Source organism: Novosphingobium sp. 9U, assembly GCF_902506425.1.
Classification (GTDB): domain Bacteria; phylum Pseudomonadota; class Alphaproteobacteria; order Sphingomonadales; family Sphingomonadaceae; genus Novosphingobium.
The window spans coordinates 909,870-967,540 of sequence record NZ_LR732469.1; the positions used below are offsets into that span (position 1 = coordinate 909,870).

Sequence of the window (57,671 nt, forward strand, 5' to 3'; positions counted from 1 at the left end):
TCACCGACCGGTTCGACGCCAATGCCTATCTCTACATCACCCGCGCCATGGACTACTTCGACCTGGCCGAAGAGCACGGCGGCCTGCTCGCCAACGCCTTTGCCGGCAGCAAGGCGCGCTTCTGCCTCGTCAGCTTCGATACCGACTGGCTCTATCCCACCGCCGAGTCGCGCAACGTCGCCCATGCGCTCACCGCCGCGGGCCTGCCGGTCAGCTTCGTCGAGCTGTCCGCGCCGTTCGGGCACGACTCTTTCCTCCTCGACGTACCTGCGCTCGATCGCGTGGTCGCCGGCTTCCTGGGCGAGGCGCAATGATCGCCCTGTCCGACGATCCGGCGCGGGTCGACCTCGATCGCGTGCACGGCTGGCTGACCACCAGCTACTGGACGCCCGGCATTTCGCGCGAGCGCGTGGCGAAGCAGAGCGCCGGGTCGCATTGCCTCGGCGCTTACCACGCAGAGGACGGCCAAGTCGGCTTCGCCCGCGTGATCTCCGACAGAGCTAGCTTCGCCTGGATCGCCGACGTCTGGGTCGATGAAGCAGCACGCGGGCAGGGCCTGGGGCGGCGCATGGTGCGGTGGTTCCTCGACCATCCCGACTATGCGACGGTCCGCCGCTTTGCCCTCGTCACGGCGGATGCGCACGGCGTGTACCAGGACCTCGGCTTCCATGCCCCGCTAAAGCCGGAGCGATACATGGAGCGGCTGTCGAGCGAGTTCGCCGACTTGCTCGCAGGTTCGACGGTGCCATCCCCATGACGCTGCGCCCCGACCTTGCCGTGATCGCCGACAATGTCGCGCTCGGTGCCCGCGTGCTCGACGTCGGCTGCGGCGACGGCGCGCTGCTCGCCGCCTTGCGCGACAGCAAGGGCTGCGACGCGCGCGGCATGGAGATCGACGCCGCCAACGTCGCCGAATGCGTCGGGCGCGGGCTCTCGGTCATCCAAGGCGATGCCGACAAGGACCTGGCGTTCTACCCCGAGGCCTCGGTCGACTACGCCATCCTCAGCCAGACGCTGCAGACCACCATGCGTCCAGACCTGGTGCTGGAGGAACTGCTGCGGATCGGCCGGCGTGCCTTCGTCAGCTTTCCCAACTTCGCGCACTGGAAGGTGCGCACCTCGCTGTTGTGGACCGGGCGCATGCCCGTCACGCGGCTGCTGCCGGTCGCCTGGTACGAGACGCCGAACATCCACCACGCCACCGTCAATGACTTCCGCGACATGGTGCGCGATCGTGGCATCAAGGTGGAGCAGGCTTGGTTCCTGCGCGGCGATCGGCGCTGCGCCCCGGCGGCGGCGAGCTTCCGCGCCGAGCACGCGGTGTTCCTGCTCTCGCGCTGAGGCACTGACCTCAGTCAGCTACCAAGAGCACGCTGTCGTCGCGCGCCAGCACCCACAAGCTCAACCCCGCGGCGCTCGCGCGCTCAACGGCCATGCTGGTCGGCAACGACACGGTGACCAGCGAAGTCGCCCCTGCCTTGACCGCCTTCTCGACGATCTCGTAACTGCATCGCGCCGTCGACAGCAGGAACCCGGGCGAGAGTGCCGTGCCTGCGCGGGCTTGAGCCCCGATCAGCTTGTCGAGCGCATTGTGCCGCCCGACATCCTCCCGCACGCAGATCAGGGTCCCATCGGCATCGGCATGCGCTGCGGCATGAGCAGCGCCGGTCGCCCGGCCGATGGGCTGGCGACCCCGCAAAGCAGCCAAGGCCCGGAAGATCGCCGCGCTTGCAATCGGTTCATGTGCCGCAATCGGGGGCAGGGCGCGCGCCACCGCCTCCAGGTTCTCAATCCCGCACAACCCGCAGCTTGATTCGGCGACACGCGTGCGGACCCGCTCACCCAGCTTCTCGGCGCCGAGGCCTTCGACCATCGTTCGCACGATCCAGCCGTTCTCGACTTCGGCCATGGCCACGTCGACCACCTGCGCAGCGCTATCCGCCAGGCCTTCGCAGATCGCAAATCCAGTGGCAAAATCTTCGAGGTCAGCCGGCGTCGCCATCATTACAGCATAGGCGACGCCATTGAATTCCAGCGCGACTGGTACCTCTGGCACCCACTCGCGCGCGACAATCCGGCGGCTCCCGTCTGCCTTGACCTCGACCGCCTCTGCCACTCCCGCTCCTTGCGAATCAGCCCATGCTGAGCCCGTGATAGGCGGCAATCTTGTTGCCGTCAGGATCGCGCAAGTAGGCGCCGTAAGCGCCGCGTGCCTGCGGCTTGGGCTCGGGCACGCCCTCGTCGCTGCCGCCGTTGGCAAGGCCCGCCGCGTGCCAGGCGGTCACCGCATCCTGGCTCGGCGCCTCGAAGATCACCGTGCCGCCGTTCGCGTGCGTCGCCGGCTCGCCGTCGCGCGCAGGACCACACAGGAAGCGGGCTCCGCCGGGCAGGTTGTAGAGCACCAGTGGGTATTCGGCCGGCGTCGCCGAAGGGCCGACACCCAGGGCCTCGAACGTCGCGTCGTAGAACGCGCGGGACTTGGCGACGTCGTTCGAACCGAACCGCAAACTCTTGAGCATCGTGATCTCCCGTCTTGTGCTCGCGTGTCATGTCGCCTCACCCGAACAGGGTCAATCGCAAGTTCGCTCGGCTGAACATGCGTTCGCTTTGCGGGATTGTTGACTTATCCACCAGTCGCCCGCCGGGCGTGGCTTGCAGTGCTGGACGCTCGTGCAAGGCTTTGGCATCGCGGAACCCATGTGGCACCTCTACCAGTTCCCGCTCTGCCCGTTCAGCCGCAAGGTCCGGCTGCTGATGAGCGAGAAGGGCATCGCCTACGAACTCCAGACCGAAAAGCCATGGGAGGGTCGCGACGGTTTCTTCGCGATGAACCCGGCGGGCCGGGTGCCCGTGCTCCACGACGAAGAGCGCGGCATCACGCTCGCCGATAGTCGCGCCATCTGCGAGTACCTGGAAGAGACGGTCGAGAACAACCAGCTGATCAGCGGCACTGCCCAGCAGCGCGCCGAAGTGCGGCGCCTCGTTGCCATGTTCGACGAGAACTTCTTCAACGACGTGTCCGGCCCCTTGCTGCACGAGCGCATGAAGAAGCGGCTGATCCTGCGCCAGGCACCCGACGCCCGGATGCTGCGCGAGGCGATGAAGCTGTCGCACGACTGGCTCGACTACATCGATTACCTGATCGACAACCGACCCTGGCTGGCCGGCGCGACGATGACGCTGGCCGACCTGACGGCGGCGGCGCAGATCTCGGTAGCGGACTACCTGGGCGGGATCGATTGGTCGACGCACGAGCCGGCGCGCGGCTGGTACCTGGTGATCAAGAGCCGGCCGAGCTTCCGCCCCCTGCTGTCCGAGCGGATGGAAGTGATCCAGCCGCCCAGCCACTACGCCGAAGTGGACGCTTGAGGTCCCGTCCGTTCCTCAGCTCTGACGAACGGAAGGAGACAAGAGGCTTTAGAGGCTCAGAACTTCGGACCCTCGGCTGGCATCGTGCTGCCTTCGTTGAAGCGCCCGTTCTTACGGAACTGCACCATCCAGCGCTCCAGAAACAGCGACAGGGGTCGCGGCATGACGCCCAGCTCGGCAAGCCCGGGCTGCGAGGCATCGGCCACGTTCCCAGCCTTCAGCAGCGACCACTGATCGCGCGAGATCGGCGCAAGCGGCACCGAAGCAATCGCGCCCGATACCCCGTCGGGCAGCTCGATGAAGGAGCGCTTGCGGCACTGCGCGGCAGCGATGCGCTGGTTCAGCTCCAGCATCGTGATGATTTCCGGGCCGGCGATCTCGTAGGTGCGACCTTGCGCTTCGGGCAACAGGATGGCGTTGGCGATCGCCTCGGCCGCATCATCGACGAACAAGGGCTGGATCTTCGCCTGCGGCCCGAACACCGGCAGCACCGGTGCTTTGGCAATCAGACGCCCGAACATCATCACAAAGTTGTCATCATCGCCGAACAGGATCGACGGGCGCACGATCGTCGCGGTCGGGAAGGCGGACAGCACCGCCGCCTCACCCTCGCCCTTGGTGCGGGCATAAGGCACGGCGGACCCCGCGCCGGCTCCGATTGCCGAGACGTGGATGAACCGCCCGACCCCGGCATCGCGCGCGGCAGCGGCGATGCGGCCCACGCCCTTGCCCTGCAGCGCGTCGAGATTGCCCGAGAACGCGCCCATCAGGTTGATGACGACATCCGTGCCGGCGAACACGCGCGACAGGTCCTGCGTGCGGGTGACGTCCAGCGGCACCGACTGCATCTGCCCCAGGTTACCGAGCGGACGGATGCGCCAGGCCTTCTGCGGGTGACGGCTGACCAGCCGCAGCCGCGCGCCGCGCGACAGCAGCTCCTGGGCCAGGTGGCAGCCGACAAAGCCGGTGCCGCCCAGTACCGTCACGACCCTGCCGCTGAGAGAACCGTTCGCGTTGACGCTCATGCCCAGATAAGTCCTTTAAGCGGCACCGGTTGCCTCACGCGCAAGCCCGCGCGGCCGACCTCGCCGTCACTCTGGCCGCCCTTGGCATAAGCACCCGCCCACGGCAACCGGCGAGGCGCCCTGCAAATGCATCGATCCCACCCGATCGCCGTTGACAACCCCCGAGTCACCCCGTATCGGCGCCCTCCTACCCCGTGCCCAGATGGCGGAATTGGTAGACGCACCAGCTTCAGGTGCTGGCGCTCGCAAGGGCGTGGAGGTTCGAGTCCTCTTCTGGGCACCAGCACTTCTCAAGTGCTTGAAATCTCTGGGGGATCGTCCAAAAAACGGTCCCCAGAGAGCATCTGCTACCCCAAACTGCTACCGGAAAATGGCCCATTATCAGGCCGAAAATCCCGCGAAACCGTCTCTGCTGAGGGGCGTGTTTTAGAGCGGTTTCCACACGAACTGAATCGCTGGGGATCCCCTTGCCCGTGCTGATGTGATTCACGCTTTCTGCTGGTTGGAGGAGGCCAGCATGGATGGCGCGTACGCTTTCACAGGACCTTCGGGATAGGGTCATCACAGTGATTGATGGCGGATTGAGTTGCCGCGCGGCGGCCGATCGCTTTGGTGTCAGCGCGTCGAGCGCGATCCCTGGCGGCAACTTGCCCTTCAGCATGGCCAGGCGGTCGCAAAGCCGCGCGGAGGAGACCGGCATTCCGGCAGGATCGAGGCGCATGGCGGCTTCATCCGGGAGTTGGTTGCCGAGCAGGGTGATATGACCTTGGTTGAGATCCAGGCACGGCTCGTCGAGCGGTGCGTGTCGGTCGGCATTGGCACGCTGCATCGCTTCTTCGTGCGTCACGCGATAACGTGGAAAAAAAGACCGGGCACGCGATCGAGCAGGACCGCCCCGACGTCCTGACGCAGCGCCAGCATTGGTTCGACGGCCAGCTCGATCTGGCCCCGGAACGCCTCGTGTTCATCGACGAGACGTGGACCGCCACCAACATGACCCGCAGCCACGGCCGCTGCGCGAAAGGCGAGCGGCTGCGGATGGGCTTCCCGCACGGTCACCGCAAGACCACTACCTTGGTCGCTGGCCTACGCATGACCGGTATGATCGCGCCAATGGTTCTCGACGGGCCGATCAACGGCGACTGGTTTGAAGCCTACGTTGCCCAAGTCCTCGTCCCAGAACTGCGGCCGGGCGACGTCATCATCATGGATAACCTGTCGAGCCACAAGCGCGCATCGGTCCAGGTACTTATCGAGGCTGCAGGCGCAACCCTTCGCTTCCTCCCGCCCTACAGCCCCGACTTCAACCCGATCGAGAAAGCCTTTGCCCGCCTCAAGGCCATGTTGCGAAAAGCCGGTGAGCGATCCGTCTCTGGCCTGTGGGATCTCATCGGCAGGCTCGTCGACCTCTTCAAGCCCGCCGAGTGCGCCAACTACTTCNACCTGGTCGATTACGATCCGGCCGTGTTCGACGCGATCGTGAAGGACTATACCGAGTTCGCGCACTCGATCGGGATCGAGAGCTTCACTGCGCTGCCGATTTCGGGCTTCAAGGGCGACAACATCACAACGCTGTCGGACAAGACGCCGTGGTACAAGGGGCCGACGCTTGTCGAGCACCTGGAGACGGTGGAAGTCCTCAGCTCGGTCGATGCCGACAAGCCGTTCCGCCTGCCGGTGCAGTGGGTCAACCGGCCTAACCTCGACTTCCGCGGCTTCTCGGGCCTCATCGCCACTGGCTCGGTGAAGCCGGGCGACAAGATCCGCGTCCTGCCCTCGGGCAAGACCAGCACGATCGGCAAGGTCGTGACCTTCGATGGCGATCTCGACGAAGCGGTCGCCGGCCAGTCGGTCACCGTGACGTTCGACGACGAGATCGACTGCTCGCGCGGTTCGGTAATCGCGACCGCCGACAACCCGCCGCAGACCGCCGACCAGTTCGAGGCGACCTTCGTGTGGATGGCGGACGAGGCGATGGTGCCAGGCCGCGCTTATTGGCTGAAGCTCGGAACGCAGCAAGTCTCGGCCACGGTGCAGGAGCCCAAGTACACCGTCAACGTGAACACCATGGAGCACATGGCGGCCAAGACGCTGGAGCTGAACGCCATTGGCGTCGCCGAGCTGACGACCGACAAGGCCGTGGTGTTCGAGCCCTATGCGGACAACCGCACGCTCGGCGGCTTCATCCTGATCGACAAGATGACCAACGCCACGGTCGCGGCGGGCATGATCAACTTCTCGCTGCGCCGCTCGCAGAACGTGCACTGGCAGGCGACCGATATCGGCCGCAAGCAGCGCGCCGATCTCAAGAACCAGAAGCCCGCGCTGCTGTGGTTCACGGGTCTGTCGGGCTCGGGCAAGTCGACCATCGCCAACCTGGTCGAGAAGAAGCTGTACCGCATGAACCGGCACACCTTCCTGCTCGATGGCGACAACGTGCGTCACGGCCTCAACAAGGACCTGGGCTTCACCGAGGCCGACCGCATCGAGAACATCCGCCGCGTCGGCGAAGTCGCCAAGCTGATGACCGACTCCGGGCTGATCGTGATCACCGCGTTCATCTCGCCCTTCCAGGCCGAGCGCGACATGGTGCGCTCGATGCTGCCCGAAGGCGAGTTCATCGAGGTGTTCATCGACACCCCGCTGCGTGTGGCCGAGAGCCGGGACGTCAAGGGCCTCTACAAGAAGGCGCGCTCGGGCGAGCTGAAGAACTTCACCGGCATCGACAGTCCGTACGAAGCGCCGCGCAACCCGGAGATCCGCATCGATACCCAGGCGATCACGGCGGAGCAGGCCGCCGACCTGATCATTGACCGACTGCTCGGAGACGCTTGATGCCGATTGAAAACGACGGCGATCTCGCCGCGCACCTCGCCGACCAGGCGGGCAAGATCCTGCTGCAGGTCCGTGCCTCTGGCGTGTTCGGGGGCAAGGCGCTGGGCAAGGCGGGTGACCAGACCGCCAACCAGTTCCTGGTCCACGCCCTGCGCGAGCAGCGGCCCGACGATGGCCTGCTCTCCGAAGAGGAAAAGGACAACGCCGAGCGCCTGGCGCAGAGCCGCGTGTGGATCGTCGATCCGGTCGACGGCACCCGCGAGTATGGCGAGGAGCGTGCCGACTGGGCGGTGCATGTCGGCATGGCGGTGGACGGCCAGCCGGTGCTCGGCGCCGTGGCGCTACCGGGCCTGGACGAAGTGCTGCGTTCCGACCAGCCGGGCGAGGTGCCCGCCGCGCCCGAGACCTTGCGCATGGTGGTCAGCCGCACGCGTCCCGCCCGCGAGGCGACCGAAGTGGCGGCCAAGCTCGGCGCGGAGCTGGTGCCGATGGGTTCGGCTGGTGCCAAGGCCATGGCGATCCTGCGCGGCGAGGCCGACATCTACCTCCACTCAGGCGGGCAATACGAGTGGGACAGCTGCGCGCCGGTCGCAGTCGCGCTCGGCTGGGGGCTGCACGCCTCGCGGATCGACGGCTCGCCGCTGGTGTACAACCAGCAGGACGTCTATATGCCGGACCTGCTGATCTGCCGGAAGGAGCATGCCGAGCGCGTGCTGGCGGAAGTGGCCGCTCTGGCGGAGTGAGCGGTGGGCCACTCGGCCCTACTCCCAGCCCGTCACAGCCTGCCGCCTTAAACGAGCGGCTAATGATAACGCAAAAACAGCGCCGTCGGTCATGGATGCATCAATTGACGGCCGCTGTCCGCATGCGCGTTTCGTTGTTCGCGTGATAGCGGTGGAGCAAGTTCTAGCACCCGTACAGCGCAAGGCTCTGTGCGGCGGCCGGCAGGCCGAACCAGACCAAGCATGATCACTGCTTGGCGATGGCGGAACCCTTGTCATCACTGTTGTAATCTGAAACGCCAAAGCAACCTGTCGGACGCCGGCATCTGGCGGAGATGCAAGAAATTCGCCACTTAAAGGCGCAATATGCAAGACGTCGATGAGCGACGACCGCGCAGATTGGCTCCGTCAAGCGGTTTAGAGAGGGAGGTGGAGGATACCGTTCATCGTTCAGCCCACTGTTGCATCAGCGGGTCGATAATCAAAGTGTCTCGATCCTGCCATGCGAAGAGTGCTTCCACATTCTCCGACGAACTCTGCCGAGGATCGGTTATTCGCGCATCTCCCCCGACGGCACGTGCATACCCTTCGAACAAGTCTGAGGTGACGACGGCATGAACCTAGAAATTTCCGCCGATGAACTCGCGTTCCGTGACGAGGTGCGGGCGTTCCTCGCCGCCGAGTACCCAAAGGCGCTGCGGATCAAGACCGAGCGTGGCGAGGAGTTGGACCGCGAGGATCAGATGAACTGGCAGCGCATTCTCGCGCGCAAGGGCTGGCTCGCGGGCGGTTGGCCCGAGGAGTTCGGCGGCCAGGGCTGGAGCCTCAGCCAACGGCACATCTTCAAGGAGGAGCTCGGGCGTATCGGCGCGGTTGCTCCGTTCTCCATGGGCGTCGTGATGTGCGGGCCGGTGATCCAGAAGTTCGGCACGCCCGAGCAGCGCGAGCGCTTCTTGCCACCGATCGTCAACGCCGAGCTCTGGTGGTGCCAGGGTTACAGCGAGCCCGGCGCCGGCTCCGACCTGGCGAGTGTTCGAACCCGTGCGGAGCGCTTCACCGGCGAAGACGGAAAGGAGTACTATCGCGTCAATGGTCAGAAGACATGGACGACGTTTGCGCAGCATGCCGACTGGATCTTCTGCCTCGTGCGCACCGATTTCTCGGCCAAGCCGCAGCAAGGCATCAGCTTCCTGCTGATCGACATGCGCAGCCGCGGCATCACCGTGCGCGCGATCGACACGCTCGGCGGCGAGCGCGAGGTCAACGAGGTCTGGTTCGAGGACGTGATTGTTCCCGTCGACAATCGCATCCACGATGAGAACAAGGGCTGGACCTGCGCCAAGTATCTGCTCGAGCACGAGCGGTCGAACCTGACCGAAGTGGCGCGGTCAAAGAACTCGCTTCGCAGCGTGATCGCGCTTGCCAAGGAGCAGGTGACCGAGACAGGCGAGCGTCTGTTCGACGTGCCTGCGTTCCGCCGCAAGATCACCGAAGCCGAGATCGCGCTCATGACCCTGGAATATACGGAGCTGCGCGGGCTCTCGGAGATGAACGCCGGCCGCGATCCCGGACCATTGATGAGCATGCTCAAGACGCGCGGCACCGAAATCCAGCAGCAGGTGACGAGCCTGATGCTGGAGGCTGCCGGCCCTTACGGTCATATCGCTTACGAAGATCTGGTTTTCGGCGACAATGCGCCCGAGCTCGGGCCGATCGAAGCACGACGCGCCGCCGACCGCTACCTCAACACGCGTAAGGTCTCGATCTACGGTGGATCCAACGAGATCCAGCGCACGATCATCGCCAAGCACGCGCTCGGCCTCTGAACGGTATCAAAACTATGGACTTGGCCTTCAACGACGAACAGATCCTGCTGCGTGACAGCCTTTCGGCGTTCCTTGCAGATCACTACGACTTCAATGCGAGGCGCGCCGCGGCTGCGACCATGCCTCGCTGGCGGCCGGAGATCTGGAGTGCCTTTGCAACCCAGTTGGGCATTCTCGGCGCCGCTCTGCCCGAGGAGCAGGGCGGGATCGGTGGCGGCGCGCTCGAGACGATGATCGTGATGGAGGAGCTCGGCAGGGTTCTCGCGTTGGAACCGTGGTTGGAAGCGATCGTGATCGCGCCGTCGCTGCTCGCTGGAGCAGGCGAAGAAGCCGACGCGCTGCTCGAGACAGTTCTTTCCGGCGAGGCCATCGTGATACCAGCCATCGATGACGGTCTGGCGGGTTATGGCCGCGTGAAGGGCGGCCTCAAGGTCGATGCTCAGGGGCGATTGTCCGGTCCGAAGGACTTCGTGCGCGGCGCTTCGGCAGCCACCCACTTCCTGGTGACGGCAGTCGACGCTGCCGGCGAGACCGGGGTCTATGTCGTGCCGGCGGATGCGCCGGGCCTTGCGGTCGAGCACCATGCGCTCGTCAGCGGCAAGTCGATGGCCAACCTGACGTTCCAGGATGTCCCGTCCTTGAGCCTCGGCGCTCGCGACATAGCCCTGGCGCTGGATCGCGGCGTTGCGGCACTCTGTGCCGAGGCGCTCGGTATCCAGCGCAGCTTGCTCGTCGCGACGGTGGACTACTCCAAGCAGCGCAAGCAGTTCGGGCGCCCGATCGCCGACTTCCAGGTGCTGCAGCACCGCATGGCCGACATGTACATCAAGGTGGAGGAAACCGCATCGATGGCGATGATGGCGTGCCTGTTCCTGGATGAACCCGAGGACGAGCGTGCCAAGGCGATCTCCGCTGCAAAGGTCGCGGTCGATCAGGCATCGAAGGTCGTGGGGGAATCCGCAGTTCAGATCCATGGCGGCATGGGCATCACGCGCGAACTGCCGGTGGCTGACATGTTCGCTCGGCTGACCGAGATTGCCCAGGAACTCGGCAGCACCGAGTATCACCTGCGGCGCTTCGAAAACTCCTCGGCGAAGGTCGACGCCGAAGCGGTGCAATGATCTTGAGCGACGTGCGGTGCGACAGGTTCTCGCCCGGCGCCGCTCTCGCAAAGCTGGACCCCTAGCTTGCGTCGTCCGGCGTAACGCGCCGCTACGTTGTCATCTATGTGCGGCCCGAGAACAAGCCGGCAGGCGGGGATCGAGGGCGTGCACCGTAATGTGGGTGAATTCAAATGAGCTATCAGACGCTGATCCTCGAGAACCTTGGCCCGGTCCTTTTGATCCGGATGAACGAACCCGCGGTTCTCAACGCACTGAGTGAAGCCTCTGTCGAAGAGTTGAGCGACGCTTTGCGCGTGGCGGCGGACTCGTATCGTGCAGTCGTGCTGACGGGAGCGGGTCCGTCCTTCTGCGCAGGTGCGCGTCTCTCGACGGATATCCCCGAAGATCTCGGCCTGTTCCTGAGAACGCATCTGAACCCGTTAATCGACCAGATCCGCGCGATGCCAATCCCGTGCATCCATGCGGTGCGTGGTGCCTGTGCTGGCGGTGGAAGCTCGCTGGCGCTGGCAGGCGACATCATCGTGGCAGGCGAGGGTGCCTATTTCCAGCAGGTGTTTGTGCGCATCGGGCTCATTCCCGATTGCGGCGCCTTCCATATGCTGGTGCGCACGATCGGGCGCGTGCGCGCGATGCAGATGATGCTGCTGGGCGAGCGGCTGCCGGCACCCAAGGCGCTCGGTTGGGGCCTGGTCAGCCGCGTGGTGCCCGATGCGGACGTGGAGACCGTCGCGATCGAGATTGCGCGGACCTTGGCAGCGGGCCCACGGGAGTCGCTGGCAGCGATCCGCCAACTCGCATGGGCGGCGCTGGACGACACCTGGGATCGAAGTCTCGAACACGAGACGGTGACCCAGAGCGCGATCGGGCGCACGTTCAATGCCAGGGAGGGCATCAGTGCCTTCCTTGAAAAGCGGCCCGCGAAGTTTGCCGAATAGGCAGGGGCGCCACCGGCTCAGCCATTAGCTTGCAGGCTGTCGATGGCGATGGTCGCTTCGAAGGGCACGATTTTGTTGGTGGCGAGACCGTACATCTGAAAGGGATCGCGGGTGAGACGTGCCTCCAAGTCAGGCCGGCTCTCGCCTCGCGCGACGATAACTCCTCCAGTGCGAGACGGCTCGCGCCCGCAGGCGACAAATACGCCGTCCGCCAGACCTTCGCGCACCCAGGTTGCATGATCTCGCAAGCGGGCGTCGACTTCTTCGATCGGCCGGATGTACGTGATCAGCACGATGTACATCGGGTTCATGCGACAGCCTCGTCGAGGCCGACCATTTCGGCCGAGACTGTCCAGAGGCGCTGCGCATCTGACGCATCGAGCGCATGAGGCATCACGCCCTTGCCCGGCCGCTTCTCCTCGCTGTGCGGTTTGGCGACCGCGCAGTCTTCGAGATAGAGGCCGCCTTGGTCGTCCAGCTCGGGCGCGCTTGCAGCCCAGACCGAAGTGGCCGCTCCCGCCGGGATCGACTTGAACTGGAACGGGGTGCGCTCATTGTTGTTGAGCCCCATCTTTTCCCGGTACTCGGGCGTCATATGGCGCGCCAAGTCGGTTTCGATGAAGCCGGGCATTACGGCGAAAGCGCGGATGCCGGCATCCCGATAACGGCGATCGAGTTCGACCGCGAACAGGGCATTGGCCGTCTTCGATTGGCCATAGGCGAGGAAGGGCTCGTAGGGCCGCTCTTCAAAGTTGGGATCTTCGAGGTCGATGGCACCCCGCTTGTGGCCGACCGAGGTAAGGCTGACGACACGCGCGCCGTACGCGGCGATCAGCGCCGGCAAGAGCAGGTTGGTGAGCAGGAAGTGGCCCAGGTGATTTGTCCCCAGCTGCATCTCGAACCCATCGACCGTGCGCTCTAGCGGACATGCCATGATGCCTGCGTTGTTGACGAGGATGTGGAGCGGCTTGTCGCCCCATTCGGCCGCAAAGGCACGCACGCTGGCAAGGTCGCCCAAATCGATGCGCCCTGCGTCGATGCGGTCCTCGCCGATCTCGCGGTTCAGCGAGTCTGCGGCTTGCTTCGCGGCGGGGAGATTGCGCGCGGCTATGGTGACATGAGCGCCGGCGCCAGCGAGCGCCCGCACCGTTTCGAGGCCAAGGCCGGCAGCGCCGCCAGTGACGATCGCGAATTTGCCACGCAGATCAATGCCGTCGATCACCTCGGCCGCCGTGCTCTGCGGTCCGAACTCTCGCGCCTGTTGGGTCATGCCCTTCCCTTCCTCTCTTTTCTGGGTGCCATGGGTCGCCGCGCCGGTTAGCTACTCGCAATCCGCCTGCGTCCAGAACCGGCGCATCATCTAAAGCTGAAAGATGCTTTCAGTCTCGGATGAACGAAAGCTTCAAACAGGGATGATCGAGTAGTACACATGTAATAGCCGAGGAGGACTGAGCCGATCCGTCCACCGAGGGATGTACATGCCAGGTCTCTGCGGGAACAGTGCCCCGCGATCTCCGGCTTTGCGTCGATTGATCCGATAAGATGTTGGGAGACTATGGCTTTTTTAGACGCACCGCGCCTTGGGCGGTATCCGCAGCGCGCTTCTCAGCTACCGGTCGGAACCGACCGATGGGACGCGGCGACCGAGACTTTCGTTCAGTTCTCCAGGTCGCGACTGACTGAGCTGCGGGTCGGCAGCGCACATGACAGGTAGAGAAGCCAGTGCGAGTCCCACTGCCGCGTTCAGCCGAGGCAAAGTCCCGGGAGAGGTGATCCAGCCGAAAGATGTGTCGGAGCGGCAAGCCCATTGGGCATTGTTCGTCCTGTGCCTCGTCGCGCTGTTCAATTTTCTCGATCGATCGCTGCTGTCGATCCTCCAGATCCCGATCAAGACTGAGCTCGGCCTCTCGGACGGACAACTCGGCGCGCTGACCGGTCTGGCGTTCACGATCTGCTATGCCTTCTCGGCGGTTCCCCTCGCGCGCCTGGTCGATCGCGGACGGCGAACCCTCATCCTCGGAGTTGCTCTCGCGCTCTGGACATCGATGACAGCGCTGTCGGCGCTGGCCTTCAGCTTCGCGTCGCTCGTCATCTTGCGGGTCGGTGTGGCGCTGGGCGAAGCGGCGGCCACGCCTGCCACGCATTCGCTGATCGCCGATTACTTCCCGCCCGAGAAGCGCGGCAAGGCTTTCGCCTTGTGGGCGCTGGCCTTGCCGATCGGGATGATGATCGGGCTTTTCGCTGGCGGGTTCTTCGGGCAGGATCTGGGCTGGCGAGCGAGCTTCGCGCTGACCGGCGCTACCGGACTGCTGATCTTTCCCATGGTGCTGCTGCAACCGGAGCCTCGTCGCGGCCGGTTCGAGCCCGGCGGCGTTGCGCCCCAGCAAGTCGGCCTGGTCGCAGGATTGGGCCTGCTCTGGCGCAATCACGCGTTCCGGTACCTGGTGCTTGGCACTTCGCTGCAAGGTCTCACCTATTCCACGGCTATCGCCTGGCTCGCTCCGTTCTATTCGCGCGTGCACGGGCTCGACCTGTCCCACGTCGCCATCACCGTTGCCCTGATCGTCGGTGTTGGTGCCAGCGTGGGATCGTTCGCCGGGGGCATGATCCAAGACCGGCTGATCGTCCGCGATGTGCGATGGTACGGACGCTGGCCCGCGCTGACGAGTCTGGGCTGCCTGCCACTGCTCGGGGCGCAACTGTTCGCGCATTCCTACGGGGCGGCGGTGACTTTTGGTCTTCTCGGGATGCTCGTCGGCTCGGTGTATGTGTCCACGGTCAATGCGGCTGCCCAGGCGATGGTCTCCTCCAACATCCGCGGGCTGACATCCGCGGTGCTGCTGGTCATCCCAGCTCTGGTCGGAGCGGGCTGTGGGCCTTGGATCACCGGCATGTTGAGCGACTGGTTCACCGATGACTTCGCGATGGGTGTCCAGGCGATCCGCTGGGCTCTAATGATCGCCTTCATGGCCTCAGCCGTCGCCGCCCCGCTACTCTGGAAAGTCGGCAGCGCCATGGCTGCCGACCTTGAGAGGTCGGCACCCTGAAGGCGTGATCCGATGAAGGGGCTTGGGCCTAAGCGGGGCTTACTGCAGTCCGGCTACTTGAACGACCTTGCGACATACTCCGCCCGCCGCCGCGTCATCTCCTGGTGTCGTTCCTTCGCGGTCACGACGCCGAGTTGGTCCTGCAGCGTCTTCGTGGTCTCGGCATTCAGCTTGACCACCCGAACGCTCCGGACCAGCTTCTCCGATGGCACTGAGGTCGGAACGCCGGTCCAGCGAAACACGACCGTGCCTTGGTGCAGCCCGGTCGTATCCAGCCAATTCGGGACGTGCGGATCGGTGCCGGACAGGACATACGTGACGACGCCCGAGGCATCGGCCTTGCTCTGGCTGATGTTGAGGCTGCTGTGATGCAGGCTGTGGTCTGGAGACACCATGTAGGGCCCTGTCACCTGCGCCCCGGTGTAGGGCGCGCCGGCCCGGTCTAGTTGGACGACAAGGGCCTCATCGTCCGCCAGCTTGAAGTTGGTGATGGTCAGGCGGCCCCACCCGCCATCGCGGACTGCGGGTGTCGGGACGGTGTTGATGGGTGGATTACCCATCAGCGTCTTGGTGATGTAGAAGTTGTGCAGCGACCATTCGGCAAGATCGGCGACGAACTGGTCGACGCGCGCCGCGGTGGTCAGCGCCGGCGGCGTAGGCTCGCTGTCGACGCGGCGGATGGAAAAGTGCGTCGGCCGTTCGCGCCAGTCGTCGAAGATGTTTCTCAGGATCCCGAAGGCCGGACCTGCCGGGATCTGGATGTGGTTGCTGCGACCGGGTGCACTCTCACCGTCGATCGCGATCTCGAAATTGCCGCATGGATCGACTTTGATCGCCGTCTCATCCAGCATTCCGAGCTGAACTCCGCTGTCCACGCGCTTGCCTGCTGCCGGGATGCCGAGGGAGTGACGGACCGATCCCGCACGGACATCGAGGCTGTAGTGCCGGACGCTATCCGGCGCCACGTGGCCGGTGAGGATGTACTTGTAGCGCCCGTCGAGACCCGTGAAGCGGTAGACGTTGTCGGGACTATCGCCGGCGGTGCCCGCTCCCGGAAAACTGATGCCGTGCCACGTGTGAAGAGCGGGTTCTATGTCCCGGATCACGGCGGGCCGCGCCGCGTCCGGCCCTGCCTCGCGCAGAGCGAGCGACGTAGCCCACTGGTTCACGGCATAGCTCAACCATTTGTCGTCGACGCCATTGGCGAGAGACTCCTGATTGAGCCGCTCCTTGAACCGGGCCTTGGCTGCAATGGCTTTCGGATCGGCCAGGATCCGCAACGCCTCGCGCTCTGCGCCGAGCTGCTCCGGCGTCGCAAGGGTGGCGGTGGGCTGACGCGTCGGGCACGCGCTCGATGCCGCCTCCGTCGCTTGCACCGCGGCCTGCGCGTGGCTGCCGGTCCAGATCGCCGCGGAACACAGCACCGCAACCAGCGCCGCGTGGCGGGGAGGAAGGCTGGACGACCGTCGCGTAACCGGCATTTGAAGTTCCTCTGCTCTTGCCCTGATCGAAGTCACGTCGACCGGGCTCTGCCTGCCTTGTGTCCGCCACCTGACAGCTACGCCAGTCTTCGGCGGTCCGGTATGCTCACCCGCCTAGGCATTAGGCTTGTAATAGTCACGCTCCTCGCGTCTCATCTTACCGCCGCAACATCTCAAATTTAGACTCACTGCCATTGGATCTAGCGAGCGGGGAAGGCGCTGGTTTCAAGTTCATGTGTAATGCAGTGAGGGACGCGTGCAGACGCTTTGATTGCGGCACATCGTCATGATAGCCCGATCGCAACGACAGAACAGGGGATCGAGGAGAGGTGGTGAGCGATGACCAGTCTTTTTGAGCCGGTGACGATGATCCGCGGCCCCCAGATGAAGAACCGCTTTGTCCTGGCGCCCATGACCAATCAGCAGAGCCACGCGGATGGCACCGTAAGCGAGGACGAGTCCCGCTGGCTGGCCAAGCGCGCCGAAGGGCAGTTTGGCCTGGTGATGACGGCCGCGGCGCACGTCCAGCCTTCAGGGCAAGGTTTCCCGGGCCAGATCGCCGCATATGATGATTGTCATGTCGACGGCTTGCGCACGCTCGCCTCGACCCTGCGCGAACGGGGTGCGGTGTCGTCGCTGCAACTCTATCACGGCGGCCTGCGGTCTCCGCCCGCTCTGGTCGGCAAGCCGCTCGGACCGTCCAGTTCGGAAGGCGGGTCGGTTTACGGCACTGGGGGCGCCCCGCTCGAGTCGGACGGCTTTCGCGGACTGACCCTCGACGAGATCGCGGGACTGCGCGCAGCCTTCGTCCAAGCGGCGCTACGCGCCGAACGCGCGGGGTTCGACGGGGTCGAGATCCATGGCGCGCACGGCTACTTGCTTTGTGCGTTCCTCTCGCCCGAACTCAACCAGCGCGACGATGAGTACGGCGGCAGTTTGGCGAACCGCTCGCGCCTCATGTTCGAGGTCGTGGATGACATCCGGCGCGCTTGCGGCCCGCAGTTTCAGCTTGGGCTGCGGCTGTCGACAGAGCGCTACGGCATGCGACTTGGCGAAGTGAAGGACGTCGCCGCCGAGTTTCTGCGAGAAGCGAAAATCGACTACCTCGACTTGTCGTTGTGGGACGTGAACAAGCGGCCGGCCGAGCCCGGGTATGGCGATGACTCGTTGCTGAGCCATTTCGTTTCGTTGTCGCGAGGTGACGTGCGGCTAGGCGCCGCCGGCAAGATCATGGGCGGCGCGGGAGCGGCGGCCCTGCTCGACGCAGGATGCGACTTCGCGGTGATCGGCAAGGCCGGCATCGTGCGGCACGACTTCCCCATGCGCGTGCAGCGCGATCCGCTCTACAAAGCGCCGGCGCTTCCGGTGAGCGTGGCCGAGCTTGAGAGAGAGGCGGTAAGCACCGCCTTTCTGGAATTCATGAGGGGGAACCTCGCAGGGTTCCTGCGTGAAGAGGAGAGTGCCTAGGCACTCGCCCGAAGACCGGCATGGCTTGAGAGGATTACTACAATGTTGATCGACTTAAGCGGACGGACTGTCTTGGTAACGGGCGGCGGCTCGGGGATCGGCCGTGAGGCCTGCATTGCGTACGCAGCATCCGGTGCGGACGTGGTCGTGGTCGACCGCCACCTTGCCGCCGCTGAGGAAACGGCGGCGTTGCTGAGGCCCGACACGGATGCCATTGCCGTGCGCGCTGACGTCACCAGCGAGGGTGACGTGAGCAACATGGTGGCGCAGGCCGTCTCCCATTTCGGCAAGCTCGACTGTGCCTTCAACAACGCGGGCGTTGGGGTGGCCGAGGCAGGAACCTCCGGCAAGCGTCTGCACGAGTTACCCCGGGCTTCGTGGGACATGCTGATCGGTGTCAACCTGACGGGGGTGTGGCTATGTATGAAGGCGGAGCTCGAGCATATGGTCGCTCGCGGGCAGGGCGGCGTAATCGTGAACAACGCCTCCATCGCCGGCCTGATCGGCTTTCCTAAAGCCAGTAACGCCTATGGTGCCGCGAAGCACGGTGTTGTCGGCATGACTCGGCAGTCCGCGTTCGAGTATGCACCGGACAACATCCGGATCAACGTGATCTGCCCTGGGCCGATAATGACCGCGTTGACCGCCGCGCACGCGACCCCCGAAGTGGTTGGCAGCGGCGTGCCGCTTGGCCGGCCCGGCTCGCCCGAAGACATCGCCAGCATGGCCGTGTACTTGAGCTCCGACCAGGCCGCGTTCATCACCGGCATGGCATTCGCCGTTGATGGCGGCGTCACGGCGGGTCAGCTCGCCTCGGCTTGAGTTTTCCAGCCGCTGCCAACTCCATGCATTTGTAATCATCGCTCCAGGATCGTGCGTTCGCCTCGTCCACCTGCGTCGCTCGCGCTACGAGCGCCGGGTAGGGCAGCAACCCTCGCCGCTGGAACTCCGCCCATGCGAGGGGCAAGCGCCGTCTATGATCATCGAGTGGGACATGAGGAACGCAACATGAGCGGTTTTACGTACGACAAGGATGCGGACGGCATCGTTACCATTACGATGGACATGGTCGGCCAGTCCGCCAACACCATGAACGTGCACTTCTGCACGATGATGCGCGAAGTCTTCGAGGCGATCGAACAGGATAGCGATGTGACGGGGGTCATCCTCGCATCGGCGAAGAAGACGTTCTTCGCAGGTGGCGACCTCAAGGAAATGCTCGAGAGCGAGCGGACTGCGCAGCAGCTGTTCGACTATCTTACTGAGACCAAGGGCTACCTGACCAGGTTCGAGCGCCTCTCTGTCCCCGTGGTCGCAGCGATCAACGGCGCGGCGCTGGGCGGTGGGTACGAGATCTGCCTGGCTTGCAACTATCGCGTCGCAGTCGATGCGCCCGGCGTCGTCGTCGGGCTGCCCGAAGTCACGCTGGGCCTGCTTCCCGCCGGCGGTGGCGTTGTTCGATCTGTCGCTCTTCTCGGTCTGGAGAAGGCGCTGCCGCTCCTTCTGGAGGGCAAGAGCGTCCCTGTTGCCAAGGCGCTGGGTATGGGGCTCGTCGACAAGCTGGTCTCCGACGCGGCGCAACTCCTGCCGGCCGCCAAAGAGTGGATCAAGGCCAATCCGCAGGCAGCGGTGCAGCCGTGGCATAGCAAGACCTTCAAGTATCCTGGAGGCGATGCGACCTCGCAGGGCGTGCGCACAACCGTCGCGATGGCGACCCCTAGCTTGCTAGCCAAGACGCGGGGGCTGATGCCAGCGCCCGAGAAGATCCTCGATGTCGCCGTGAACTCCATGCGCATGGGCTTCGACAGCGCTTTGCGCCAGGAGAGCCGCGCATTCGTTTCGCTTCTGCGTAGTCCAGAGGCCAGGGCCCAGATCACGACCTTTTTCCTGCAGATGAACGGTCTTTCCAAAGGCGCCAACCGCCCTTCGAGTGAAGGGCGCAAGATCCGCTCATCCGCCGTGCTCGGCGCCGGCATGATGGGGCAGGGCATCGCCTGGTCGCACGCGTTGCGTGGCCTGCCGGTCAAGCTGAAAGACATCACGACCGAGGCAGCGGAGAAGGGCAAGGCTTACTCCGCCACCGTCGCCGACAAGCAGATCAAGCAAAAGCGGCTCACTCCTGAGAAGAAGCAGGAAATCTTGGACCGCATTACCCCGACCGCCGACTACGCCGACCTTCAGGGCGTCGATCTGATCGTGGAAGCAGTATTCGAGGAGATCGGCCTGAAGGAGAAGGTCCTCAAGGAGAGCTTCGCGTGCCTGAGCAGCGACGGCGTATACGGCACTAACACGTCAACCATTCCCGTCACGCTGCTGGCGCAATATGTTCCCGATCCGTCACGGTTTATCGGCATCCACTTCTTTTCGCCGGTCGACAAGATGCAGCTTGTCGAGATCATCCGCGGCGAGGAGACCTCGGATGAGACCACTGCAATCGCCTACGATTATTGCAAGCAGATCGGCAAGATTCCGATTGTTGTGAAGGATGGTCGCGGTTTCTTCACGTCACGAGTCTTCGGCACTTATATCGACGAGGGCGCAGCGTTGGTGCGTGACGGCGTGGCGCCGGTCACGATCGAGCGCGAAGCGATGAGGGCAGGCATGCCGGTCGGCCCCTTAGCGGTCGCCGATGAAACCTCGCTGAGCCTCCCCAAGAAGATCCTCGATACGCACGAGGCGATCGACGAGATGCTTCAAGTCAAGAACGGGTATCCGGCAGACATGACGGCGACCCGCGAGGTCACGTTCAAGCTTGTCGAGCAGGGCCGCGGCGGGCGCCAGTACGGCGGCGGCTTTTACCGCTACAACGCCGATGGCACCAAGAACCTCTGGGAAGGCTTGGCTGATTTCGCCACCGGGAACCTCGAAGTATCTCCGCAGGACGTTCGCGATCGTCTGCTGTTCCGCCAGGTGATCGAAACGCTGCGCTGTTATCGCGAAGGTGTCCTTCGCAGCGAAGCCGAAGCGAATATCGGCTCGATCTTCGGTTTCGGTTTTCCGGCGCACACCGGGGGTTCGATCCAGTTCGTCGATTGGTACGGCACTGAGAAGTTCGCGGCACGGGCTGCCGAGCTGGCAGACAAGTTTGGTAATCGCTTCGCCTTGGAAGACGGGCTCCTGGACGGGCTGGCCAAGCATACGAAGGTCGAGGCCTGAAAGGGGCCAAACGGCCCTGATGGACATATGACCAGAATATACATGTAATCTTGTTCATTGCTGCGAAGTCAGGCGCCTGAGCGATGTCGTTTGGAGCAATGCGCATTATCTCAGAAACAACGTGTGCCTTCGTGGCACGTCGAGAACGTGGAGATGGAAATGCAGGACTATGATCTCATCATCCGCAATGGGACGATCATCGACGGGACCAAACAGCCGCGCCGCAAGGCGGACCTGGCAGTCTTAAAAGGGAAGATCGTCAAGATCGGTTCTCTCGGCGATGCCACCGCGAAGCGCGAAATCGATGCGACCGGGCGCATCGTATCACCGGGTGTCATAGATCCGCACACGCACTATGATGCGCCGCTCCACTGGGATCCTTACGTCACGAGTTCGTCGTGGCATGGCACCACCACCATCGTAATGGGCAATTGCGGGTTCGGCTACGCGCCGTGCCGCCCCGCCGACCGCGATCGGTACATGTGGATGATGGTCAACACCGAGCAAATTCCTTATGAGTCGCAGCGCACTGCGCTAAACTGGAGCTGGGAAACCTTCCCTGAGTGGATGGAGAACCTGCGCAACATCCCCAAGGGTGTGAATGTGGGGATGTTCCTGCCGCTCAATCCTTTGCTCGTGTACGTCAAGAGCGACGAGGTGAAATCCCGTCCGACCACCGACGCGGAACGTCAGCGCATGGGCGAGCTGCTCAACGAGGCGATGGACGCCGGCGCGCTCGGCTTCAGCCTCTCGCTGCTCGGAAACGGCAACGGGCACGTCGATTACGACGGCACGCCGGTGCCGACCGATGTGATGGATACCGAGGATGCCTACTATCTGGCTGGCGTCATGCGCGAGCGCGGCGAGGGTGTCATTCAGTCACTCGTCGAGATCCGCATGGAATCGCGTCGCGAGATCTCCGAAAATCTTGCGCGTATTTCGGGGCGGCCGGTGATCCACAACGTCATCACCGTGGTCGACGGCACGGCCAATCCGACGCCGGAGGAGCTGAAGATCACCAACCGCTGGCGCGAGCAGCTCGAATGGGTCGATCGCGCTGAGGCGGAAGGTCTGGAGATCTATCTGCAGTCGATCGCGTTGCGAGGCTGGGCCGAGTTCAAGATCGAAGACAGCACGCTCTTCAACGCCATCCCGGTTCTCGAAGAATTTGCGCATTGTCGGACGAACGAGGCGCGCATGGCAATTGCCGAAGACCCCGAATGGCGCGCTCGCGCCCGGGAAGCTTATCGTGACGAACAGTTCGTGTCGATTGGCGGAGGCTTCGAGAAGTATGTTCTCGCCAACGCCTATGGCCATCCCGTGTATCAGAAGTACGTGGGGCAGACCATCGGTCAGATCGTCGAAGCCGAAGGCCGACACAAGGTCGACGTTTTCTTCGACATCCTTGTGCAGACAAAGATGCAGGTCGATTTCAAGCTGACTGAAGCACAGTCGAAGGACGGTGAGAAAGTCGAGCAAGTCCTGCGCCACCCGCGCGTCATCCCTGGCGCCTCCGATGGCGGTGCGCACGTCAAGCAGTTCGTCGGTGGCCATTATCCGAGCGACCTGATCGGGTGGATGGTCAAGGAAGACGGACGCATCCCACTCGAGGACATGCACCACATGCTCAGCGCGCGACCGGCGCGGCTGCTCGGACTGCAGGACCGTGGCCTCCTGATCGAAGGGTATGCGGCGGACATTGTCGTCTACGATCTCGAGGAGCTGGGCTTCGACACGACCTACGTGATCGCGCATGACCTTCCGGGCGGTGATTGGCGCCGGACTGTCCCAGCGCGTGGCGTCGATTACGTGCTCGTCAACGGAACCGTGATCATGGATCACGGCCAGCCTTCAGGCGACTACCCTGGCCAGGTTGTCGAGCTTCAGTCGCTCTCCGCTGTGCCGGTTCCCGAACTCGCCGAGTGAGCAAAAAGGGGCATGCGGCAAAATGCCGCATGCCCCTTGCTTTAGATATTCGCGTAAGGGTCGGTTGACGCGTAGCTCAAGGCGATGATGGCAGTGCGCCGCGTACCTCGGTCCTCTGGTAATCGGCATTGACAGTGGCTTAGAATGGCGTCGTTGGAGCAGATCTTGGTCACGAGCTGGCGCAGATCGGCATCGTCGCGATGTCAGTTATGGCCCACTGTAGCGCCACATGGCGGCGCTCGGCTCGGCTTCAAAGTCAGCGCCTGGCCGATAGACTAGCCCGTGGAGGGTTGGTTGACCACGTAGAAGCCGTCACAACGGCCGTGAGCACCAGTACAACACGTTGATCCCACTGCGAGTTCGATGACAACTCAACTGACGAAATTCTACACACACAGTCCTATCCACCTGTAATATTCGGCTACCCGCATTTTGGGACCGCCGGAAGCTCGATATAACTTTCCTGGGGGTGTGTGGCTCAGCCATTTTGCCGGCTGGGGTTGCAGCTGACTCCCTAAGTAGACGGACCGGCGGCAAAGCCGCCTTTAGGAGATGGTATGCCAGACGATGTGCGCAGCCGGGCGGTGCTTTGGCCCAAGGGCCGGTTGTTCGAGGATTTCGAGGTTGGACAGCATTTCGACCATCACTGGGGTCGTACGATTACTGAGGCCGATGCGCTTCTGTTCGCAAGTCTGACTATGGCCTATAACCCGATCTACTTCAACCGCGCCTTTGCCTTGGCCGAAGGTCATAGTGATATCGTCGTGTGTCCTCAGCTGGTGTTCAACATTGCCCTTGGACTGAGCGTTGAAGATTGCAGCGAGATCGGCGGTCCGTTCCTCGGCGTATTCGAGCTCGAATATCATCGGGCAGTGTATCCAGGTACCACGGTCATAGCGTCCAGTGAGACCGTCGACGTGAGGACCTCCGAAAGCAATCCAGCGAACGGGATCGTGACTTGGCGAACGAAGGGCGCGACGCCAGAGGGCGAAGCGCTCGTCTCTTTCCGTCGCTCCAATCTGGTGCGGCTCCGCAACGCTCCGGGAGGGCAGTGATGGACTATACTAAGCTAACCGCCGCGACGAACTACTTCGAGGATTTCACGCCTGGCCTCGTAATCCAGCATGCGCGCGGTAAGACCGTGACGCCGCTGGACAATGTGCTGATCACCAACCTCGTGATGAATACCGCAGAGGGTCATTTCAACGACGACCTGATGAGCCGCCATCCCGTTGGCAAAGTCGTGGTCTATGGCGGCGTGAATTTTTCGATGGTGCTGGGGCTTGCCTCTCAGGATTGCTGCGAGAATGCCATCGCCGAGCTTGGCCTTGACAACGTCAAGCTGATGAAGCCGGTATTCCACGGTGACACGATCTACGCGTACAGCGAGGTTCTCAGTGCTTCACCCTCGGACCGGGATGATGCCGGGATCGTGGTATTCCGGCACTATGGCTTCAATCAGGACGAAGACCCGATCGTCAAGGTTGATCGCAAGGTTCTGCTGAAGCGTCGTCCTGCTGCCTGACGCCGCCCTCAGGCAGCTCGCTACTAGCAAGACCAACTGCGCACATTATCGCTCGTCTGGCTACGGGCAACACCGCATGTGCTACGCATTAAAAGGCAGGGGCGCGTCATTTGCACGTAAGCGGCGTTGGAGCGGGCGCCGAGCAGCCAACCTCTTCGTACAGCTGTAATCATTGCGACCCGTACTTGCTCTTTTACCCTTACCCTTCATTGATTTTACGAAACTGCGCATAAGGTGCGCATTTGCAGGAGGATTTATGGCCGAGGCGGCTTTTATATATGACGCGATCAGAACGCCGCGTTCGCGCGGAAAGGCCGACGGTGCGCTTAATGAAGTCAAACCGATCGATCTGGTCACTACGCTGCTGAACGAGTTGCAGGCGCGCCATGACCTCGATACCTCTAAGGTTGACGACGTTTTGCTTGGCTGCGTTTCGCCAGTCATGGAGCAGGGCTCCGTGCTGCCAAAGATCGCGCTGCAGAAGGCTGGCTGGGACGAGTCCGTGCCTGGAGCTCAGGTGAATCGCTTTTGCGCTTCAGGCCTCGACACCTTCAACACCGCCGCCGCAAAGGTCGCGTCGGGATGGGAGGACCTGGTCTGCGCGGGTGGTTTCGAGAGCATGAGCCGCGTTCCGATGGGATCGGACGGTGGCCCGTTCTCCGAAGACCCCGCGACCGGAATCGCGACGAGCTTCGTGCCCCAAGGTATCGGAGCCGACCTCATCGCCACCATCGAAGGCTTCTCGCGTGATGACGTTGATGCCTTCGCCGTATCATCGCAGAAAAAGGCTGCGTTCGCGCAGGCGAATGGCTGGTTTGATCGATCGGTCGTCCCCGTGAAGGATGAGAACGGCCTCGTCATCCTTGAGCGAGATGATTTCATCAAGCCCGATACCGATATGCAGACGCTCGGATCGTTGAAGCCGAGCTTCGCCGGCCTGGGCTCGTTCGGCTTCGATGATATCGCGCTCGCCAAGTACAACAAGGTCGAACGCATCAATCACGTGCACACCCCTGGCAACAGCTCGGGCATCGTGGACGGCGCCTCGCTGGTGATGCTTGGGAACGAGCGGATCGGCAAGGAACTGGGCCTGACCCCACGCGGACGCGTGCTGTCGACCGCGGTGATCGCGACCGAGCCGACGATCATGTTGACTGGCCCTGGCCCAGCGTCGTTCAAGGCACTGCGCAAAGCCGGGTTGACGATGGCCGATATCGATCTCGTCGAGATCAATGAGGCCTTCGCCTCCGTCGCTCTCATGCTGCAGCGGCAGCTCGACGTTCCGGATGAGCGATTGAACGTTGTTGGCGGTGCCATCGCCATGGGGCATCCACTCGGCGCAACCGGCGGCGCCCTGGTCTCGACCGTACTCGACGAACTCGAGCGGCGTTCACTCAAGCGTGCGCTGTTGTGCATGTGTGTCGGTGGGGGCATGGGCATCGCCGCGATCATCGAGCGCGTTTGATCCTATCGGTTGGCGGGTCAAGCCCGGCTGCCGATAGCTAACTTTCGAGACAGACCGGTGCGAGGCATCAGCGAAACGCGCTTTGCAGTTCCGCTGATGCCTCGCACCGCTCACTGCCCGTAAAACCTTCGCGGGGGCAAGAGGCTCGCTCTTCGGCGAACATTAGCTCGGCGCTATGACGCACCCGTGGACGGGAGAAAGCCTGGGTCAAGGGTCATGATCGTCGGCTCGCCCGAGCCCATCCCATCTATACGCGCCCATCCCCGGCGTGCGGCTGCGCGGTGATCTAGCGTCGTTGCTCTGCTGCAGAGCAACGGATCGGATTGGATAACTAGCAATGCCGCTACGAGTTGCGACCGCCCCCTTCGCATTCGCGAGGCCCGCACAAGCCAGCAGCCCGTTTTCAGAGCGAACGGGCGATCAGCAACTTCATGATCTCGCTGGTGCCGCCGTAGATACGAGTGACGCGCGCGTCCTTGTACGCCTGTGCGATGGGGTATTCGCTCATGTAGCCGTAGCCGCCGAACAGTTGCAGGCAGCGATCGACGATGATCCCCTGCTGCTCCGTGGCGAACAGCTTGGCAGCTGAAGCAGTTGCGCTGTCAAGTTGGTCGTTCAGGTGCAACTCCGTGCAGCGCTCGATGAGGGCGCGAACCGCCATTGCTTGCGTCTTGCACTCGGCAAGAACGAATTGGCTGTTTTGGAAATCGAAGATGGCTTTGCCGAAGGCTTTGCGCTCCTTGACGTAGGCTACTGTCAGCGAAATCACGTACTCAATGGCGGCGAGTGACTGGATTGCGATAATCAATCGTTCCTGCGGCAGTTTTGCCATCAGCATGCCAAACCCGGCGCCAGGTGCGCCTAACATGTTTTCAAGCGGAACGCGCACGTCGTTGAAGAACAGCTCAGAGGTGTCGCCGTACTCACGCCCGATCTTCTCTAGATTGGTCCCCCGCTCGAAACCGGGTGCATCCGCGGTCTCGACAGCAAATAGCGCGATGCCCTTGGCTCCGGGCTCACCGTCAAGCCTTGCCACGACCAAAATCAGGTCCGCATGCTGACCGTTGGTGATAAACGTCTTGCTACCGCTGATGACGACCTCGTTCCCGTCGATCCGCGCTTGGGTTCGGATGGACTGCAGGTCCGATCCGGTGCCCGGCTCGGTCATGGCGACTGCCAACACCATCTCACCCGAGCAGATCTTTGGCAGCCAGCGTTGCTTCTGTTCCTCGGTGCCGAAAGAGGTCACGTAGGGCGCGACGACTGCATTGTGCAGCGTGATGTCCCATCCTTCGACGCCGGCATGGCCGAGCGCTTCGGCAAGTACCATTTCGTGACGGAAGTCACCACCTGCACCGCCATACTCAGCCGGGATCGAAACCCCGAGCAGGCCCGCCGCGCCCGCTTCGCGCCATAATGCGCGGTCCACCAGGCCGGCCTCTCGCCACTCGCTGACACGCTCGGCCGGCATGTGGACGGCAAGAAAGCGTTTCACCATGTCCGCGAACATGGTGAAGTCCTCATCTTCGAGGAAGGTGGCGCGGGGCAGGACGAAGTTGCTCACGTGATGTCCTTAGATAATCAAGATTGCCGCACGAAAGCGGATGCAAGTTGCAGCTCAGCAGCTGGTGAAGTCGGGCTTACGCTTTTCGAGATAGGCTCGCAGTCCCTCTTGGCCTTCACGACCCGCTGCCGCAGCTGCAATGCCGCGGGATTCATATTCAAGGTGTGTTTCTAATGACCGACCATAACTCTCGAGCAAGAGAGACCGGACCGTACCCACCGCTGCTACCGGCTGCGCCACGAGCTGCTGGGCGATTGCGTCACTTCGGGTCGTCAAGGTGGCCTCGTCGGCGGCAAGCTCTGTGATCAAGCCTATGGCAAGCGCTTCCTCGGCACCGACCCTGCGATTGGTCAGAGTCATCTCCTGCGCACGACGGAGGCCTATTAGGCGTGGCAGGAGCCAGGTCGCGCCGCCATCCGGCGTGAGGCCAATGGCGGGATAGCCCATCGAGAAGTGGGCCGAAGGCGCGGCGATGACGATATCACCCAGAAGGGCTAGGCCCAGCCCAGCCCCAGCAGCGGGTCCGTTCACAACGGTTAGCAGCGGCTTGCGCATGCGCGCCAGGTACGACACCGTCTGGTGCACGATGCCAGCGAGGCCGCTGACCGTTGCTCCGGTGGCCGGTCCAGCACTCGCCATCAATGAAATGTCGCCACCGGCACAAAAGTGCTTACCGTTGCCTGTCAGTGTCACGCATCGGATGGTATCGTCATGGTCACATTCGCGAGCGATCTCCACTAGACGAGCACCCATCTCGGCATTGAGGGCGTTTCCGGCTTGAGGCCGGTCGAGCGCAATCCGTGCAACTGCACCGCGCCGCTCCAATGTAATCACGCTTTTCCTGGCTCCCGAATGTTTTTGCCCCGGATCGGGCCCTATGCTGAAGCAGCAAAGCGGAAGTTTGTCCTTCCGTCCAGAACGAGCAGGCGGTTCCAGTCTATATTGCAGCTCTAATAAACGTAGACGCTTACACCCACGGTCCGGCTCTCACTGTTTGAGCATCCTACCTATCTTAGGGATGTGATTTGTCACAGGCATCAGAGCGAACTGTTATAATCGCGCGAGAAAGCCGCAAGCGCTTCAAGGATTAGCGTCTTTTTCACGGTAATGCGATCGATCGGACCGCCAACTCCAACCGCGATCGGAATTTTTCCGATCGGTGCGGGGATTGCGATCGCGATTGCCGAAAAGCCTCCGGTCATGTCTCCCATCGTCTGGGCGAACCCGTCCTCCCGAATTTGGTTCATAAGATCCATGAACTCGGGAAGTGTATAACGAAGGCTGGCATCGACTTCGGCGTTATAGCGGCGCAGTATTAGCGCGATCTCCGCGTCTGTCTTCCGACTCAGCAAGGCTCGGCCCACTGCAGTGCGGGGCATCGGCCGCAACATGCCCGATTGGATCTCGAGCCGGGTCGGCTGATTCGGAAGCTGTGCGCTGACGTATTGGGAGTATATTCCGTTCTGGATCCCGATGATGGTCGTCTCTTCAGTCGCGTTCATGAGAGCGTCGAGATGCGCCTCCATGTCTCCCTTGCGACCTGCGAGCCTGTGCAGCCAACTGCCGAGCAGCATGATCCGAATGGTTGGGATGTAGGTGCGGGCACCCCGGTCGTGTTCGAGGTAACCCATCTTCACCAGGTTTCGGACGAGCATCGTGACGCTCGGCTGGGGGATGTCCAGGGCGCGGCAGATCTCCCCGATTGTCAGCGCTTTTTGGTGGAGGCTGAACAGTTCGAACAAGGCCAAGGTACGCTCAGCCGACTTGATAGACCGAGTGGACTTATCGATATCCTCGATATCCCACGGTGCGTATTGCTCCCCTCCGACGTTTGGCAGTGTCTTCATCGTAGCCTTGCGGTGCTGCTTTGTCGCTCTAGAGTCCCCTTCACCAGAACGGCACAACGAAAAAGCGAATTCAATGCGCAACAAGGTCTGCCGCGCGTCCTCGCTTTAAAGCGATCGGCGTTGAACCGCAATGCGCCGTTGCTGCAACATCGTGCGGCGTTCCTCGAAACCGACCGTCGGTGTTTCTAGCGGGAGCACGCTCGCCAACTCGGAGAATGGCACGACGCGAACGCTTGGCTCGACGTATGTACCTTCGACCCCTTGGCAACGCACGAACATGAAGCCCTCTCGCAAATGACCCGGGTCAATCCAGTTCGCGAAGCCGGGATCAGTGGCACTCAGAACAAGATGCACTTGCCCATCCTCTGAGTGATGCGCCTGCATGAGATTGAGGCTGTTCTGACGGTTCTCGAAGTCAAGGGCGGCAAACCACAAGGGATGTCCGATCATGAAGCCGAGGTAGCGGCAACGAGGCGGAGTGATGGAGATAACCAGAGCCTGATCGTCCGGCAAGTGCCACCAGCCGATTGAATTGCGCTGGCCCGGGAAAGCCCCGCCGCCGCTCTTGGTCTTGATCGAGGGCCCCTCTTGGGGGGCAGGCGGAAATGCGTTGATGGGCGCGTTGGAGCGAAATTCACTTACCTGCTCATCGTTGATCGTAGTCACGAAAGTGAGACGCTGCGCAAGCGCTTCGATGCTGCGCGCGATGTCCGCGCTGCTCGGCGGTGGAGCGGGGTCAAGTGCTTCACCGGCTGCCTCGATCCATAGCTCGCCGCCATGTTCAGCGTCCCAGTCCCCGAACGTTCGGCGCACGAACACCAAGTCTGCTTCGGGATGCTGGGGTATGTAGTTTGCCACATTGTCGGGCCCGCCGATGTGAACAGTGAATGTGCCGTCAGGGTCCACCACGAGCGTTCCCGCATCGAGTGCACCTAACGTTCGCGAATGCTGACCGTTTTGGTTGCGCCCTATGCCCGTTCGCAGTTCAACACATATATCTACAGTCGTGCCGCGCTCGCCTCGGATGACATATGGCCGAGTTCCATCTACTTGCGCCGAAAAGTAGAGGTTGTCCGGATTGCCGAGGCCCCACTGCGAAAATTCATCCATGAATTTGATGAATCGCGGCCGCGCAGTGTCAGCGCCTAGGAAGTACCTGTCGGTGACCCACTTGTTGATGCCCAAGATCAGCCGATAGCCCGCCGCTCGTTCTACGTCGGGCAAGTCGCGCGTTCCCACGAGGAAGGCCTCCAGGCCCGAGATCGCTGCCTTGAATGCGAACATCGCCTGCTGGAGCTGAACTGTGCTCACGCTCGAACGCCCTCGACAGGGATGCCGAACCGCTGTCGATAGGCTCCAAACCGCTCTTCCAAGGCCTCTGGTGTGAGCCCAAATGCCTCTAGCGAATAGCTGAACTTGCCGTGCCGATCACCCTTGTTGCGCTCGAGCCATTGGGTCATCGCTGCGCTCGCCCGCTCGTCAAAGGGGAGATCGAACTTCCGGTAGATCGCTTCGATCTGCGCCACCGGGGAAGCGGCGAAGTCGGCGTAGAGCAGGTGGTGGATGTCGGGGTGGCCGATCAATGGGCTTTGCGTTGCTCGATCAAGCTGACCTCCATAAACCTCCATCAACCTAGCGCCCACTTCCTTGCGATCGACGGGTTTGCCGATAGTGCCCTCGACCAGTCTCGCGTTGAGTTCGAATACCGAAGGAAAGATCTTCTGCGGATCGCGATGCACCCACACAACCTTGGCATCTGGATAGACAGTCTTGAGCGCTTCCAGGCGGACATGGTGCTCAACACCCTTAAGAGCCCAGCGCCGCTTCGGCATGCGCCATTGCAGAGACTGGAGTAGCTTCTTGTGGAAGCGATAGTACTCCACCGGATCGTCCATCAGATCGATTGAAAGGAAGGCGGGGACGCGAAAGTAGAGCGTCCGGCGCATCACTTGCAGATTTAACGCGCCGAAAGCCTCGCATTCGGCGGCAGCGGCTCCACCCTCGTCAAAATAGGGGTGCGACAACAACAAGCTCGGGTCGGTGCGGACCAAGTCGGCCACCTCCTGATCTGCGTCTGCACGTCGCGGGTCATCGGGCTGCATGATACCGAGCGGTGGAGACGGGCGAGTAGTTTCCCACCATTCCGGGATGCGATTGTCTGGGTGTTGCCCGATCAGCATGTTGAGCAGGGTCGTGCCCGAGCGAGGACAACCCGTGACGATGATGGGACTGTCGATGACCTCCTCGCCGATTTCCGGATGATCGATGTGATCCTGCAGGAGATGTGCACGGCGCGACAGCAGGTCGCTGACAGTTTCAATAGCGGCTGATTGGCCCTCTGCGTCGAGGGCGGCTTCGTTCAGGTAATTGACGAGCTTGTCCAACCGCCCGCCCAGCGAATCTTCGAAGATGTTTGATAAATCTGCCTTGACGCGCGTGCGGTCGAGAACAACCTCACGAGTGATCCGCGCGACGTTCACGTCTAAATTCGACATCTTGGGTCCTCTCGTTTGTTATGGGCCTGGGCTGATCAGCCGATCACGCCGCCCAATTGTAGGCGGTGAATTGCGTCGTGCTCTAATCCAACTTCCCGGAGCAGGGCGCTTGATAAAGTAAGTCGGTCATCATCCGAAGCACGTGGGGCCGCCGCTGGTGTTGCTGAGAACCGCGGGGCGGGGCTTGGCTGAATGACACCGGCCAATTCGGTGAACGTGCTGCGCGCGACGTTGTGCGGGTGCCGGGCCGCCTCGCTCATGGTAAGGACTGGCGCAAGGCAGCTTTCTGCGGCCTCGGGGTGAGCGCACCATTCTTCAGCAGATCGATCCTTGAACCGGGCTGCAAATCGGGCCTTCATCTCGGGCCAGTGGCTCCTGTCCATCTGTGTCTCACGAAGTGCCGCATCCATCTCGAGGACGCGCAGCAGCGCCGCGTAAAACTGCGGCTCTATGGCCGCGACGCTTATGTAATTGCCATCCGCACACTCGTAGACCTCGTAGAAGTGCGCGCCGGTGTCGAGCAGGTTGCTCCCACGCTCGTCCGACCATTCTTGCGTCGCCTTGAGGGACCACGTCATCGCCATTAGCAGGGCAGTGCCGTCCACCATGGCGCAATCGACAACTTGTCCCACGCCTGTACGGCATGCGGAAAGGAGTGCGGTGACCATCCCGAAAGCGAGCAACATGCCGCCTCCGCCAAAATCCCCGACCAAGTTTATCGGTGGGGTCGGCTTCTCACCTTGGCGCCCCATGTGAGCCAGAGCGCCGGCCATCGCGATATAATTGATGTCGTGTCCCGCAGCGTGGGCGTAAGGACCGTTCTGGCCCCATCCTGTCATTCGTCCGTATACAAGTGCTGGATTGTCGCCGAGCAGCACTTCAGGGGCGAGGCCAAGCCGTTCCATCACGCCCGGTCGAAAGCCTTCGATCAGTCCGTGAGACTTCGCCGCAAGTCGGCGGACGATGTCACGCCCTTCGGGCGCCTTCAGATTGACCTGTAGGACGTCCCGTGAACGCGACAAAATGTCGACGTCCCACCCGGGTTTGCCTGGCTGCTCAATACGTATGACTTGGGCGCCGTGATCAGCCAGCATCATCCCTGCAAACGGTGCTGGCCCGAGACCCGCGATCTCAATGATCCTGATCCCGTCCAATGCTCCCACGCGATCCGTCTCCCTTCTCAGCTAAGCAGCGCGACTAACATCGCCCTTAACTCATGAGAAACACATTGAAGCGACAGACGGCGGGGATTACATATATAATTGGGAAGGTGGACCTCCAGCATTGTGTGCCCGAAGAATATCGCGCTGCTGCCTGCGAGCAGGTCGGCTCCGAGCATAGGCTACGATGGTTTTAAGCTCCGCGACGCAGACTGCTTCAAATGTCGGAAGGGCTGGTCAGCTCGGCAAACGTCAGCAGGCGCCGCGCCTGTTCTTGGTGCAGCAACTCGACCATTTTGCCGTTCACGCGAATGGCGCCCTTGCCGCTGTTCTCCGGCAGGGCGAATGCATCAATAACCGCTCGCGCCCACTCGATTTCCTCGACCGATGGCGAGAACACCTCATTGCAAACGGCGATTTGGTCCGGGTGGATAAGCGTTTTTCCATCAAAGCCGAATAGCAGACCTTGCTCCGCCTCCTGGCGGAAGACCCCCGCGTCGCGGAACTCATTGCAAACGCCATCCAATACAGTGATCCCATGCGCGCGAGCCGCGGCCACAGTCATCGACAAGAAGGGAAGGAAAGGCGTGCGCTCGGGCGTGAGCTTCGCCCGCATCTCCTTCGCCAGATCGTTGACGCCCATCACGAACAGCGACAACCTCGAAGTTCGAGCCATCGCAGCAATCTCGTGAAGATGGGGAATGCAGGCGCATGTCTCGATCATCGCCCAAAGCTGCATCTCAGCCGGGGCCTGCTCGAGTACTTCCTCATAGCGTGCAATGTCGTCGACACAGGAAACCTTCGGAACAAGCACTGCGGCTGCACCGGAACTGGCGATGGCAACAAGGTCATCCATTCCCCATGGCGTATCGATGCCATTGGCGCGGATAGCTACCTCGCGCGTTCCAAAGCCACCTTCCTGCGTCGCCGCGACGGCGGCCCGACGGGCTTCAATCTTGCTCCCCGGGGCAACGGCATCTTCAAGATCGAGGATTATGACGTCGGCAGGCAAGGTCCTGGCCTTCGCAAGAGCCTTCGCGTTCGATGCCGGAAGATAAAGAGCGCTGCGGCGAGGCCGCTCGATTTGGGGCATGCTTGTTCTCCAACTTGCGAAGTTAGCGGTCGTGGCTCGGGACGCGAGGACCGCCAAGGCGCTAAAAAAGCTGTCGCCGCGAGTGTTCGATCACACAGCTGCAATCAAGGAAAGTTGTCGGTCATTACGGTTGTATTATGAGCGGGATATCTAGCGTGGTGCCTCTCGCTTGTACTAGAGATCGGGACGAGAGTGGCTGCATCAAACGGGCAGTCCGGGACCCGGTGTGCGCCTAAGTTGCCCACGGCTCACCTGAGCAGATCAGATCGCTGCTTTGATCGTGCTGCTTGTATTGCTTAAGAACAAACTGAGGGTTGAGGTGACATGAAAGTCAAATTCGATGCGGCTATTCTTGCGGGCGCAAGCCTCATGGCATTTACTGCTAGCCCTGCATTCGCGCAGGTGGCAGCCGATAATCAGGCTGCAGTCTCACCCGATCGTCAAACTGCAATGTCATCATCAGACATTGTTGTCACTGCTCAGCGGCGCGACACACTGCTGTCGCGGACGCCGGTCACCGTGAATGTCGTATCTGGTGAGCAGCTTGCCAAAGCGCAGGTGAACTCCGAGGCGGATTTGCGTGTTACCGTTCCGGGCTTGTCTGTTAGGGCTGGTACTAGTTCCGACCAGCTGAACTACTCAATGCGCGGCAATTCCCAGGATGCCTTCAGCGGCACGCGTCCGGGCGTCCTCCCATATTTCAACGAAGTGCAGATCGGCGGTTCTGGTGGCTCGTCTGCGTTCTACGACTTGGCGTCTGTTCAGGTGCTTAAAGGGCCACAAGGCACCCTATTTGGTCGGAGTGCCACCGGAGGCGCCGTGCTGTTCTCGACCGCGAAGCCGGTGGATCAATTTGAGGGCTACGCCAGTGCACTCGTCGGCAATTACGCGGCGCGCAAGGGGGAAGCGATGCTGAACGTACCGCTGTCCGACGAAGATCTGATGTTCCGTATCGCAGGCTTCTGGTCGAAGCGTCATGGCTACCAGCACAACTTGTACGATGACTCGCGTGAAGGTGACATGGAGCGCTACGGCTTCAGGCCGAGTTTAACCGCGGAATTTGGACCGAATGTTCATAACGAGCTCGTGATTGACTATTATCATGCCAAGGGCGGCAGCATGATCGGTGTCATCACAGGCCTCCTGCCTCCCTCTGCCACGCCGGGAACACCTCCGTTTGTGCCTCTGCAGTACCTCTACGCCGGCAACGCTACTCCCGAAGCCCGCGCAACTGGTATCGCCACGCTCGCCGCCTTCACCGGCGCGCCTGCCGCGGCAGCGGCGGGGTTCTATGACGCGTACTTCGCCGATCCACGGCACCCTTCGACCGGGCTTCTAGGCGTCGTAGCCGACCAAAAGACGCGCGGACCCTACGTCGTCGATACAAACGCTCGCAATTACTATCGTGCATCAAACGCAATTGTGACCAATGCCACGACCATCGATCTCGGCGACACTCTGAAAATCAAGAACATTCTTGGCTATACGAGTCTGTCCTCCTTGACGTCATTTGAATCGGACGGGACGCCTTTCGACATAAGCGGAACCGGTTTGAAAGGTAGCAATGATGGATATCGGGAGAAGACGGAGCAGTTCTCGAACGAGCTTCAGCTCATTGGCACCAACATCGGCGGAAATCTAGATTTTATTGTCGGATATTACTTCTCAAAAGAGAAGCTGACGTCCGTGCGTGATAATAGATTCTTCGACATATTCTTCGGAGGTCAGACGCCGAACGACGCTTTCATTCTGCGCAATACCACCAATGCAGGGTTCGGGCAGACGACCTATCGCTTCGGTGACAGCGGCTTCTCGTTGACCGCAGGAGTACGCTACACAAGTGAAAAGGTGCAGAAGGTGCTCCTCCCGGGTGATAATAGCTACGATCCATCGGGTATTGCCCCTCCGGGGTTCGATTATAATCAATCGCGTACCTTCAACCGTATCAGTTGGCAATTCGGTGCGCAGTACCAGGCTACACCGGAACTGTTTCTCTACGCGGTTACCCGTCGCGCCTACAAGAGCGGCGGCTTTGTCGGCAACTCCGCGCCGAAGGTTGGCTACGCCGATGTATCTGGCGACGCCTTCCGCGCTGAGCGAGTAACTGATGTGGAAGGCGGCGCAAAGTTCGCCGGGCGTGTCGCGGACATGCCGCTATCCTTAAATTTGGCGCTCTACCATCAGTGGATCGTCGATAGTCAGCGCACCGCTTACACATTCTCGGCCGCCGACGGACCCGCCGCTGTGACGGTAAACGTGCCTGGCGGCCGCGCTTACGGTCTTGAGCTCGATGGCTCACTTCGTCCGGCATCCTGGCTCACAGTTGGTGGCAATTTCAACTACATCCACTCCCACTTCCTGTCCAAGCCGGTATCGGCCAACGGCCAGCTGCAAGTGTTCGACCAGGTTCCGGATACGCCACGCTACACCGGGATTGCCTATGCCGACATCACTGTGCCGGTATCAGGCGATCTCGAAGTCCAGCTGCACGGCGACGTCTACGCGCAGACCAAGGCTTATACCTTCCCGCGTTCCACCAACAACCTTGGTACGACAATCGACAGCTATGAGATTGCGAATTTCCGTATTGGCCTAAACAACACTGAAAATGGATGGTCTTTGACCGCCAACCTGAAGAATGCCTTTAAAAAGGTGTATTACGTAGGCGGTCTGCCCACCGGCGAGCTTTACCAGATAAACACCTTGATCCCAGGCGAGCCGCGCACATTCACCGTCGAGGGACGCATCAAGTTCTAAGGCAAAAGCGCCAGCTTAAAGGGTTTCGGGATGAAACTATTTGATCTTGACGGCAAGATATGTGTCGTCACTGGGTCGTCGCGGGGCATCGGCCGTGCGATCGCGAAGGCCGCGGCTCAAGCGGGCGCGAAGGTCGTGATCTCAAGTCGCAAGCAAGATGCTTGCGACTTGGTCGCGAATGAGATCAATGCCGACCTCGGCGAAGGGCGAGCCGTTGCGATTGCTGCCAGCATCTCTTCAAAATCGGATCTGCAGCACCTCGTTGATGAGACGCGTCGAGTTTTCGGCAAAATCGATGTGCTGGTCTGCAACGCGGCCTCCAATCCGCATTACGGCCCACTCGCATCAATTACGGACGAGACCTTCGTCAAGTTGTTCAACAACAACGTCCTATCCAATCATTGGCTGATCGGGATGGTCGCTCCCGAGATGATCGAGCGAAAGGATGGGTCGATCATTGTTATCTCATCCGTGGGAGGATCTCTCGGCTCTTCGGCGATCGGCGCGTACAACATAACCAAGGCTGCAGATCTGCAGCTCGTGCGGAACCTAGCAGTCGAGTTTGGTCCCCATAACGTCCGTATTAATGCAATCTCGCCAGGAATCATCAAGACAGATTTTGCCAAGCCTCTCTACGAAAGCAAGGACGCGTCTGAGGCAATCGAGCGGGTGACGCCGCTACGTCGCGCAGGCGAACCAGCGGAGATAGGTGGTGCCGCAGTGTTCCTAGCCTCGGCGGCCGGAAGCTACATGACGGGGCAATCGCTTGTGATCGATGGGGGCCGCACAATCAATGGGGATAGCTAAACTGCTCCCACTGCCAGCCTCATCAGGGTTGTAATAAGCTACCAAGCCCCTTGCTCGTGTTTGAGGCTGCTCTGATAAGCATCATCAAGGCGCAGGAAGCAACATCTTCTTTCTAAACGAAAGTTCGGAACGACAATCATGCAGTACCAAGCTCCGGTCAGAGATACGATGTTCGTGCTTTCCGAAATCGTCGGCTTTGATCTGTTTTCGCAGGCAGACCCGTCGTTCGACCTGGATCCGGACGCGGCCGAAGCTATCCTTGAACAGGCTGGTCGGTTCGCAGCAGAGGTACTTGAGCCGATCAATGGGTCTGGCGATCGTGAAGGCTGCACGTGGCAAGGCGGAGTGGTCACGACTCCCACTGGCTTCAAGGAAGCGTTCGAGCGATACAGGGCCGACGGCTGGCCCACGCTCATTGCGCCGGTCGAAAACGGCGGGCAAGGACTGCCCCGCACGATTTGGCTTGCCGTTGAGGAGTACGCGGTTGCCGCGAACCTCAGCTTCGCATGCTACAACGTGCTCTCCGTCGGAGCCGCGACGACTTTGCTGGCAAGCGCGTCTGAGGAACTCAAGGCGGCGTACCTGCCGAAGCTCGTCACGGGCGAGTGGTCGGGCACGATGAACCTGACGGAGCCGCACTGCGGCACCGATCTAGGGCTGATCCGGACAATTGGCACTCGTCGCGAAGATGGCACGTACAGCGTCAGCGGCACCAAGATTTTCATCACGGCCGGCGAGCATGACCTCACCGAAAACATTGTCCACTTGGTTCTCGCCAAGACAACCGGTGGCCCCGACAACGTTAGAGGGCTGTCACTGTTCCTAGTGCCCAAGTTCCTGCCTGACGCTGCAGGCAACGCCGGAGAGCGCAACGGCGTCGCCTGCGGCTCGATCGAGCACAAGATGGGGCTCAAGGGCAGCGCGACTTGCGTCATGAACTATGACGACGCCACCGGCTTCCTCGTTGGCGAGGAATGCAACGGCCTGGCGGCCATGTTCGTGATGGTGAACATGGCTCGACTTCACGTCGGCATGCAGGGGCTCGGTTTGGCGGACGCCGCCTATCAGCACGCAGTGGCCTACGCGCGCGAGCGTCGGCAGGGTAGGGCGCCTACTGGTGCAAGCAACCCGGAGCACAAAGCCGATCGTCTGATCGTGCACCCGGACGTGCGGCGTATGCTGCTGGAGTGCCGCGCATTGATCGAGGGGTCGCGTGCGCTTTGTCTCTGGACCATTGCGCAGGTCGACCGCGGCGAGCGCGGCCCCGATGCGCAAGAGCGCGCGCAGGCGCGTGATTTCGTGTCGCTGCTGACGCCGGTCGTGAAGGGTTTCGTCACCGACATCTCGTATCGTTGCACGACGCTCAGCCAGCAGGTGTTTGGGGGGCACGGCTTCATCAACGAAATTGGTGCTGAGCAGTTTGTCCGCGATTCCCGCATCACCAAGCTGTACGAGGGCGCGAACGGGATCCAGGCGCTTGACCTCGCGGCGCGCAAGGTAGCCATGAGGGATGGCGAGACAATGCGAGCCTTCCTGGCGATGGTCAGGGAGGAAGCGAACACGGGCCGCGCCACGTTCCCCGATCTCGCTCAGAAACTTGATAGACTGGCAGCCGACGCTGAGAAGTCGACGTCCTGGCTTTCGAAACACATGACGCGTGATCCGAATGCGACGGCAGCCGGGGCATACTCCTACATGGAACTGGTCGGCTACCTTGCCCTTGGCTGGCTGTGGTTGCGCATGGCGGTTGCCGCGCATCGCCACCTCGACGCCGGTGAGGACGTGGACTACCACCGCGTGAAGATTGCCACAGCGCGCTTCTACTTCGACCGACTGGTGCCGGAAGCCATGACGCTGCGTGAGCGGATCGAGGGCGGCGCTGGATCGATCATGGCGCTCGCGGAAGAAGACTTTTGAGGCGCGTAGCACAAGGTTTGCGAAGCGGGCGCTGCAAAGGCTGAGCAGAGCTAAGACGCTGCCCACGTGCCCGATATGACTTGAAGTGAATGTGCAGGAGCACGGAATGCCAGATAATGAGACCTTTGGGGCATTACGCGGCATCCGCGTGCTAGACCTTACCCAGATGTTGGCTGGTCCATACGGCACGATGATGCTTGCAGACCATGGCGCCACAGTGATCAAGATCGAGTCACCCGAAGGCGATATGACCCGCGCCGGGGGACCCTTCGCCGACGACGATCCCGAGCGTTTGCTCGGAGGCTACTTCCAAAGCATCAACCGCAACAAGCACAGCATCTGTCTCGATCTGAAGACACCGGCAGGCAAGGAAGCATTCAAGGCGCTTGTCCGTGATGCGGACGCAGTGGTCGAGAATTTTCGACTTGGTGTGATGGAGCGCTTGGGCCTCGGGTACGAAGTGCTGCGAGAGATCAATCCCAAGCTGGTCTACGGCGCACTCAGGGGCTTTGGCGATCCGCGCACGGGCGCTTCTCCGTTTGCTAAGTGGCCGGCCTTTGATGTCGTGGCGCAAGCGATGGGTGGCATCATGGCCATAACCGGCGCGGATGCATCGACGCCTACCAAGGTCGGCCCCGGGGTGGGCGACATCCTGCCCGGCATGATGTTGGGCTTTGGCGTCCTTGCCGCGATTTATCGTGCGCAGAGGGAAGGCAAGGGGCAGTTCGTCGACGTTTCGATGGTCGATGCAGTGCTTGCAATTTGCGAGCGCGCTGTCTGGCAGCATTCCGTCCAGGGCGAAGTTCCAGGGCCCGAGGGCAACCATCATCCGTTCCTGTGTCCTTTCGGCATGTATCCGACGTCCGATGGCTTCGTCACCGTGGCTGCCCATCAGGACAGTTTCTTCCGTCTGCTATGTGAGGAGATCGGCGCGCCAGAACTCGCGACCGATTCCAGATTCGGAAGTCATGGGGATCGGAGCAAACACCGCTTGGCGCTTATTGACCTGATTAGCGAACGCACGCGTCAGTTCACGAAGAATGAACTCGAAGCGAAGCTCGGCGGAAAGCTGCCGTTCGGTCCTGTGCTGAACATCTCCGAAATATTTGCGAATGATCACTTTGCAGCGCGCGAGATGATCGTCGAGGTGGAGCAGCCCCAGCGTGCGCCGATCAGCATCGCTGGCGTTCCTATAAAGCTGTCGGACACGCCCGGGCGTGTTGATCGACGCAGCCCTTATCTAGGTGAGCAGACCGAGCATTACCTTGTCGAGGCAGGCGTACCGCGATCGATCATTGAGGAAGTCCTGAGTTCCTCGGCAGAGGTCGGCGCGCCAGTCTGATAGGTCCGTCGCGGGTTCCACCAACACCGCAATTCGAGAAGGTAGCATCATGAAGGTCGTCCAGATTGCCAAGCCCGCGACCATCGCGACGCTTCGTACCGTCGATGTGGGAGAACCGCGCCGGCCCGGTCAAGGCGAGATGCTGGTGCGGGTTGTGGCAAGTTCCTTAAATTTTCACGACCTTCGGATCGTGACCGGCGGACTTCCAGCAGCTGAAGGGATCGTGCCGCTGGGCGATGCGGCCGGTGAGGTGATTGAGGTCGGTGAGGGCGTTCGCGAGTTCAGTGTTGGCGATACGGTGATCTCCGTGTTCATGCCCGAGTGGGTCGACGGCCGATCTCCGGACCCGATGACAACGATCATGCCAGGTGACCGGGTCGACGGCTTCGCCGCCGAGTATGTGACAATGCCCACCGGCTACTTCACGCGAGCGCCGCGTAACCTCTCGCTACCCGAAGCTGCGACCCTGCCTACTGCGGGCGTGACGGCATGGCGGGCGGTCGTGGATGAATCTGAGGTCAAGCCAGGCGGTACGCTGCTGGTCTTGGGAACCGGCGGCGTTTCCATCTTTGCGCTGCAGATCGCCAAGGCAATGGGCATGAAGGTGATCGCTACCTCTTCGTCCGACGCCAAGCTGGAGCGGTTGACCAGAATGGGCGCCGACCACGTCATTAATTATCGCACCTTCCCGGACTGGTCTAAGGAAGTGTTGCGGCTGACTGACGGCATCGGTGTTGACGCGATTATCGAGGTTGGCGGGGCATCCACGATCCTGGAATCCATTCAGGCGGTTCGCGTGCAGGGTGTTATCGTCGTGATCGGAGCCCTCTCGGGCCGTGAGGCGCCACTTCCGATAAGCACGATATTTTCCAAGCAGATGAAGATCAAGGGCGTGGTCGTCGCCAGCCGGCGTCAGCAGACTGAGTTTGTCGCCGGTATCGAGGCCACGGGTATCAAACCGGTGATCAGCCATAGCTTTGCGTTGGCGGATATCGCCGACGCCTTTCGTTTCCAGGAGAGCGGCAGCCACTTCGGGAAGATTAGCGTGACCATGTGATGTAGGCGGCCTGCGGCTCCATTGTGCATCTGTAATACCGCGCCTGCGCCCTGTCGAACTATGGCGGAAGCGTGTCGTCCGCGGCTATCTTGATGCGACGCCCCGGTCGGCCAGGCTGCTTACGACCGCCAAAAGAACACTAGGAGAGACCATGTCGGATTCCAGCTCGGCAGTGCTATCAAACGTTGATGCGGATCTTTACGATCCGCGCACTCCGCTCGTCGACCCTTACCCATATTATCACGCGCTTCGCGAGCGCGATCCGGTATTCTGGCATGAGCCGACCAAGACTTGGCTGGTGACCGGATATGAGGAAGGACGCGCAGTGATGCGCGACGACGAGCATTTCGGGCAGCGGTTCGCTTTGCGGGAGGTTTCCCGCAATGGCGAGCAAGTGCGCGAGCAGCCCTACTTCCAAATGATCACCAAGATGATGTTCATGATGGACGGGGCGGATCATAAGCGTGTCCGTCCACTATTTTCGCGCTGGTTCATGGGACCCGAGCGGCTCCGGAAAATGACGCCGATGGTCGAGCGCGCCGTCGATGCCGTACTCGACAACCTGCAAAACCAGACCGAGTTCGACCTAGTAAAGCAGTTCGCCTACCCGATTCCATTGACAGTCATCAGTGAATTGCTCGGGGTTTCCGAAGAGTATTCCGCGACAATAGCGCACGATGTACATGATTTCGTCTCGGTGATCGAGTCGGTTCAGAAAGCACCAGACGTAAAGGCGCGTGCTGATGCCGCGCTCCTGCGTTTGCGCGACTTCTTTGCCGATGTCGTGAAGGAGCGTCGCAAGAACCTCGGCGATGATCTTCTCTCAGCGATGATCATCGATTTCGATGACGGCAAGTACGTCGATGAGACGGAACTGCTCGCTAACATCCTTCTCATGTATATCGCTGGTCATGAGACCACTACCGACAGCTTCTCGCTGTGCCTCTATAGTCTTTTCCGCAACCGTGATGAGATGGAGCGACTCCGCGCTGATCCGACACTTATCCGCAGCGGCGTCGAGGAGCTGCTTCGCTACGACAGCACAGCGCAGGGCTTCTCGCGATCCCCCTATGCAGACGCCATGGTTGGTGACAAGCTGGTTAAGGAGGGCACGTTCGTTCTCCTGCTGCAGGGCGCAATAAACCGCGATCCCAAGATCTTCCCCGATCCTGACCGACTTGATCTGTCGCGTGGCAGCACCAGCGGGCTGAGCTTCGGCGGCGGCGCCCACGTTTGCGTCGGCAACATGCTGGCGCGGCTTGAGCTTCAGGTGGGTCTCAATCAATTGCTCAAGCGGCTGCCCAAGCTTGAGCTCGACACAATCAACCCGCCCGCGGACGACTTCAAGAAGTCGTTGACTCGCGGTCTTGTTCGCATGAAGGCTTACAACGTCTGACGATACGCCAGATGTGAGCACGAAACCCGAGCGCCGATCTTCGGCGCTCGGGCTTTTTCGCGTGTTCAGAGTTGTCGATGCCGGCGTGGCGTCGCTTGAAGTCGCCGCCAGGCTCATGTCATCTCATGCGGTCATTGGTCCGACCTGAGGATCGTGCAAGGCAAGGATTGGCGTGATTTGGACGGCATAGCCGTTCAAGCACGCAGTCCCGGTAAGGGGATCGGTTGCCTGTGCGTCGGTGAGCGTGTTGATGTTCGCGCCCTGCACCGCAGGATTCGTGATCGTCCCGTTGGGTCCTGGGCCCCACCCGTGAGGCATGGAAACCACCCCGGAGGCGATATCCTCCGTGACGGCAACCTCGACTTCGATCTGACCAGATCCCGTGGACACCGAGGCAAGGTCGCCATCAGCCAGGCCAAGCTCGAGCGCGTCGCCATCATTCATCTGCAAGCGGCACTTCCGAGTCTTGTGCTGGAGGCTCGGAATATGCTGCATCCAACTATTGTTGGATCGCAGCTGGCGCCGCCCAACCATGATGAAGCGTGGCTGCTCGGCCTTGAGCCAATCATCTAACCGGGCGAGTTCGTCCGCCACGAACGGCTGGCGCCACTCGATTGTGCCAGAGCGCGTACGCAGCACTTCAGGCAAGCGCGGTTGCAGGGGGCCGAGATCAAGGCCGTGTTCAGCGTGCCGCACCGTTTCAAAGGTTATTCCGGCACGAGCACCGAATGCGTCGCCATGCGGGCCGATGCGGAACGCGAAGTCGAGCTTGCGCTCCTGCGGGGACAAGCGCTCGAGCATGGCGACAATTTCTAAGGGATCGCGGCCTTCGATGCGTGAGCCAACGCGGTTAACCTCGCGCTCTACTTGCTTGAGCAAACCCTCACGCTCGTGATCCTCGAAGTTCGCCGGGTCTTCGTGGCGGGCGATCGCCGCCAGTCGGAGCAAGATCTCGCGATCGCTGCGCTCGTCAGGCTCGAGTGGCCGGTACGCCGGCGTGTAGCGCCCGTAGAGCCGTACCGCGAATTGATAGAACATAACATCGTAGTTGCTCTTCGCCAGCCGCGGCGGGCTAGGGAGGACGACATCCGCCAGGGAGCCCGTCTGGTTGACGTGAATGTCGAGACATACGAGCAGGTCAAGCGACCGCAAGGCTCTGCTCACGTCCGCCGCATTCGGGTTGGAAATGATGGGATTGCCCGCAGCAACGAACAAGGCTTTCACCTGTCCTTCACCAGGCGTTTCGATCTCCTCGACGAGGCACGCAGTCGGCAACTCGCCCAGCACTTCGGGTGCTTGCCGGACGCGCGATCGCCAGCGCCCGAAGGTCATACCTTTGCCTCTTCCCGGCGTCCCGATGGTGTTATCCTGCGCGAAAAGGGGGGTGCAGAACATCGCGCCGCCAATCGCATCCATGTTGCCGGCTAGAATGTTGACGATGTCCATCAGCCAGCACACCAGTGAAGCGAAGACCTGCGTCGTTGTGCCCATTCGCCCGTAAAGCGATGCAGAGGGGGTATCGCGCAGTTCCTTGGCGAGCCGCCTGATAGTGTCTGCATCTATCCCGCAGTGCCCCGCGGCCGCCTCAGGTGCGAACGGTGCCAACATGGCCGAGAGATCACTCAGGTCGCCGCACAGCGACAGGGCCCTAGAGGGCACGGGGCCGAGCCGCAGGAGTTCGTGCGCCACGGCGGCCAGGAAGGCGGCGTCGGCAGAGGGCCGGATCGCAATATGCTCGCTAGCTCGCTTCGCCGTCATTGTACGACGCGGATCGATCACAACCACACGCCCGCCGCGCTCCTGGATCGCCTGCAGTCGGCGCAGGAAGCCTGGCGCGGTGATGAGGCTGCCGTTCGACTCGGCCGGGTTGGCTCCGATGATCCACAGCAACTGGTTACGATCGAGATCAGGAATAGTAACTGAAGAGGCGCTGCCGTAGAGCAACGCAGAGACGGCCTGACGCGGGATCTGATCCAATGTCCCGGCGGTGAAGAGGTTCTTGGTACCGAGCCCACGGATGAGATCACCGATGTACGTCTGCATGCCCAGATTATGGGAAAGTCCATTCCCGGCATAGACGGCCACGGAGTCGCGCCCGTGCTGCTCGTGAACCGCCTGCAGACGGTCACTGATGAAGCGAAAGGCTTCCTCCCAGGTGGCCGGCTCCAACACGCCATTGCGTCGCAGCAGCGGTCCATCGAGGCGTGCAGGGTTTGCCTCGATTTCCGGAATCGCGGCTCCTTTGGCGCAGATGAACCCTGCCGACAGAGCGTCCTCGGGGTCGGGCCGCACGCGGACGATGCGGCCCTCTTCAACGTCCATGACGGCCGCGCAACTCGCCTCGCAGAGGCTGCAGGTACCCGTAACTTTGCTCATTGCGCTTCCTTCGAAAATGAGCTCGACCGCATCGGAAGCGCATGACGACATCATCGCCGTCACGGCCCGTTAACTGCCGAAACGATATTCCAGCGACACTCCGTAAATGCGCGGCGCTTGCGGTGTTGCGACATCACCAACGCCCGATTCATTTACCGAGGAATAGTACTTCTCATTGGTGATGTTCTTGGCGAAAACGCTAAGTTCCACACCGGACTCGAGCTTCAGCGAGATGTCTCCGTTGATTATATCATATGGAGCCTGGCGAACGCGATTGGACGTTTCCCAGTAGAAGCCATCGTTGTGATAGTAGTTGGCGTGGAAGCCCAACTCACCGAACGACACGGGCACGCTATAGTCGACATTGAGGTTCAGCGTCCACTTCGGCGATCGGATCATACGATTTCCACTCGCGTTAAATGTGCAGTTCGTGTTGCCGCCCGGGGCTCCCGAGAACGCCGTCGCGCACGTCAGTCCGGCAGGCGGTGCAGTAAACGGGTTGGGCAGGTAGTACTGGGCGTTTGGGAAGTCACCGTACTTGGCATCGAGCAGCGTGACAGCGCCTCCAAAGTTCAGCGAGCCGGTGCTGATCCGCGGGGCAACACGCATCTCGATCTCGGCACCCTTAATCTTGGCGCTCGCCGCGTTCAGGATAAGGATTGCGGGAAGGTTGACCGAGTTGAGCTGCAGGTCCTTGTAGTCGTATTTGAAGGCCGCGATATTGAAACGCACCACCCGGTCGAACAGCTCAGATTTAAGACCTAGTTCGTACGCGTCGAGGACCTCCGGTCGAGTGGGGTCTTGCGTCAGAGAGCCATTGTTGAAGCTGCCCGAACGAAACCCACGGCTGACCGAGCCATAAGCCAGGAGGTTGGGTGTGGCCTGATAATCCAGGGCGAAGCGCCACGTTGGCTTCTTGGTCTCGAAGCTGCGATCAATCGCGACCTGCAGTATCTGTCCTGCACCGCCAGGAAAGCCCGGGCGCGAGATGAACTCACCGTTGAACTTGGCCTTGTCGATCGTGTAGCGTCCGCCGGCAGTCAAGCTCAGCTTGTCGGTTACCCTATATGTCCCTTGTAGATAAGCTGCGTAAGATTTGACTGACGCGACGCTGAAGCGGTCAAAGTTGCCGGCGGCGTTGGCGCCGAAGGTCGCTACAGGATCCTGGATGCTATCCATGCTAAAGTAGAAGAGTCCTGCGGTCCAGTCGAGTTGTCCTGCCGAGCCGAATGCAAGAAATTCCTGCTGGAAAGTTTTGCCATTCTCGTGGCGCGTAGCATTCAAGATGTTAGATGTCGTGACATCAGTGTCGTAGTCGGCGAAGTACTTGTACTTGCGATAAGCCGTTATGCTTCGGATGCTGATGGTGTCGAGCGTGAGGAGGGCGTCTTGAGACACGCCCCACTGCGAGTTCTTGCCCGTCGCATCATAGTTGTAGTTTACATCCTGAAATCCGCCGACCCTTGTTGCGCCTAGTGCGTTGCGAGCGCCAGGGATCACGTAGCGAGCCAATCCGAAATCGCTCTCCTGCTCGACGTAGTCTCCAGCGTATCTCAAGGAAAAGTTGCTTGTTGGCTCGATGAGCAACTGACCGCGGAGGGCAACGTCGTCCTCGGAGTTCACCCGCTTACCAGTGAACAGATTTGTCCCATACCCCTTTCCTTGATTGCGTAAGTAGAAGGCGATGCTAGCAGCGACGCCGTTGCTAATCCTGTTGCTGCCGTAAGCATTCAGCTCGACGGTTTCGTAGCTCGAGTAAGCTGCCTTGGCCCGCAGCTCCGGGTCATCGCTCGGCTTCTTAGTCACGACTTGGATGACGCCGCCAGTAGCGTTACGGCCGAACAACGTGCCTTGCGGCCCGCGCAGGACTTCAACGCGTTCGATGTTGTTGAAGCTGAAAACCGAGCCGGAGGAAGAAGCGATGTAGACGCCGTCGACATAGGTGGCGACCGGCTGTTCATACAACGCTACTGTCTGAGCGCCAACGCCGCGAAGATACCGCTGAGGCGCGCCTGCCGACGTGGTGGATACAAGGCCAGGCGTCATCTGGTCGAGATCCGATACTGCTGAAACGCCGCCCGATGACAGTGTGTCTGCCGCCAGCGCTGTGATAGCGATCGGCACCTGCTGAAGTGATTGCTCCCGGCGCTGCGCGGTTACGATGATCTCATCTTCGACTATTGGCGCTGCCGCCGAATCTTGATCTTGCGCCGCAAAGGCGCAGGTCGAGTTGAGTAAGGTGATTGAGAACGCACCCGCTAGAGTAGCGGTAGAAAATTGCCTGAACATTGTTCACTCCCCCTGTGGCGCTGGTCGCACCTTATCGGCCCTCATGTTCACGGCTTGTATCGTAATCGGCAAGAGCCGTGCCGGGGCTCATCCGCCTTATTGCATATGTATACTGCTCCTGGGGTGGCAGCGCCTTTTTTATCTCTTCGGTGGCACCACCTCGCTGCATGCATTTGTAATATGGCTTAGCGACCGCCATCGACCCTCGCGAGTGTTAGTGCGTCATGCCAAGAAGCATATCCGTGGAGCTAGCTGGCGAAGAGCAGCATTCAGGAGTGCGCTGAATTGGTCATCGACAACTTGCTCGTGGGGCATCTCCCAAAGAGGAAGGGAGAGTGAACCGCGCGCAGATCAGCCCTTCGCGGTTCGCGTCAGGCAATCCAGGCGAACCGTAGCTGTCTTGAACTGCACGAGAAGAACCAGCCAAACGGCCCGCGCCTAGCGTCGCGCGCGCAACCAGCCAAGGAAGCGAACATGAACGTGCATTCCCCACTACAATCGCGTGAAGCTGCCGTCCGCATGGCGTCGCGCGATTGGAAGATGTTGATTGACGGCGAGTGGCTCGACGGCAGCACGCAAGATTGGCTTGATGTGCGTGATCCGGCCACCGGCGAGGTGATCGCGCGCGCTCCTGCCGGTGGCGCGGCCGACATCCACGCTGCCGTGGCGGCGGCGAAGGCCGCCTTTGACGATCGTCGCTGGCTCAACTTGGGCGCCGAGGAGCGGTCGCGGCGCTTGTGGCGCGTGGCCGACCTCATCGAACGTGACGCTGCCAAGATCCAGGCTGTCGAGCAACTCAACAACGGGGCACCGGCTTCGCTCGCCGCGTTCTTCACCACTTATGCCGCCAAGTTCTTCCGGCACTACGCAGGCTGGTGCGACAAGATCAACGGCGAGACGATCGAAATCTCTGAACCGGGCGCGCCGTTCCACACCTATACGCGCAAGGAACCGCTCGGCGTAGCTGGGCTGATCGTGCCCTGGAACGGCCCCTTTGCTTCGGCCGCTATGAAGGTCGCGACTGCACTGACGGCGGGCTGCACCTGCGTGCTGAAGCCGTCCGAAGAAACCCCGCTCAGCGCGCTCATGCTTGGCGAGTTGCTGATCGAAGCCGGCATTCCGGCCGGCGTGGTCAACATCGTTCCCGGGCACGGCCACATCGCCGGTGCGGCACTCGCAAACCACCCCGACGTCAGCAAGATCAGCTTCACCGGATCAACCGAGGTCGGCAAGCTCATCGCGAACGCCGCGACCGGCAACCTCAAGAAGGTGTCGCTGGAGCTCGGCGGCAAGTCGCCCTCGATCATCTTCGACGATGCCGATCTATCCAAGGCGATCCCCGGCGCTGCGCTTGGCACCTTCTACAACACCGGGCAGGTCTGCATCGCCGGCACTCGCGTGCTGGTCCAGCGCTCGGTGTACGATCAGGTGGTCGAGGGGATGGCGGCAGTTGGCCGCAGCCTGCATCTGGGCGGAGGCTTTGATCCGGAGGCGCAGATCGGTCCGTTGATTTCCGCGAAGCAGCTGGAGCGCGTCAGCGGCATGATCGACGTGGCCAGGGACGAGGGCGCTCAGGTCTTGGGCGGCGGTTTACCGTTTGAACGTGGCTATTTTGTGGAGCCGACGGTCATCACCAACGCACGGCCGGACTCGGTCGTGGTGCGTGACGAAATTTTCGGTCCCGTGATCACCGCCATTCCCTTCGACGACCCGGAAGAGGCTCTCTCGATCGGCAACGACACCGAGTATGGTCTCGCCGCTGCGGTGTGGACGCGCGACATCGGTCGTTCGCAGCTGATCGCCAACAGCATCGCGGCCGGAACCGTGTGGGTGAACTGCCAACTGGTTCTGAGCCCTGGAGCTCCGTTCGGCGGGTACAAGCAGTCGGGCTGGGGCCGCGAGAACGGCATTGAGGGTCTGCACGGTTTCATGCAGACCAAGACGGTCATGACCGCGCTGTGAAGCCTGGCACTATCAACGACCGAAGAGTGGAAGCAGCGCGATGAAGACGCGGGCTGCGATCTGCGTGGAACCGGGGCATGCGCTCGAAGTCGACATGGTCGATGTGCGCGGCCCTGGGCCGGGCGAGGTGCTGATCGAGATCCGCGCGAGCGGTCTCTGCCACTCGGATTGGCACCAGATCAGCGGCGACCTGCCGCTTTATCCCTATCCGATAATCGTCGGCCATGAAGGCGCCGGGGTCGTGCTGGAGGTTGGACCGGGAGTATCGTCGGTGCAGCCCGGCGATCACGTGATTCCGGTTTCGATTCCTGAGTGCCGCCAGTGCGCCGCCTGCACTTCGGGCCGGACCAACTTGTGCAGCGAGTCCTTCGCCAGCTTCTCCAGGACCGAGACGCCGTTCAGCCGCAACGGGCAGCCGATCTTCATGTACTCGGGCGTCAGCACCTTCGCCAACCACACAGTGGTAAAGGAAATTGCCGTCGTAAAAATCCGGGACGACGCACCGTTCGGGACCGTCTGCTGTGCAGGTTGTGCCGTGATCACCGGGGTGGGTGCTGTCTTCAAGACAGCTGCGGTGCGGCCGCAGTCGAGCGTTGCCGTGTTCGGCATCGGTGGGGTTGGTCTCAACATTCTGCAGGCTGCCCGGATGGCCGGCGCAACGAAGATCATAGCGGTGGACATCAATCCTGCGAGGCTGGAGATCGCCCAACAATTCGGGGCCTCGCATTGTGTGAACCCGAAAACGATAGACTGCGATCTTGTAGCCCACCTGCAAGCGTTGACCGGCGGCGGTGCAGACTTTAGCTTCGAGTGCGTTGGCATCCCTCAACTCATGCTGCAGGCTATTGAGACGGTTCGGCCCGGCTGGGGAGTTAGCGTTGCGGTCGGAGCTGCCGGAATGGACAATCCGGTGCAAGTGCCCTCGTTTGCCATCCTGTCAGGGCGAACATGGAAGGGATCGCTTTTGGGCGATGTTCGCCCTCGAACCGAACTGCCTGGAATCGTCGACCTCTACATGGACGGACACCTCGACGTCGACAGCCTGGTCACTCATCGGCTGCCGCTTGAGCGTATCAACGAAGGTTTCGAACTGATGCGCCGTGGCGAGGCGATCCGGGCGGTCATCGAGTTCTGATCGCGGATCCCTGAACTCATCGCCGTTCCAGTGGCGGCGTGCGTATTTGGAGCAAGGCAGACATGGCAATTTCGTTCGACGGTCGGGTGGCGATCGTGACCGGTGCAGGCACTGGGCTCGGCCGAAGCTATGCGCGACTTCTGGCTGATCGCGGTGCCAAAGTCGTCGTCAACGATCTCGCGCCGCAATCTGGCGGCCCGTCCACTGCAGCCGCCGTCGTGCAGGAAATCCAGAATGCAGGTGGCGAAGCAGCCGCGGCGAACGAGAGTGTCGCCGATCAGGTTGGGGCGGGACGAATCGTCGAAGCTGCCCTCGACAATTTTGGCCGGCTGGACATCGTGGTCAACAATGCCGGCATCTTGCGCGACCAGCCGTTCATCGACATGGACATGGACGACTTCGAGTATGTCGTGCGTGTCCATCTGCTTGGCACGACTTACGTGACCAAGGCCGCTTGGGGCCACTTGATGGGGCAGAATTACGGTCGTGTCGTGGTGACCAGTTCGGCATCGGGCCTTGGATCAGCCTTTGGGCAGGCAAATTACGGAGCGGCCAAGGCGGGCATCGTTGGGCTCATGGTGTCTCTTAAGAACGAGGGCCTCAGGTCGAACGTGCTTGTGAATGCTATCACACCATTCGCTGGCACCCAGATGACCGATGGCCTGATCCCGACACAGGTGATGCGCCTGGCCGACCCTGACCACGTAGCACCGGCGGTCGCCTGGCTGTGCAGCGAAGATTGTGATGTGCACGGTGAGATCCTGTCTGCGGGTGCCGGATATTACGGCATCGTCAAGATCATGAAGTCACAGGGTGTCGTACTCGACCCAAACCAGCCGGCAACTGTCGAAGATTTCCTCACGAGAAAGGCCGAGATCTTCGACTTGCGTGACGCGCAGCCTTACGCTGGCACAATCGACGCTCGGACAAAAGAAAAGCTCGGCTTGTGGTGGAACGGCGCCCATCCGCTCGCAAGCATTGGGCAGTAGGACAGCAGGGAATGGTCAGACTAGTAGCGGCCTTCGTACTCGCCGAGGGCCATGCCCGAGTCAGGAGACGTTCCCAGCCTTCGCCGAGTGCGGCTGGTGGAGCAGCCCGGCGCTAGCGGGCTGAAGCTGTAGGTCTTTGGTTTTCATCAGGATAGCTCGCTGGCCGTTAGTTCTTCGTAATCCGTGCATGGAATGGAGCGGAGTTCATCTAGGCCCGGTGAGCTTTCCTTGATGGTAGCAGGCAGCGCATGGTGACTTGCGTGCTTCCTTTTATGTTCTTCTAGCGCGTAAACTCATGGCACGTCTTGGGATTGAGATCGCGCGGAGATCCACGGGCTCTCCGGCATTGCAAGACTATCGGACGGTATGACTGACAGATCGAGAATGGGAGATAACCGAGCCGCTGTTGCCCAACAAGCCGCGCCGAGTGGCTCGAGCGGATGTTTGGGTGGTGGCGAACGGCATCATGTGGCGCTTCCGCTCCGGTGCGACATAGGCAGCAATCTCGGAGCGCTACGCGCCACTGACAAGCTGGTACAATTGGATCATCCGGTAGCGCAAGGCCGAGGTTCGAACGGGCTGCCGGCACTGATTTCCAGTTATTCAATCGCGAGTTGGTGACGATCGATGCCACCTGCGTGGGCATTCATCAGCATGGTACAACCGGTAGAATAGCGGGAGGGTGCGATGGTGGCATACACGTTCCCACCGTTATAAGTACCCGACGCGTACCTCAAGGATCGAACAGGCGAGAGCCGAGAGAGGCTAACGATGACCCCCGGCTGTTCGGGAGGCCGTTGAGCGGCTAGGACCGTGCTACGAGGCTCACCATCTGATGCCAGGCGTTAGCAGGTGCCCTTGCGCACAAGCGAACCTCCTTGAGAATGGATGTCAGCGCCTCCGCAGGGCCCGAGAGGGCTCAACCAAGCGGGATGCGCCTGGTCAGTCGCCGAAGGCTGCGCCCGAGCCTTCTCGCCCGTCGGCGTCTGTGCGGTTGAGTCTATGGGCGGATGCCAACGCAACCGCAGCGTCGAGGCCAGTGAGTTCCTGGCGATGGCAGAGGCGGGCATTGTCTCGCTCGGCTTGGACGGAACTCCAGCCTCGATGACACAAGCAGCAGGCGAGAACATCGTCAGCAACCGCAGCGTCACCTCGCGGACCGATGAGTCCATGGGCTTCTTTGCGGATGTCGCGTTCGCCGATGGCGGGGTCGCTGATACTCGCTGGTGTCTAATAGGGATGGTGAGTGAAGGCGTGCTCGCATGCGCACAACGGCTCATTCCGGCAAGCGCATCATCCGCTGCGAGTGCGTGGATGGACCTGAACGTCAACAATGCCGATGTCCATGGCCCCATCGCAATCGCCTGTCCTTCGCACCGGCGCACCATAGCGTGGATGAGGCCGCACCGGTCGACAGGGCACCTGTTCTGTGCCTTAAGGAAGGCCAATCCACGACACCACTTGGGTGAGGTGTGCCGTCTTCATCGTCCCGTTTAGGAGCGGATGCGTCCGAGAACGCGCGCTGCAACGCCGCTCTGCACCTGCAGTTGGCGTCCGTACCGTAACGCGGTAGAGGGTGAGGACCAGCGTAGAGTCAGCGCAATACCCGCACCATCCTCGCCGGCGGCAAACAGATCCTGGGTGAGCCCGACGCGAAGCGAGTGCGTCGACAGCGCCGCTATATGGGCGTCCAACTCACCCGCAGGCAGGTCGACCAAGCCGGCGTGCGCCGCCGCGAGGGCGATGCGCCGGTATATCGCCGTCACGCCCTGACGCGTAAGCGGGCGATCGCCCACGGTGTACGTGACGAGCAGCACCGCATCTTCCGAAGCCTCGCCCCATCGTGCATCGGCGATCTCCTTGGCGCGCTGTCTGCGCCGGTCGATACCGACACGGCGGAACAGCACCCCTTCATCGATCCCGCTCTCCGAGCGCCAAAGTGCTATCCGGCGCATCGTGTCCGCCGACAGCCAGGCCCACGCCCCGAGCCCCTCCTGGTCGGTCTTCGAACGCGGCAGGTGGAGCAGGCCGGTGCCATCGGGCTGCGGCCGCAGGTCCTTGATCTCCACGGAAGTCAGCTCGCTTACTCGCAAGCCTGCATCGTAGCCAAGCGAGAGCAGGGCGGCATCGCGCATTCCTTGGACGTCACCGCTGCACGCCGCAAGCAGGGCAGAAATCGTGAACCCTCGCGCTTGACCGAGCTCTCCGCCAAACCGCAACGGCGCCGCTTGCCGCTGCGCCGCTCCGATGCGGCGGCGATTGGCGCGAAGGGCATTGCGCACCATCGGTGCCGAGGTCGGCCGCATCTCGCCACCGAGCTCGAGCATGCGATGCACTGTGGCAAGGCTGGCGACCCGGCGAGTCAGCGTCGCCGGTTTCTTGCCATCGGCCTCCAGGCCGCGCAGGTAGCGCACCAGGTCCTCCGGATTTGCGGGAAGCGGCCGGCGATGTTCATGGGCGCACCACGCGATCCAGCAATCGAGGTCCGCGGCGATCGCGAGCTTGGAGGCCGGCGCCATTGCCTCGAGCGCAGTCTCGAGACCAAGTTGACTAATGGGCGGTAGATCAGCGGGCGCGGCTCTGCCGAGCGTGGCGATCAGGCGCTGATCGGGCGTGAGCGCATGAGCACGGCGCGCGTGCCGCCGCGGTAACGGACCGGCGCCACGGACCACGATAGTCGTCGTGCTGACACCGTGTGCAGAATTGGGCGCAGTGGCCACCTCCGCTCCGTCAGCCGCACTCTCTAGCCCATTCGGCTGATCATGGTTCTTCGCCTTGATGCTGTCATGATCGGAGCTCTCTGGCTCATCCGTGCTCTCGTGACTCACGCCCTACCCTGCCGTTCTGTTCTCAACAATAACTCTGCTGTATATACCATAATGTCCGATTATGGAAAGTGCATTGTGATGTGTGGTACGGAGCAGGGCGGGTCTCCCTTCTTCGAGATTATGCCATACCACCGAGCCATCGCCGCTTAATGCCGCACGGCTACAAGAAGGCCTCGCAATATCGAGTTGTAACCGTGAGTGTCCGATGACCATCAAAGTGAACATAACGACCAACGGACGCATGAGCTTGCCGGCCGACATCCGCGAGCGTTTGGGGCTGGCCAGCGGCGGCGTGGTGTACCTGGACGAAACCGACGACGGTGTCGTGCTGCGCACAGCCGCGCAAGCAGTGGCACGTGCGCAGGCACTCGCCCGGCAATACACCAGCGACAATCCGGACAGCTCGGTGGATGCCTTCTTGGCGCAGCGCCGTGAGGACAGCGGCGAATGAGCGAGGTCGTGCTCGATGCCTCGGCGCTGCTCGCCATGATCAAGGGTGAGCGTGGCGCGGCCAAGGGCGCGGGCGCAACCGCCGGCGCGCGGATCAGCGCGATCAACTATGCCGAAGTTATCAGCCTCTTTATCCACGCCGGCACGCCCAAGCGCGAAGCCGACAACATGCTCGACCCGCTGACCATCACCGTGGTGCCGGTGGACAAGGCGCTGGCGCAGCTGGCCGGGCGCTTGCGGGCCGTCACGGCGGAAGCGAGATTGTCGCTCGCCGAACGCGTCTGCCTTGCCCTGCCTTGCGCGAGGGCTGCCCGCGTGGACGAACGATCCCGCTTGGAAGAAGGTGGCTGGAGCGGCACGTGAGGGTCGTGGCGATCCGCTGAACTTGCGCCCCTGGACGTTGTTATCGGGCCTAGACCGGCCTCGCGACGACGAGAACAACCTTCGCTGGCATCTAACCGCAAGTATGACTCACCTGGACTCAAGCTCGTTGCAGCCAAGCGGACTGCCGGCATCATGAGGGCATAAATCAGCGCAACACGCACGCCTGCGGACATATGCAGAATCATCACATCGACGAGTTTGCCAGCAAGCGCCAACGCAAGGTGCGCTGATTGGCTACCACCCACTGCCGCAGCTGCTTTGCCGACCGGTGACGACTCGAGCGGGCCGCGGCTGCCTCGCGCGACAGCGCAACGGTTGTCACCTCGAGCTTCGCGCACTGGTTGGCAGCGAACGCCAGGTGAGCTGGGCGGCAACCACCCGGACGCAGCGACTTGCCACCTTCGTTAGCAGCGCGATAGGCGAAGCCGCCGTCCACGCTGCAAGCGCGGTTCAGGATGCCAAGTGGTGGATCGACCACCGTGATCTTGCCCCAAAAGAGCTGTTAAGCGCTTTGCCCCAGTTCGCTCCTGTGTCCCCTGGGAGAATGGCCCTGGAGGTTGGCGCTACCGCTCACCAAGCACCACTGACGGCTTGTTTCTCCAGCTTGCTATCGCCTACGCTTCCGGGAGCTCCTCGCCGGTTTCTTCCGGTCGTTGATTGGACCTAGCGGGTCGAGCCATACGTGGGGACCGTTTTCGCTTAGCAGGTGCCTGTGCACTTTCCAAGGGGCTCCCGGTCTCCTCTGAAGCTTCTTCGGAGGGCGGCACCTCGGCAGAGCTCGCTGCGTCGGCTGTCTGCTCGGCGTCACTTGAGCTTAGCTTTGTGAACAATCCGATCTTGGCGCGACGCTTCGGCTTCTGTTCGTCGCCTTTATCTGGCGAAACAGCAGCGGAGGTCACGTCCTCAGAAGCAGCGGCCTCGGCTTTCTGATTGCCAGGCGCCTTACGGCCCTTGGCCGACGCCTTCGCGTTCTTTGCTGCGGAATTCTTTGCTGGCGCTTTTGCACCGGCTTTGTCTTCCACCTTCGTCTCGGGCGCCTTTGTCTCCGACGCTCCTGTGCCGCTGGTGCTCGTTTCTGCGTCGGCCGCCGATCCGCTGGCGGGGGCCTGAGTGTCTTGGGCCGCGGCTACGCCCGTGTTCTCCTCTGCCGCAGCTGCCTGTGATGGCGCCGGCTCACCCGACGCGGGTTGATCCTCAAGCGGCGCATCGAGATCCGCTGTTGGGGCCTCCTGCACAGCTGCAGCGCTCGACTTCGTTTTCGCTCGTTGCGGCTTGATTTTGGGCTTGCTGCCTTCGCTCGGCTCCTCGACGACCGGAGGCGCGATCTCCGCATCAGGAAGCGCGAGGTCAATCGCGCCTGCATCAGGCTTTGGACGCTTGCTGCCCAACCCAGTACGCTGCGCGACCGTTCGGCGATGATCGGAATAGGCGAGGGCAACCATCGGATAGTCTGCGGGCAGACCATAACGGCTCCGGTAGTCCGCCGGCGTCAAGCCGTGAGAGGACAAGTGCCGCTTCAGAGTCTTGTAGGGCTTGCCGTCGATCAGGCTGATGATGTGCTCAGGCGATGCCAGGCTCTTGCGCACCGAGACTGCAGGGGTGTGAACCTCAGGCTCCGCGACCGCAGCGGCGCCCTCACCTGTCAGTGCATCTCGTGTCGAGCGGATGAGGTCAGCCAAGTCTCCGGACGGAACGGAGTTGTTGCTCAGGTAAGCGCTGAGCAGCTGTACTGTGAGTGCGGCAACATCGGGCTGGGTATCGACATCTGACATGGATGAGGCACTCTCTCGGTGGGATTATTGCTGCGAATACATCCGGTGAAGAAGATCGCATGTTTGCGCAAGAGGTTCCGGTGCAGTTGGCGAGTAAGTGGCAAAAAATCTTCGTCCGCTGCTCTCCTCCGCGCCACCGCGTGTTCGA

General features: G+C 61.7%; 47 protein-coding genes, 1 tRNA gene and 1 pseudogene (1 of these 49 only partly in view). 31 read left to right on the forward strand and 18 right to left on the reverse strand.

What is annotated here, in order from left to right; translation table 11 throughout:
- The 3 genes in view from GV044_RS04155 to metW are tightly spaced (each overlapping or abutting the next) and all read left to right on the forward strand, a layout consistent with a single transcriptional unit that may run on beyond the window.
- Positions 1-314, forward strand: partial view of a homoserine O-acetyltransferase gene (locus tag GV044_RS04155; protein WP_159865855.1) — the 3' portion only. Its footprint begins 802 nt before the window's first position; 314 of the gene's 1,116 nt are visible here — the last part of the coding sequence; its start codon lies beyond the left edge, outside the window; it ends in the stop codon at positions 312-314.
- Positions 311-757 carry a GNAT family N-acetyltransferase gene (locus GV044_RS04160; protein ID WP_159865858.1) on the forward strand — a complete coding sequence of 149 codons (447 nt, stop codon included), beginning with the start codon at positions 311-313 and terminating at the stop codon, positions 755-757. Before GV044_RS04155 ends, GV044_RS04160 begins: the two co-directional genes overlap by 4 nt.
- Positions 754-1,341 carry a methionine biosynthesis protein MetW gene (gene metW / locus GV044_RS04165; RefSeq protein ID WP_159865861.1) on the forward strand — a complete coding sequence of 196 codons (588 nt, stop codon included), beginning with the start codon at positions 754-756 and terminating at the stop codon, positions 1,339-1,341. The genes GV044_RS04160 and metW overlap by 4 nt, the downstream gene beginning before the upstream one ends.
- Before the next feature lie 10 nt (positions 1,342-1,351).
- Here metW and fdhD read toward each other — a convergent pair whose 3' ends face one another.
- Positions 1,352-2,116, reverse strand: a complete 765-nt coding sequence (gene fdhD, locus GV044_RS04170; RefSeq protein ID WP_159865864.1) for a formate dehydrogenase accessory sulfurtransferase FdhD — start codon at positions 2,114-2,116, stop codon at positions 1,352-1,354.
- A gap of 16 nt (positions 2,117-2,132) precedes the next feature.
- Positions 2,133-2,519, reverse strand: a complete 387-nt coding sequence (locus tag GV044_RS04175) for a VOC family protein (protein ID WP_159865867.1) — start codon at positions 2,517-2,519, stop codon at positions 2,133-2,135.
- A 178-nt stretch (positions 2,520-2,697) separates the two neighbouring features.
- Here GV044_RS04175 and GV044_RS04180 point away from each other — a divergent pair, with 178 nt between their 5' ends.
- A complete protein-coding gene (locus GV044_RS04180; RefSeq protein ID WP_159865870.1) occupies positions 2,698-3,369 on the forward strand; it encodes a glutathione S-transferase family protein in 672 nt (223 codons plus the stop codon).
- Positions 3,370-3,425: 56 nt separating this feature from the next.
- Here GV044_RS04180 and GV044_RS04185 read toward each other — a convergent pair whose 3' ends face one another.
- On the reverse strand, positions 3,426-4,394 hold the full coding sequence (locus tag GV044_RS04185) for a complex I NDUFA9 subunit family protein (protein ID WP_159865873.1): 969 nt from the start codon (positions 4,392-4,394) through the stop codon (positions 3,426-3,428).
- A gap of 196 nt (positions 4,395-4,590) precedes the next feature.
- On the opposite strand from GV044_RS04185, the gene GV044_RS04190 reads away from it, so the two are divergent.
- The 7 genes and pseudogenes from GV044_RS04190 (at position 4,591) to GV044_RS04220 (ending at position 11,836) form a co-directional block, all read left to right on the forward strand.
- A tRNA-Leu gene (locus tag GV044_RS04190) sits at positions 4,591-4,677 on the forward strand.
- A gap of 238 nt (positions 4,678-4,915) precedes the next feature.
- A pseudogene (locus tag GV044_RS04195) lies at positions 4,916-5,834 on the forward strand (IS630 family transposase); the annotation flags it as partial.
- Positions 5,835-5,873: 39 nt separating this feature from the next.
- Positions 5,874-7,229, forward strand: coding sequence for an adenylyl-sulfate kinase (cysC, locus tag GV044_RS04200; RefSeq protein WP_371741606.1), 1,356 nt, complete (start codon positions 5,874-5,876; stop codon positions 7,227-7,229).
- Complete coding sequence (locus GV044_RS04205; protein WP_159865877.1) at positions 7,229-7,972, forward strand: 3'(2'),5'-bisphosphate nucleotidase CysQ; 744 nt, start codon at positions 7,229-7,231, stop codon at positions 7,970-7,972. Before cysC ends, GV044_RS04205 begins: the two co-directional genes overlap by 1 nt.
- A 593-nt stretch (positions 7,973-8,565) precedes the next feature.
- Positions 8,566-9,777: an acyl-CoA dehydrogenase family protein gene (locus GV044_RS04210; RefSeq protein ID WP_159865880.1), complete on the forward strand. Its 1,212-nt coding sequence runs from the start codon at positions 8,566-8,568 to the stop codon at positions 9,775-9,777.
- Positions 9,778-9,791: 14 nt separating this feature from the next.
- On the forward strand, positions 9,792-10,898 hold the full coding sequence (locus tag GV044_RS04215) for an acyl-CoA dehydrogenase family protein (RefSeq protein WP_159865883.1): 1,107 nt from the start codon (positions 9,792-9,794) through the stop codon (positions 10,896-10,898).
- 173 nt (positions 10,899-11,071) lie between these two features.
- A complete protein-coding gene (locus GV044_RS04220; protein ID WP_159865886.1) occupies positions 11,072-11,836 on the forward strand; it encodes an enoyl-CoA hydratase-related protein in 765 nt (254 codons plus the stop codon).
- A gap of 17 nt (positions 11,837-11,853) precedes the next feature.
- Here GV044_RS04220 and GV044_RS04225 read toward each other — a convergent pair whose 3' ends face one another.
- Positions 11,854-12,147, reverse strand: coding sequence for a YciI family protein (locus GV044_RS04225; RefSeq protein ID WP_159865889.1), 294 nt, complete (start codon positions 12,145-12,147; stop codon positions 11,854-11,856).
- A complete protein-coding gene (locus tag GV044_RS04230) occupies positions 12,144-13,106 on the reverse strand; it encodes an SDR family NAD(P)-dependent oxidoreductase (RefSeq protein WP_159865892.1) in 963 nt (320 codons plus the stop codon). Before GV044_RS04230 ends, GV044_RS04225 begins: the two co-directional genes overlap by 4 nt.
- A gap of 499 nt (positions 13,107-13,605) precedes the next feature.
- Here GV044_RS04230 and GV044_RS04235 point away from each other — a divergent pair, with 499 nt between their 5' ends.
- Positions 13,606-14,883 (forward strand): MFS transporter, encoded by a 1,278-nt coding sequence (locus GV044_RS04235; protein WP_159865895.1) that lies wholly within the window; start codon positions 13,606-13,608, stop codon positions 14,881-14,883.
- Positions 14,884-14,936: 53 nt separating this feature from the next.
- On the opposite strand, the gene GV044_RS04240 is transcribed toward GV044_RS04235, so the two are convergent.
- On the reverse strand, positions 14,937-16,364 hold the full coding sequence (locus GV044_RS04240; RefSeq protein WP_159865898.1) for a hypothetical protein: 1,428 nt from the start codon (positions 16,362-16,364) through the stop codon (positions 14,937-14,939).
- Positions 16,365-16,703: 339 nt separating this feature from the next.
- Between GV044_RS04240 and GV044_RS04245 the strand changes: the two genes are divergently transcribed.
- From GV044_RS04245 to GV044_RS04275, 7 genes are all read left to right on the forward strand, one after another.
- Entirely contained in the window at positions 16,704-17,831 is a 1,128-nt protein-coding gene (locus tag GV044_RS04245) for an NADH:flavin oxidoreductase (protein ID WP_159865901.1), read from the forward strand.
- 42 nt (positions 17,832-17,873) lie between these two features.
- A complete protein-coding gene (locus tag GV044_RS04250; RefSeq protein ID WP_159865905.1) occupies positions 17,874-18,653 on the forward strand; it encodes an SDR family NAD(P)-dependent oxidoreductase in 780 nt (259 codons plus the stop codon).
- A gap of 186 nt (positions 18,654-18,839) precedes the next feature.
- A complete protein-coding gene (locus GV044_RS04255) occupies positions 18,840-20,987 on the forward strand; it encodes a 3-hydroxyacyl-CoA dehydrogenase NAD-binding domain-containing protein (protein WP_159865908.1) in 2,148 nt (715 codons plus the stop codon).
- Positions 20,988-21,146: 159 nt separating this feature from the next.
- Positions 21,147-22,913, forward strand: a complete 1,767-nt coding sequence (locus GV044_RS04260) for an amidohydrolase family protein (protein WP_159865911.1) — start codon at positions 21,147-21,149, stop codon at positions 22,911-22,913.
- Between the two features lie 557 nt (positions 22,914-23,470).
- On the forward strand, positions 23,471-23,968 hold the full coding sequence (locus GV044_RS04265; protein WP_159865914.1) for a MaoC family dehydratase: 498 nt from the start codon (positions 23,471-23,473) through the stop codon (positions 23,966-23,968).
- Positions 23,968-24,438, forward strand: coding sequence for a MaoC family dehydratase (locus GV044_RS04270; protein WP_159865917.1), 471 nt, complete (start codon positions 23,968-23,970; stop codon positions 24,436-24,438). Before GV044_RS04265 ends, GV044_RS04270 begins: the two co-directional genes overlap by 1 nt.
- A gap of 256 nt (positions 24,439-24,694) precedes the next feature.
- Positions 24,695-25,903 (forward strand): acetyl-CoA C-acetyltransferase, encoded by a 1,209-nt coding sequence (locus tag GV044_RS04275; protein WP_159870850.1) that lies wholly within the window; start codon positions 24,695-24,697, stop codon positions 25,901-25,903.
- A gap of 403 nt (positions 25,904-26,306) precedes the next feature.
- Here GV044_RS04275 and GV044_RS04280 read toward each other — a convergent pair whose 3' ends face one another.
- The 7 genes from GV044_RS04280 to GV044_RS04310 form a co-directional block, all read right to left on the reverse strand.
- Entirely contained in the window at positions 26,307-27,467 is a 1,161-nt protein-coding gene (locus tag GV044_RS04280; RefSeq protein ID WP_236554691.1) for an acyl-CoA dehydrogenase family protein, read from the reverse strand.
- 54 nt (positions 27,468-27,521) lie between these two features.
- Positions 27,522-28,301 (reverse strand): enoyl-CoA hydratase/isomerase family protein, encoded by a 780-nt coding sequence (locus GV044_RS04285; RefSeq protein ID WP_159865920.1) that lies wholly within the window; start codon positions 28,299-28,301, stop codon positions 27,522-27,524.
- 203 nt (positions 28,302-28,504) lie between these two features.
- Positions 28,505-29,314, reverse strand: a complete 810-nt coding sequence (locus GV044_RS04290; protein ID WP_159865923.1) for an IclR family transcriptional regulator — start codon at positions 29,312-29,314, stop codon at positions 28,505-28,507.
- Between the two features lie 105 nt (positions 29,315-29,419).
- On the reverse strand, positions 29,420-30,625 hold the full coding sequence (locus GV044_RS04295; protein WP_159865926.1) for a hypothetical protein: 1,206 nt from the start codon (positions 30,623-30,625) through the stop codon (positions 29,420-29,422).
- On the reverse strand, positions 30,622-31,809 hold the full coding sequence (locus GV044_RS04300; RefSeq protein ID WP_159865929.1) for a sulfotransferase: 1,188 nt from the start codon (positions 31,807-31,809) through the stop codon (positions 30,622-30,624). Before GV044_RS04300 ends, GV044_RS04295 begins: the two co-directional genes overlap by 4 nt.
- 35 nt (positions 31,810-31,844) lie before the next feature.
- Positions 31,845-32,972: a CaiB/BaiF CoA-transferase family protein gene (locus tag GV044_RS04305; protein ID WP_159865932.1), complete on the reverse strand. Its 1,128-nt coding sequence runs from the start codon at positions 32,970-32,972 to the stop codon at positions 31,845-31,847.
- A 214-nt stretch (positions 32,973-33,186) separates the two neighbouring features.
- Positions 33,187-34,062: a CoA ester lyase gene (locus GV044_RS04310; protein ID WP_159865935.1), complete on the reverse strand. Its 876-nt coding sequence runs from the start codon at positions 34,060-34,062 to the stop codon at positions 33,187-33,189.
- A gap of 324 nt (positions 34,063-34,386) precedes the next feature.
- On the opposite strand from GV044_RS04310, the gene GV044_RS04315 reads away from it, so the two are divergent.
- The 6 genes from GV044_RS04315 (at position 34,387) to GV044_RS04340 (ending at position 43,338) form a co-directional block, all read left to right on the forward strand.
- Positions 34,387-36,819, forward strand: a complete 2,433-nt coding sequence (locus GV044_RS04315) for a TonB-dependent receptor (RefSeq protein ID WP_159865938.1) — start codon at positions 34,387-34,389, stop codon at positions 36,817-36,819.
- 30 nt (positions 36,820-36,849) lie between these two features.
- A complete protein-coding gene (locus tag GV044_RS04320; protein ID WP_159865941.1) occupies positions 36,850-37,626 on the forward strand; it encodes an SDR family NAD(P)-dependent oxidoreductase in 777 nt (258 codons plus the stop codon).
- Between the two features lie 168 nt (positions 37,627-37,794).
- Positions 37,795-39,543 (forward strand): acyl-CoA dehydrogenase C-terminal domain-containing protein, encoded by a 1,749-nt coding sequence (locus tag GV044_RS04325; RefSeq protein WP_236554693.1) that lies wholly within the window; start codon positions 37,795-37,797, stop codon positions 39,541-39,543.
- Between the two features lie 106 nt (positions 39,544-39,649).
- A complete protein-coding gene (locus GV044_RS04330; RefSeq protein WP_159865944.1) occupies positions 39,650-40,885 on the forward strand; it encodes a CaiB/BaiF CoA-transferase family protein in 1,236 nt (411 codons plus the stop codon).
- Between the two features lie 49 nt (positions 40,886-40,934).
- Complete coding sequence (locus tag GV044_RS04335; RefSeq protein ID WP_159865947.1) at positions 40,935-41,942, forward strand: NAD(P)-dependent alcohol dehydrogenase; 1,008 nt, start codon at positions 40,935-40,937, stop codon at positions 41,940-41,942.
- Positions 41,943-42,093: 151 nt separating this feature from the next.
- The gene (locus GV044_RS04340) at positions 42,094-43,338 is read left to right on the forward strand and encodes a cytochrome P450 (RefSeq protein WP_159865950.1); all 1,245 of its coding nucleotides are present in this window, start codon (positions 42,094-42,096) and stop codon (positions 43,336-43,338) included.
- 123 nt (positions 43,339-43,461) lie between these two features.
- Here the strand turns inward: GV044_RS04340 and GV044_RS04345 are convergent, their stop codons facing one another.
- Both GV044_RS04345 and GV044_RS04350 read right to left on the reverse strand, forming a co-directional pair.
- Entirely contained in the window at positions 43,462-45,714 is a 2,253-nt protein-coding gene (locus GV044_RS04345) for a molybdopterin-dependent oxidoreductase (protein WP_159865953.1), read from the reverse strand.
- 69 nt (positions 45,715-45,783) lie between these two features.
- Positions 45,784-48,003 carry a TonB-dependent receptor gene (locus GV044_RS04350; RefSeq protein ID WP_159865956.1) on the reverse strand — a complete coding sequence of 740 codons (2,220 nt, stop codon included), beginning with the start codon at positions 48,001-48,003 and terminating at the stop codon, positions 45,784-45,786.
- 474 nt (positions 48,004-48,477) lie between these two features.
- On the opposite strand from GV044_RS04350, the gene GV044_RS04355 reads away from it, so the two are divergent.
- From GV044_RS04355 to GV044_RS22685, 4 genes are all read left to right on the forward strand, one after another.
- Positions 48,478-49,965, forward strand: coding sequence for an aldehyde dehydrogenase (locus GV044_RS04355; protein ID WP_159865959.1), 1,488 nt, complete (start codon positions 48,478-48,480; stop codon positions 49,963-49,965).
- Between the two features lie 40 nt (positions 49,966-50,005).
- Positions 50,006-51,100 (forward strand): zinc-binding dehydrogenase, encoded by a 1,095-nt coding sequence (locus tag GV044_RS04360; RefSeq protein ID WP_159865962.1) that lies wholly within the window; start codon positions 50,006-50,008, stop codon positions 51,098-51,100.
- Between the two features lie 86 nt (positions 51,101-51,186).
- On the forward strand, positions 51,187-52,089 hold the full coding sequence (locus GV044_RS04365) for an SDR family NAD(P)-dependent oxidoreductase (protein ID WP_236554695.1): 903 nt from the start codon (positions 51,187-51,189) through the stop codon (positions 52,087-52,089).
- Positions 52,090-52,459: 370 nt separating this feature from the next.
- A complete protein-coding gene (locus tag GV044_RS22685) occupies positions 52,460-52,585 on the forward strand; it encodes a hypothetical protein (protein WP_371741607.1) in 126 nt (41 codons plus the stop codon).
- A 997-nt stretch (positions 52,586-53,582) separates the two neighbouring features.
- Here the strand turns inward: GV044_RS22685 and GV044_RS04375 are convergent.
- Complete coding sequence (locus GV044_RS04375; protein ID WP_159865971.1) at positions 53,583-54,608, reverse strand: tyrosine-type recombinase/integrase; 1,026 nt, start codon at positions 54,606-54,608, stop codon at positions 53,583-53,585.
- Positions 54,609-55,122: 514 nt separating this feature from the next.
- On the opposite strand from GV044_RS04375, the gene GV044_RS04380 reads away from it, so the two are divergent.
- Both GV044_RS04380 and GV044_RS04385 read left to right on the forward strand, forming a co-directional pair.
- Complete coding sequence (locus GV044_RS04380) at positions 55,123-55,368, forward strand: AbrB/MazE/SpoVT family DNA-binding domain-containing protein (RefSeq protein ID WP_159865974.1); 246 nt, start codon at positions 55,123-55,125, stop codon at positions 55,366-55,368.
- Entirely contained in the window at positions 55,365-55,730 is a 366-nt protein-coding gene (locus GV044_RS04385; protein ID WP_371741567.1) for a PIN domain-containing protein, read from the forward strand. The genes GV044_RS04380 and GV044_RS04385 overlap by 4 nt, the downstream gene beginning before the upstream one ends.
- Positions 55,731-55,935: 205 nt before the next feature.
- On the opposite strand, the gene GV044_RS04390 is transcribed toward GV044_RS04385, so the two are convergent.
- Together GV044_RS04390 and GV044_RS04395 are read right to left on the reverse strand one after the other, a co-directional pair.
- The gene (locus GV044_RS04390) at positions 55,936-56,187 is read right to left on the reverse strand and encodes a hypothetical protein (RefSeq protein WP_159865977.1); all 252 of its coding nucleotides are present in this window, start codon (positions 56,185-56,187) and stop codon (positions 55,936-55,938) included.
- A 178-nt stretch (positions 56,188-56,365) separates the two neighbouring features.
- The gene (locus GV044_RS04395) at positions 56,366-57,523 is read right to left on the reverse strand and encodes a MucR family transcriptional regulator (RefSeq protein WP_159865980.1); all 1,158 of its coding nucleotides are present in this window, start codon (positions 57,521-57,523) and stop codon (positions 56,366-56,368) included.
- Between the last annotated feature and the right edge of the window lie 148 nt (positions 57,524-57,671).

Bases quoted from the DNA above. Each gene is read 5' to 3' on its own strand.
- GV044_RS04160 (WP_159865858.1), top strand. From the start codon at position 311: ATGATCGCCCTGTCCGACGATCCGGCGCGGGTCGACCTCGATCGCGTG.
- metW (WP_159865861.1), top strand. From the start codon at position 754: ATGACGCTGCGCCCCGACCTTGCCGTGATCGCCGACAATGTCGCGCTC.
- GV044_RS04175 (WP_159865867.1), bottom strand. From the start codon at position 2,519: ATGCTCAAGAGTTTGCGGTTCGGTTCGAACGACGTCGCCAAGTCCCGC.
- GV044_RS04180 (WP_159865870.1), top strand. From the start codon at position 2,698: ATGTGGCACCTCTACCAGTTCCCGCTCTGCCCGTTCAGCCGCAAGGTC.
- GV044_RS04185 (WP_159865873.1), bottom strand. From the start codon at position 4,394: ATGAGCGTCAACGCGAACGGTTCTCTCAGCGGCAGGGTCGTGACGGTA.
- GV044_RS04205 (WP_159865877.1), top strand. From the start codon at position 7,229: ATGCCGATTGAAAACGACGGCGATCTCGCCGCGCACCTCGCCGACCAG.
- GV044_RS04210 (WP_159865880.1), top strand. From the start codon at position 8,566: ATGAACCTAGAAATTTCCGCCGATGAACTCGCGTTCCGTGACGAGGTG.
- GV044_RS04215 (WP_159865883.1), top strand. From the start codon at position 9,792: ATGGACTTGGCCTTCAACGACGAACAGATCCTGCTGCGTGACAGCCTT.
- GV044_RS04220 (WP_159865886.1), top strand. From the start codon at position 11,072: ATGAGCTATCAGACGCTGATCCTCGAGAACCTTGGCCCGGTCCTTTTG.
- GV044_RS04225 (WP_159865889.1), bottom strand. From the start codon at position 12,147: ATGAACCCGATGTACATCGTGCTGATCACGTACATCCGGCCGATCGAA.
- GV044_RS04230 (WP_159865892.1), bottom strand. From the start codon at position 13,106: ATGACCCAACAGGCGCGAGAGTTCGGACCGCAGAGCACGGCGGCCGAG.
- GV044_RS04240 (WP_159865898.1), bottom strand. From the start codon at position 16,364: ATGCCGGTTACGCGACGGTCGTCCAGCCTTCCTCCCCGCCACGCGGCG.
- GV044_RS04245 (WP_159865901.1), top strand. From the start codon at position 16,704: ATGACCAGTCTTTTTGAGCCGGTGACGATGATCCGCGGCCCCCAGATG.
- GV044_RS04250 (WP_159865905.1), top strand. From the start codon at position 17,874: ATGTTGATCGACTTAAGCGGACGGACTGTCTTGGTAACGGGCGGCGGC.
- GV044_RS04255 (WP_159865908.1), top strand. From the start codon at position 18,840: ATGAGCGGTTTTACGTACGACAAGGATGCGGACGGCATCGTTACCATT.
- GV044_RS04260 (WP_159865911.1), top strand. From the start codon at position 21,147: ATGCAGGACTATGATCTCATCATCCGCAATGGGACGATCATCGACGGG.
- GV044_RS04265 (WP_159865914.1), top strand. From the start codon at position 23,471: ATGCCAGACGATGTGCGCAGCCGGGCGGTGCTTTGGCCCAAGGGCCGG.
- GV044_RS04270 (WP_159865917.1), top strand. From the start codon at position 23,968: ATGGACTATACTAAGCTAACCGCCGCGACGAACTACTTCGAGGATTTC.
- GV044_RS04275 (WP_159870850.1), top strand. From the start codon at position 24,695: ATGGCCGAGGCGGCTTTTATATATGACGCGATCAGAACGCCGCGTTCG.
- GV044_RS04290 (WP_159865923.1), bottom strand. From the start codon at position 29,314: ATGAAGACACTGCCAAACGTCGGAGGGGAGCAATACGCACCGTGGGAT.
- GV044_RS04300 (WP_159865929.1), bottom strand. From the start codon at position 31,809: ATGTCGAATTTAGACGTGAACGTCGCGCGGATCACTCGTGAGGTTGTT.
- GV044_RS04310 (WP_159865935.1), bottom strand. From the start codon at position 34,062: ATGCCCCAAATCGAGCGGCCTCGCCGCAGCGCTCTTTATCTTCCGGCA.
- GV044_RS04315 (WP_159865938.1), top strand. From the start codon at position 34,387: ATGAAAGTCAAATTCGATGCGGCTATTCTTGCGGGCGCAAGCCTCATG.
- GV044_RS04320 (WP_159865941.1), top strand. From the start codon at position 36,850: ATGAAACTATTTGATCTTGACGGCAAGATATGTGTCGTCACTGGGTCG.
- GV044_RS04325 (WP_236554693.1), top strand. From the start codon at position 37,795: ATGTTCGTGCTTTCCGAAATCGTCGGCTTTGATCTGTTTTCGCAGGCA.
- GV044_RS04330 (WP_159865944.1), top strand. From the start codon at position 39,650: ATGCCAGATAATGAGACCTTTGGGGCATTACGCGGCATCCGCGTGCTA.
- GV044_RS04335 (WP_159865947.1), top strand. From the start codon at position 40,935: ATGAAGGTCGTCCAGATTGCCAAGCCCGCGACCATCGCGACGCTTCGT.
- GV044_RS04340 (WP_159865950.1), top strand. From the start codon at position 42,094: ATGTCGGATTCCAGCTCGGCAGTGCTATCAAACGTTGATGCGGATCTT.
- GV044_RS04345 (WP_159865953.1), bottom strand. From the start codon at position 45,714: ATGAGCAAAGTTACGGGTACCTGCAGCCTCTGCGAGGCGAGTTGCGCG.
- GV044_RS04350 (WP_159865956.1), bottom strand. From the start codon at position 48,003: ATGTTCAGGCAATTTTCTACCGCTACTCTAGCGGGTGCGTTCTCAATC.
- GV044_RS04355 (WP_159865959.1), top strand. From the start codon at position 48,478: ATGAACGTGCATTCCCCACTACAATCGCGTGAAGCTGCCGTCCGCATG.
- GV044_RS04360 (WP_159865962.1), top strand. From the start codon at position 50,006: ATGAAGACGCGGGCTGCGATCTGCGTGGAACCGGGGCATGCGCTCGAA.
- GV044_RS04375 (WP_159865971.1), bottom strand. From the start codon at position 54,608: ATGGCGCCGGCCTCCAAGCTCGCGATCGCCGCGGACCTCGATTGCTGG.
- GV044_RS04380 (WP_159865974.1), top strand. From the start codon at position 55,123: ATGACCATCAAAGTGAACATAACGACCAACGGACGCATGAGCTTGCCG.
- GV044_RS04385 (WP_371741567.1), top strand. From the start codon at position 55,365: ATGAGCGAGGTCGTGCTCGATGCCTCGGCGCTGCTCGCCATGATCAAG.
- GV044_RS04395 (WP_159865980.1), bottom strand. From the start codon at position 57,523: ATGTCAGATGTCGATACCCAGCCCGATGTTGCCGCACTCACAGTACAG.